Origin of the sequence: Tabrizicola oligotrophica (genome assembly GCF_011008935.1) — a bacterium.
Lineage (GTDB): Bacteria > Pseudomonadota > Alphaproteobacteria > Rhodobacterales > Rhodobacteraceae > Tabrizicola_A > Tabrizicola_A oligotrophica.
On record NZ_JAAIVJ010000004.1, the window covers coordinates 167,692 to 225,362 of the forward strand.

47 protein-coding genes (2 of these 47 only partly in view) are annotated in these 57,671 nt (G+C 66.3%); 15 read left to right on the forward strand and 32 right to left on the reverse strand.

The genetic code is table 11. The features are described 5' to 3' along the window. The 4 genes in view from G4Z14_RS09390 to G4Z14_RS09405 are tightly spaced (at most 10 nt apart) and all read left to right on the forward strand, a layout consistent with a single transcriptional unit that may run on beyond the window. A protein-coding gene (locus G4Z14_RS09390) for a formate dehydrogenase beta subunit (RefSeq protein WP_164625024.1) crosses the window boundary here: on the forward strand, window positions 1-925 show its 3' portion. It extends 602 nt beyond the left edge of the window; only the last 925 of its 1,527 coding nucleotides appear in the window; its start codon lies beyond the left edge, outside the window; its stop codon occupies window positions 923-925. Continuing rightward, complete coding sequence (gene fdhF / locus G4Z14_RS09395; protein ID WP_164625026.1) at window positions 922-3,801, forward strand: formate dehydrogenase subunit alpha; 2,880 nt, start codon at window positions 922-924, stop codon at window positions 3,799-3,801. Before G4Z14_RS09390 ends, fdhF begins: the two co-directional genes overlap by 4 nt. A gap of 10 nt (window positions 3,802-3,811) precedes the next feature. Next, complete coding sequence (fdhD, locus tag G4Z14_RS09400) at window positions 3,812-4,615, forward strand: formate dehydrogenase accessory sulfurtransferase FdhD (RefSeq protein ID WP_407703821.1); 804 nt, start codon at window positions 3,812-3,814, stop codon at window positions 4,613-4,615. Then, window positions 4,605-4,853, forward strand: a complete 249-nt coding sequence (locus G4Z14_RS09405; RefSeq protein ID WP_164625030.1) for a formate dehydrogenase subunit delta — start codon at window positions 4,605-4,607, stop codon at window positions 4,851-4,853. Before fdhD ends, G4Z14_RS09405 begins: the two co-directional genes overlap by 11 nt. 199 nt (window positions 4,854-5,052) lie before the next feature. On the opposite strand, the gene G4Z14_RS09410 is transcribed toward G4Z14_RS09405, so the two are convergent. After that, on the reverse strand, window positions 5,053-5,370 hold the full coding sequence (locus G4Z14_RS09410; protein ID WP_164625032.1) for a TFIIB-type zinc ribbon-containing protein: 318 nt from the start codon (window positions 5,368-5,370) through the stop codon (window positions 5,053-5,055). 130 nt (window positions 5,371-5,500) lie between these two features. On the opposite strand from G4Z14_RS09410, the gene yghU reads away from it, so the two are divergent. The 3 genes from yghU to G4Z14_RS19220 all read left to right on the forward strand — a co-directional run bounded on the left by yghU (window position 5,501) and on the right by G4Z14_RS19220 (window position 9,267). Beyond that, window positions 5,501-6,346 carry a glutathione-dependent disulfide-bond oxidoreductase gene (gene yghU, locus G4Z14_RS09415; protein ID WP_164625034.1) on the forward strand — a complete coding sequence of 282 codons (846 nt, stop codon included), beginning with the start codon at window positions 5,501-5,503 and terminating at the stop codon, window positions 6,344-6,346. 216 nt (window positions 6,347-6,562) lie between these two features. Further along, the gene (locus tag G4Z14_RS09420; RefSeq protein ID WP_164625036.1) at window positions 6,563-7,771 is read left to right on the forward strand and encodes an aminopeptidase P family protein; all 1,209 of its coding nucleotides are present in this window, start codon (window positions 6,563-6,565) and stop codon (window positions 7,769-7,771) included. A 389-nt stretch (window positions 7,772-8,160) separates the two neighbouring features. After that, the gene (locus G4Z14_RS19220; protein WP_164625038.1) at window positions 8,161-9,267 is read left to right on the forward strand and encodes a L,D-transpeptidase; all 1,107 of its coding nucleotides are present in this window, start codon (window positions 8,161-8,163) and stop codon (window positions 9,265-9,267) included. 85 nt (window positions 9,268-9,352) lie between these two features. Here the strand turns inward: G4Z14_RS19220 and G4Z14_RS09430 are convergent, their stop codons facing one another. After that, the gene (locus G4Z14_RS09430; protein ID WP_227751628.1) at window positions 9,353-9,892 is read right to left on the reverse strand and encodes a TlpA family protein disulfide reductase; all 540 of its coding nucleotides are present in this window, start codon (window positions 9,890-9,892) and stop codon (window positions 9,353-9,355) included. Window positions 9,893-9,914: 22 nt separating this feature from the next. On the opposite strand from G4Z14_RS09430, the gene argH reads away from it, so the two are divergent. The 4 genes from argH (at window position 9,915) to G4Z14_RS09450 (ending at window position 15,512) form a co-directional block, all read left to right on the forward strand. Then, window positions 9,915-11,315 (forward strand): argininosuccinate lyase, encoded by a 1,401-nt coding sequence (gene argH / locus G4Z14_RS09435; protein WP_164625042.1) that lies wholly within the window; start codon window positions 9,915-9,917, stop codon window positions 11,313-11,315. A gap of 153 nt (window positions 11,316-11,468) precedes the next feature. Next, window positions 11,469-11,660: an argininosuccinate lyase gene (locus G4Z14_RS09440; protein WP_164625044.1), complete on the forward strand. Its 192-nt coding sequence runs from the start codon at window positions 11,469-11,471 to the stop codon at window positions 11,658-11,660. Window positions 11,661-11,749: 89 nt separating this feature from the next. Beyond that, window positions 11,750-13,015, forward strand: a complete 1,266-nt coding sequence (gene lysA / locus G4Z14_RS09445; RefSeq protein WP_164625046.1) for a diaminopimelate decarboxylase — start codon at window positions 11,750-11,752, stop codon at window positions 13,013-13,015. A 13-nt stretch (window positions 13,016-13,028) separates the two neighbouring features. Continuing rightward, a complete protein-coding gene (locus tag G4Z14_RS09450) occupies window positions 13,029-15,512 on the forward strand; it encodes a TIGR02302 family protein (RefSeq protein ID WP_164625048.1) in 2,484 nt (827 codons plus the stop codon). A gap of 18 nt (window positions 15,513-15,530) precedes the next feature. Here the strand turns inward: G4Z14_RS09450 and G4Z14_RS19095 are convergent, their stop codons facing one another. Continuing rightward, entirely contained in the window at window positions 15,531-15,662 is a 132-nt protein-coding gene (locus tag G4Z14_RS19095) for a hypothetical protein (RefSeq protein ID WP_265331853.1), read from the reverse strand. 210 nt (window positions 15,663-15,872) lie between these two features. Here G4Z14_RS19095 and pheT point away from each other — a divergent pair, with 210 nt between their 5' ends. After that, window positions 15,873-18,284, forward strand: coding sequence for a phenylalanine--tRNA ligase subunit beta (gene pheT, locus G4Z14_RS09455; protein WP_164625050.1), 2,412 nt, complete (start codon window positions 15,873-15,875; stop codon window positions 18,282-18,284). A 41-nt stretch (window positions 18,285-18,325) separates the two neighbouring features. Here the strand turns inward: pheT and G4Z14_RS09460 are convergent, their stop codons facing one another. From G4Z14_RS09460 to G4Z14_RS09490, 7 genes are all read right to left on the reverse strand, one after another. Further along, window positions 18,326-18,979 (reverse strand): DUF1523 family protein, encoded by a 654-nt coding sequence (locus G4Z14_RS09460; protein ID WP_164625052.1) that lies wholly within the window; start codon window positions 18,977-18,979, stop codon window positions 18,326-18,328. A 12-nt stretch (window positions 18,980-18,991) separates the two neighbouring features. Further along, window positions 18,992-19,273, reverse strand: a complete 282-nt coding sequence (locus G4Z14_RS09465; protein WP_164625054.1) for a hypothetical protein — start codon at window positions 19,271-19,273, stop codon at window positions 18,992-18,994. Next, on the reverse strand, window positions 19,270-20,628 hold the full coding sequence (locus G4Z14_RS09470; protein WP_164625055.1) for a DUF6638 family protein: 1,359 nt from the start codon (window positions 20,626-20,628) through the stop codon (window positions 19,270-19,272). The genes G4Z14_RS09465 and G4Z14_RS09470 overlap by 4 nt, the downstream gene beginning before the upstream one ends. 173 nt (window positions 20,629-20,801) lie before the next feature. Further along, window positions 20,802-21,191, reverse strand: coding sequence for an endonuclease domain-containing protein (locus tag G4Z14_RS09475; protein ID WP_164625058.1), 390 nt, complete (start codon window positions 21,189-21,191; stop codon window positions 20,802-20,804). A 129-nt stretch (window positions 21,192-21,320) separates the two neighbouring features. Further along, the gene (locus tag G4Z14_RS09480; RefSeq protein WP_227751629.1) at window positions 21,321-23,261 is read right to left on the reverse strand and encodes an AAA family ATPase; all 1,941 of its coding nucleotides are present in this window, start codon (window positions 23,259-23,261) and stop codon (window positions 21,321-21,323) included. 133 nt (window positions 23,262-23,394) lie between these two features. Beyond that, entirely contained in the window at window positions 23,395-24,516 is a 1,122-nt protein-coding gene (locus tag G4Z14_RS09485) for a hypothetical protein (RefSeq protein WP_227751630.1), read from the reverse strand. A gap of 3 nt (window positions 24,517-24,519) precedes the next feature. Then, entirely contained in the window at window positions 24,520-25,593 is a 1,074-nt protein-coding gene (locus G4Z14_RS09490; protein WP_164625060.1) for a coiled-coil domain-containing protein, read from the reverse strand. Window positions 25,594-26,045: 452 nt separating this feature from the next. Between G4Z14_RS09490 and G4Z14_RS09495 the strand changes: the two genes are divergently transcribed. After that, the gene (locus tag G4Z14_RS09495) at window positions 26,046-27,509 is read left to right on the forward strand and encodes a hypothetical protein (RefSeq protein WP_164625062.1); all 1,464 of its coding nucleotides are present in this window, start codon (window positions 26,046-26,048) and stop codon (window positions 27,507-27,509) included. Window positions 27,510-27,545: 36 nt separating this feature from the next. On the opposite strand, the gene panC is transcribed toward G4Z14_RS09495, so the two are convergent. Beyond that, a complete protein-coding gene (gene panC / locus G4Z14_RS09500) occupies window positions 27,546-28,385 on the reverse strand; it encodes a pantoate--beta-alanine ligase (protein WP_164625064.1) in 840 nt (279 codons plus the stop codon). Next, the gene (gene panB, locus G4Z14_RS09505) at window positions 28,382-29,218 is read right to left on the reverse strand and encodes a 3-methyl-2-oxobutanoate hydroxymethyltransferase (RefSeq protein ID WP_164625066.1); all 837 of its coding nucleotides are present in this window, start codon (window positions 29,216-29,218) and stop codon (window positions 28,382-28,384) included. Before panB ends, panC begins: the two co-directional genes overlap by 4 nt. Window positions 29,219-29,367: 149 nt before the next feature. Here panB and G4Z14_RS09510 point away from each other — a divergent pair, with 149 nt between their 5' ends. Then, window positions 29,368-29,709, forward strand: a complete 342-nt coding sequence (locus G4Z14_RS09510) for a cupin domain-containing protein (protein WP_164625068.1) — start codon at window positions 29,368-29,370, stop codon at window positions 29,707-29,709. Window positions 29,710-29,755: 46 nt separating this feature from the next. Here the strand turns inward: G4Z14_RS09510 and pheS are convergent, their stop codons facing one another. From pheS to G4Z14_RS09595, 17 genes are all read right to left on the reverse strand, one after another. After that, window positions 29,756-30,838: a phenylalanine--tRNA ligase subunit alpha gene (gene pheS, locus G4Z14_RS09515; protein ID WP_164625070.1), complete on the reverse strand. Its 1,083-nt coding sequence runs from the start codon at window positions 30,836-30,838 to the stop codon at window positions 29,756-29,758. Between the two features lie 70 nt (window positions 30,839-30,908). Beyond that, complete coding sequence (locus G4Z14_RS09520; RefSeq protein ID WP_164625072.1) at window positions 30,909-31,400, reverse strand: hypothetical protein; 492 nt, start codon at window positions 31,398-31,400, stop codon at window positions 30,909-30,911. Window positions 31,401-31,508: 108 nt separating this feature from the next. Continuing rightward, complete coding sequence (locus G4Z14_RS09525) at window positions 31,509-32,564, reverse strand: DUF1513 domain-containing protein (protein WP_164625074.1); 1,056 nt, start codon at window positions 32,562-32,564, stop codon at window positions 31,509-31,511. Window position 32,565: 1 nt separating this feature from the next. Then, entirely contained in the window at window positions 32,566-33,534 is a 969-nt protein-coding gene (locus tag G4Z14_RS09530; protein WP_164625076.1) for an imelysin family protein, read from the reverse strand. Continuing rightward, the gene (locus tag G4Z14_RS09535; protein ID WP_164625078.1) at window positions 33,535-35,043 is read right to left on the reverse strand and encodes a di-heme oxidoreductase family protein; all 1,509 of its coding nucleotides are present in this window, start codon (window positions 35,041-35,043) and stop codon (window positions 33,535-33,537) included. A gap of 81 nt (window positions 35,044-35,124) precedes the next feature. Continuing rightward, window positions 35,125-35,610 carry a bacterioferritin gene (gene bfr / locus G4Z14_RS09540; protein ID WP_164625080.1) on the reverse strand — a complete coding sequence of 162 codons (486 nt, stop codon included), beginning with the start codon at window positions 35,608-35,610 and terminating at the stop codon, window positions 35,125-35,127. Between the two features lie 148 nt (window positions 35,611-35,758). After that, window positions 35,759-36,013, reverse strand: a complete 255-nt coding sequence (locus tag G4Z14_RS09545) for a (2Fe-2S)-binding protein (protein ID WP_164625082.1) — start codon at window positions 36,011-36,013, stop codon at window positions 35,759-35,761. 19 nt (window positions 36,014-36,032) lie between these two features. Continuing rightward, the gene (locus G4Z14_RS09550; protein WP_164625084.1) at window positions 36,033-37,289 is read right to left on the reverse strand and encodes an imelysin family protein; all 1,257 of its coding nucleotides are present in this window, start codon (window positions 37,287-37,289) and stop codon (window positions 36,033-36,035) included. 10 nt (window positions 37,290-37,299) lie between these two features. Continuing rightward, complete coding sequence (hemP, locus tag G4Z14_RS09555) at window positions 37,300-37,437, reverse strand: hemin uptake protein HemP (RefSeq protein WP_164625086.1); 138 nt, start codon at window positions 37,435-37,437, stop codon at window positions 37,300-37,302. 523 nt (window positions 37,438-37,960) lie between these two features. Further along, the gene (locus tag G4Z14_RS09560) at window positions 37,961-38,968 is read right to left on the reverse strand and encodes a P1 family peptidase (protein ID WP_164625182.1); all 1,008 of its coding nucleotides are present in this window, start codon (window positions 38,966-38,968) and stop codon (window positions 37,961-37,963) included. A 44-nt stretch (window positions 38,969-39,012) separates the two neighbouring features. Next, window positions 39,013-39,225, reverse strand: a complete 213-nt coding sequence (locus G4Z14_RS09565) for a hypothetical protein (protein WP_164625088.1) — start codon at window positions 39,223-39,225, stop codon at window positions 39,013-39,015. 147 nt (window positions 39,226-39,372) lie between these two features. Then, complete coding sequence (locus G4Z14_RS09570) at window positions 39,373-43,875, reverse strand: MupA/Atu3671 family FMN-dependent luciferase-like monooxygenase (protein ID WP_164625090.1); 4,503 nt, start codon at window positions 43,873-43,875, stop codon at window positions 39,373-39,375. Window positions 43,876-43,910: 35 nt separating this feature from the next. After that, on the reverse strand, window positions 43,911-44,912 hold the full coding sequence (locus G4Z14_RS09575) for a glycosyltransferase (protein ID WP_164625092.1): 1,002 nt from the start codon (window positions 44,910-44,912) through the stop codon (window positions 43,911-43,913). Between the two features lie 3 nt (window positions 44,913-44,915). Beyond that, on the reverse strand, window positions 44,916-51,308 hold the full coding sequence (locus G4Z14_RS09580; RefSeq protein ID WP_164625094.1) for a type I polyketide synthase: 6,393 nt from the start codon (window positions 51,306-51,308) through the stop codon (window positions 44,916-44,918). A gap of 194 nt (window positions 51,309-51,502) precedes the next feature. Then, entirely contained in the window at window positions 51,503-52,495 is a 993-nt protein-coding gene (locus tag G4Z14_RS09585) for a glycosyl transferase group 2 family protein (protein ID WP_164625096.1), read from the reverse strand. After that, entirely contained in the window at window positions 52,495-53,913 is a 1,419-nt protein-coding gene (locus G4Z14_RS09590; protein ID WP_164625098.1) for a hypothetical protein, read from the reverse strand. The genes G4Z14_RS09585 and G4Z14_RS09590 overlap by 1 nt, the downstream gene beginning before the upstream one ends. A gap of 99 nt (window positions 53,914-54,012) precedes the next feature. Further along, the gene (locus G4Z14_RS09595; protein WP_164625100.1) at window positions 54,013-54,906 is read right to left on the reverse strand and encodes an acyltransferase family protein; all 894 of its coding nucleotides are present in this window, start codon (window positions 54,904-54,906) and stop codon (window positions 54,013-54,015) included. 172 nt (window positions 54,907-55,078) lie between these two features. Between G4Z14_RS09595 and G4Z14_RS09600 the strand changes: the two genes are divergently transcribed. Beyond that, window positions 55,079-55,828, forward strand: coding sequence for a WecB/TagA/CpsF family glycosyltransferase (locus G4Z14_RS09600; RefSeq protein WP_164625102.1), 750 nt, complete (start codon window positions 55,079-55,081; stop codon window positions 55,826-55,828). Window positions 55,829-55,941: 113 nt separating this feature from the next. Here G4Z14_RS09600 and G4Z14_RS09605 read toward each other — a convergent pair whose 3' ends face one another. The 3 genes in view from G4Z14_RS09605 to nth are tightly spaced (at most 12 nt apart) and all read right to left on the reverse strand, a layout consistent with a single transcriptional unit that may run on beyond the window. Beyond that, the gene (locus G4Z14_RS09605) at window positions 55,942-56,109 is read right to left on the reverse strand and encodes a hypothetical protein (protein ID WP_164625104.1); all 168 of its coding nucleotides are present in this window, start codon (window positions 56,107-56,109) and stop codon (window positions 55,942-55,944) included. 12 nt (window positions 56,110-56,121) lie between these two features. Then, entirely contained in the window at window positions 56,122-57,105 is a 984-nt protein-coding gene (locus tag G4Z14_RS09610) for an adenosine kinase (RefSeq protein WP_164625107.1), read from the reverse strand. Then, window positions 57,102-57,671 carry the 3' portion of an endonuclease III gene (gene nth, locus G4Z14_RS09615; protein ID WP_164625109.1) on the reverse strand. It continues 75 nt past the right edge of the window, so the window shows 570 of its 645 coding nt (coding positions 76-645); its start codon lies off the right edge, out of view — the gene reads right to left on this strand; its stop codon occupies window positions 57,102-57,104. The genes G4Z14_RS09610 and nth overlap by 4 nt, the downstream gene beginning before the upstream one ends.

Genomic DNA, 57,671 nt, shown 5'->3' on the forward strand with positions numbered 1-57,671 from the left:
GATTGCCGGCCTCGCCTGCGGCGCGACCAAGGGCTTTGTCTATATCCGTTCGGAATACCCCGTCGCCATCGAGGTGATGCAGAAAGCCGTCGAGATCGCCCGTGCCGAGGGCGTTCTGGGCGCGAAGGTCATGGGCAAAGGCCCGGCTTTCGACATGGAAATCCGCGTCGGTGCCGGGGCCTATGTCTGCGGCGAGGAAACCAGCCTCTTGAACAGCCTTGAAGGCAAGCGCGGCGTGGTGCGGGCGAAACCCCCGCTGCCGGCGCTGCAGGGCTTCATGGGCAAGCCGACGGTGGTGAACAACGTCATTTCGCTGGCCTCGGTGCCGGTGATCTTTGAAAAGGGCGCCGCGCATTACAAGGACTTCGGCCTTGGCCGGTCGCGCGGGACGATCCCGCTGCAGATTGCGGGCAACGTCAAATACGGCGGGCTTTACGAGATTGCCTTTGGCCTGACCTTGGGCGAGATCGTCGACAAGATCGGCGGCGGTACGGCTTCGGGTCGTCCGGTGAAGGCGGTGCAGGTGGGTGGCCCGCTGGGCGCCTATTTCCCGCGCGCGCTCTTTGACACGCCCTTCGGCTACGAGGAATTCGCCGGCAAGGATGGCCTGATTGGCCACGCCGGCCTGACGGTGTTCGACGACACGGCCGACATGCTGGGCATGGCGCGCTTTGCCATGGAATTCTGCGCCATCGAATCCTGCGGCAAATGCACGCCCTGCCGGATCGGCGCGGTGCGCGGCGTGGAAACCCTCGACCGTCTTGGTCGCGGCGACGCATCAGCTCTGCCGATTCTGACCGATCTGTGCAATACTATGAAGGCCGGTTCCCTCTGTGCCCTTGGCGGCTTCACCCCCTATCCGGTGATGTCGGCCCTCACCCATTTCCCTGACGACTTCTCCACCCAGAAGGAGGCCGCCGAATGAAAGACTTCATCATCCCGTCCGACCGCGATTTCGGCACGCCCTTTGTCCGCTCGACCGCCACGGTGACGCTGAACATCGACGGCTTTGACGTGACCGTGCCGGAAGGCACCTCGATCATGCGCGCCGCCGCCGAGATCGGCATTTCGGTGCCGAAGCTTTGCGCCTCCGACAACATGGAGGCCTTCGGCTCGTGCCGTCTGTGTCTGGTGGAAATCGAAGGCCGCGCCGGCACGCCGGCGTCCTGCACCACTCCGGTTGCGCCGGGGATCAAGGTTCACACCCAGACCGGCAAGCTCAAGCAGCTGCGCAAGGGGGTGATGGAGCTTTACATCTCGGACCACCCGCTGGATTGCCTGACCTGTGCTGCCAATGGCGATTGCGAGTTGCAGGACATGGCCGGCGCCGTCGGCCTGCGCGACGTGCGTTATGAAGCGATCGACACTCATTTCCGGGCGAAGAACACCAGCGGCGAGGCCAATCCGCAATGGCTGCCCAAGGATGAATCCAACCCCTATTTCACCTATGACCCGGCGAAATGCATTGTCTGCTCGCGCTGCGTGCGGGCCTGCGAGGAAGTGCAGGGCACCTTCGCCCTGACCATCGAGGGCCGCGGCTTTGACAGCCGGGTCTCGTTCGGCGCCAAGACCGATGACGCGCTGGCCTCGGATTGCGTCTCGTGCGGCGCCTGCGTGCAGGCCTGCCCGACTGCAACCCTGTCGGAAAAATCGCTGATCGAGATCGGCACGCCGGAGCATTCGGTCATCACCACCTGCGCCTATTGTGGCGTTGGTTGCCAGTTCAAGGCGGAAATGCGCGGCGACGAGCTGGTGCGCATGACCCCCTACAAGCACGGCAAGGCCAACCGGGGCCATAGCTGCGTCAAGGGCCGCTTTGCCTATGGCTATGCCAGCCATCAGGACCGCATCCTGTCGCCGATGATCCGCGACAGCATCAACGACCCGTGGAAGGAAGTCTCCTGGGCCGAGGCGATGGAATTCGCCGCGAACCGCATGCAGGGCATCATCACCAAATACGGGCAGAAATCCGTCGGCGTCATCACCTCCTCGCGCTGCACCAATGAAGAAACCTATCTGGTGCAGAAGCTGACCCGCGGGGTGTTCCTGAACAACAACACCGACACCTGCGCCCGCGTCTGCCATTCGCCGACCGGCTATGGCCTGGGCCAGACCCTTGGCACTTCGGCCGGCACGCAGGACTTCGACTCGGTCGAGTTCACCGATGTCGCCATCGTCATCGGCGCCAACCCGGCGTCGGGCCACCCGGTCTTTGCCAGCCGCCTGAAGAAGCGCATTCGCGCCGGAGCCAAGCTGATCGTGATCGACCCGCGCCGCACCGAAATGGTGGACAGCCCGCATATCAAGGCCGCGCATCATCTGGCGCTGACGCCCGGCACCAACGTCGCCATCGTCACCGCGCTGGCGCATGTGATCGTGACCGAAAAGCTTTATGATGAAGAGTTCATCCGCACTCGCTGCGACTGGGACGAGTTCCAGGATTATGCCGAATTCGTCAGCGCCGCCCACAACTCGCCCGAAGCGGTCGAGGTTCTGACCGGGGTGAAGGCCGATGAAGTCCGCGCGGCGGCCCGGCTTTACGCCAAGGGCGGCAATGGCGCGATCTATTACGGCCTCGGCGTGACCGAACACAGCCAGGGCTCGACCACGGTGATCGGCATTGCCAACCTTGCGATGATGACCGGCAACGTCGGCCGTCCGGGCGTGGGCGTGAACCCCTTGCGCGGCCAGAACAACGTGCAGGGCTCTTGCGACATGGGCTCGTTCCCGCATGAACTGCCGGGCTACCGCCATGTGAAGAACGCCGATGTCCGCGCCATCTATGAAAAGCTCTGGGGCGTGACCATCGACAGCGAGCCGGGCCTGCGCATCCCGAACATGCTGGACGCCGCGGTGGAAGGCACCTTCAAGGGGCTTTACTGCCAGGGTGAGGACATCCTGCAATCCGACCCCGACACCAAGCACGTCTCGGCCGGTCTCGCCGCGATGGAATGCGTCATCGTGCATGACCTGTTCCTGAACGAGACCGCGAACTACGCCCATGTGTTCTTCCCCGGTTCGTCCTTCCTTGAAAAGGATGGCACCTTCACCAACGCCGAGCGCCGCGTCAACATGGTGCGCAAGGTGATGGCGCCGAAGCAGGGCTATGCCGACTGGGAAGTGACCCAGATGTTCGCCAATGCCATGGGCGCGGGCTGGAATTACACCCATCCGGCGCAGATCATGGAAGAAATCGCCATGACGACGCCCTCCTTCGCGGGCGTCACCTATGACCGCATCGAGGAGCTTGGCTCGATCCAGTGGCCCTGCAACGACAAGGCCCCGGAAGGCACGCCGCTGATGCATGTCGACGGCTTCGTGCGCGGCAAGGGCAAGTTCATCAACACCGAGTATGTGGCGACCGACGAAAAGACCGGCCCGCGCTTCCCGCTGTTGCTGACGACGGGCCGCATCCTGTCGCAATACAACGTCGGCGCGCAGACCCGCCGCACCGACAACGTGGCCTGGCATGCCGAAGATGTGCTGGAGATCCACCCGCACGACGCCGAGGTGCGCGGCATCAAGGAAGGCGCCTGGGTGCGGCTGGCCTCGCGGTCGGGCGAAACCACGCTGCGCGCGACGGTGACCGACAAGGTCAATCCGGGTGTCGTCTATACCACCTTCCACCACCCCGACACGCAAGCCAACGTCATCACCACCGATTTCTCGGACTGGGCCACCAACTGCCCGGAATACAAGGTGACGGCGGTGCAGGTTGCGCCCTCGAACGGGCCGTCGGAGTGGCAGGAGGAATACAACGCCCAAGCCGCCCGCTCGCGCCGGATCGCGGCGGCCGAATAGGACGGGCCGCGTGATGCAGACCCACCGCCCCCTTCCCCGCCTGGTTTTCGGGCGGGGCGGTTCGGGAAGCTCGCGAGAGCTGCCCGCCGAGGTGGCGGTGGCGATTTCCTATAACGGCTCGACTCAGGCCGTGATGATGGCCACCCCCGCCGATCTTGTTGATTTCGCTTATGGATTCAGCCTGACCGAAGGCATCGCCACGGCGGACGAGATCGAAAGCGTCGAAGCGGTGGAGACCGATCTGGGCATCGACCTGCAAATCTGGCTGAAAGCCCCCGCCGAGGATCGCCAGCGCGCGCGCCGCCGGTCGATGGCCGGGCCGGTCGGCTGCGGGCTGTGCGGCATCGACAGCCTGGAAGAAGCCCAGCGCAAGCCGCGCCGGGTTGCCGACAGTACCTTCACCATGACGCCGGCCGAGATCATGCAGGCCATGGCCGACATCACTTCGCACCAGCCGTTGCACGACATCACCCGCGCCGCCCATGCCGCCGCCTTCTGGTCAGGCGGGATCGTTGCCGCGCGCGAGGATGTCGGACGGCACAACGCGCTGGATAAACTCATCGGGGCGATGGGCAGGATTGCCCACCCTGCGGGAGCGGTCGTGCTGACTTGCCGCACCTCGATCGACATGGTGCAGAAATGCGCCGCCGCCGGTTTTCCGCTCATCATCGCGGCCTCGGCCCCCACCGCCACCGCCGTCGAGACGGCCGAGGCTGCCGGCATAACCCTCATCGCCCTCGCCCGCCCCGACGGGTTCGAGGTCTTTACCCACCCCCACCGCATCGCACCGCAAGAGGCCGCCCATGTCGCATGAAATCCATCACAATTCCGGGCCCCATTCCAAGCTGATCTACATGGCCAACCAGATTGCCAAGTTCATGGAATCAAAGCCCCATGACGAGGGCGTCGCCGGGTTGTCCAGCCATATCAACGACTTCTGGGAACCCCGGATGCGCCGCCACCTGTTCGAGGTGCTGGATGCCGGCGGCACTGGTCTGCGCCCGCTGGTGCTGGACGCCGCCACAAAGATCAAGCGCCCGGCGGCGGCCTGACACCACAGCCCCCCACCCCCAGCCCCTCCCCATGAAGGGGGAGGGGAGGCGATCGGCCTGCAAGGCGGGCTCGGGGTATTTGGCGCTGGATTGCGACACCGGCAGCAGCGACACTGGCAGGTGACCGTTCGGGCCACGCGCGAAACCTGGCCCGTTCCGCGCGCGCCTCTGTGGAGAGGGGCCGGAGGTGGAGCCAAGTTCAGAAATCAAAGAGGTCCGACAGGAAGCTCTCGCGCCGCTTGCGCGGGCGGCGGTCATGGTCGTCATCGTCGTAATCCCGTGCCCGACGCTCCTCGCGCCGCGGCTCGTCCCGCCGGGGTTCAGCGGCATAGGCCTGTGCCGCCCCGCGCGCCGGTTCCTTCAACGCAACCGGGACTTCGGCCGCTGCCGCCCGCTCGATGATCTTGTCCAGCTCGCCCCGATCCAGCCAGACCCCCCGGCATTTCGGGCAATAGTCGATCTCGACGCCGTTCCGATCGGCCATCACGAGGGTTTCATTGTCTACCGGGCAACGCATGGGCTCTCCTCTTCGCATTTCAGCCGATGTGGGGGTGCGACGGCGCACAGACAAGGGGCTGTCCGATGGATTGAACGCCGCGCCCGCAACCCCTAGCTTGATCCCGATCCAACCCACCAGGACACGACCCATGACCAATTCCCCTTATGTTCCCCCGAAAGTCTGGACCTGGGACAAGAGCAATGGCGGCAAGTTCGCAAGCACCAACCGCCCCATCGCCGGGGCCACACATGAAAAGCCGCTGCCGCGCGGCAAGCATGCCCTGCAACTTTACTCGCTGGCCACGCCGAACGGGCAAAAGGTGACGATCCTGCTGGAGGAACTGGTCGAGGCCGGGCTTCTGGCCGATTACGATGCCTGGCTGGTCTCGCTTTCCGGCGATCAGTTCGGCTCGGGCTTTGTCGACGTGAACCCCAACTCGAAAATTCCGGCGCTGGTGGATTATTCCGGTGACCGGCCTGTCCGGGTGTTCGAATCCGGCTCGATCCTTCTTCACCTGGCCGAAAAATTCGGCGCGTTCTTGCCCGCCTCCGGCCCGGAGCGGACGGAAACCCTGAACTGGCTGATGTGGCAGATGGGATCCGCGCCCTTCGTCGGGGGCGGTTTTGGCCATTTCTTCGTCTATGCCTCGGAGAAACACGAATACCCGATCAACCGTTATGCCATGGAAACCAAACGGCAACTCGACGTGCTGGATCGTCACCTGGCAGAGGTTCCCTATGTCGCGGGCAGCGCCTATTCCATCGCCGACATGGCGATCTGGCCCTGGTATGGCGGGCTGGTGCTGGGGCGGGCCTATAACGCGGCCGAGTTTCTGGATGTGACCTCCTACAAACACCTGGTGGCATGGGCCGAAAAGATCGACGCCCGGCCGGCGGTAAGGCGCGGGCGGCTCGTCAACCGCAATTGGGGGCCGGACGACGAACAGGTGCCGAACCGGCATTCAGCGGCAGATTTCGCCGGCAAGGCGGTGTGAGCGGCACCTCCTCGTCGGTCTTCGACCGCTCGTCGCGCGGACCCGGCGCGAGGAGCGGACGAACAGTCCGATGACGAGCATATGGACAGGACCGCGACGAACGATTATGGTTCCCGCAGAGCCGGGGCGATGGCGTCGCCCCGAAAAGCGCTCTTGCCGTCCTGTACGCCGGGACCTTTCGGGGTCCCCTTCGGACCCCTTTGATGAGGTCTGAACATGCCAATCGAACGTCCGCAACAATACCGCTTCCGCCAAGGCGACCGGGTTCTGCCCTTTGCCGCCTCGGAATATGACGCCCGCATCGCCGGCCTGCGCGAGATCATGGAGATCCACGGGGTTGACGCCTGCGTCTTCACCTCGATGCACTCGATCGCCTATTACTCGGGCTTCCTCTATTGCTCCTTCGGCCGCCCCTACGGCCTTGTCGTCACCCCCAGCGAATGCGTGACCATCTCGGCCGGCATCGACGCCGCCCAACCCTGGCGCCGCAGCCATGGTGACAGCATCACCTATACCGACTGGCAGCGCGACAACTACTGGCGCGCGGTGCTGTCGGTGACAGGCGAGGGCCGCGTCATCGGCTGCGAGGCCGATCACCTGACGCTGGTGCAGTCGGAAAAGCTGAATGCCTTCCTGAAACCGAAGAAGGGCGTGGATATTTCCAAGGCGGCGATGGAACAGCGGATGATGAAATCACCCGCCGAAATCGAGCTGATCCGCCACGGCGCGGCGGTGGCCGACGTGGGCGGCTTTGCCATCCGCGACGCGGTCAAGGAAGGTCTGCGCGAGATCGACATCGCCATGGCAGGTCGCGATGCGATGGAACTGGAGATTGCCAAGCGCTTCCCCGATGCCGAATACCGCGATACCTGGGTGTGGTTCCAGTCGGGCATCAACACCGACGGCGCGCATAACCCGGTCACGGGCCGCAAGCTCATGCGCGGAGATATCCTGTCGCTGAACACCTTCCCGATGATCTCGGGCTATTACACCGCGCTGGAACGCACGATGTTCGTCAAGGACTGCGACGCCGCCTCGCGCCGGATCTGGGACATCAACGTCGCCGCCCATGAATACGGTATCAGCCTGTTGAAACCCGGCGCCTCCTGCGCCGAGGTGACGCAGAAGCTGAACACCTTCTTCGAAGAGCATCAGGTGCTGCAATACCGCACCTTCGGTTATGGCCACTCGTTCGGGGTTCTCTCGCACTACTACGGCCGCGAAGCCGGGCTTGAGCTGCGCGAGGACATCGACACCGTGCTGGAGCCGGGCATGGTGATCTCGATGGAGCCGATGCTGACCATCCCCGAGGGCCAGCCGGGCGCCGGCGGCTACCGCGAGCATGACATTCTGGTCATCACCGAGGACGGGAACGAGGATATCACCAAGTATCCCTACGGGCCGGACTTCAACATCGTGGGGTAAGCCCCGACCTCGGCAACTGCCGGGGTCAAAACGCTCCGGTGGAGCGTTTTGAGGGGCGAACGCCCGAGCAAGCTTGCGAGGGCCGGGGGGAAACTCCCGGCCCTTTTTCACAACGTGATTCTCTCTGTCGCAAGGGCCAGCAGGATAGCCGCACAAGACGCCCGGAACATCCGCGCGCAGACCGCGATCTGCATCGCGCTGCCCTGAATGTCCGACACGATCAGGCAGGCAGCGGGAATCCTGCATTTGGCGTCTTCCGCCTTGAGCCCGGAAAACCCGCCCTTCCCGCCACTTCCCCGGCTTTTCTTTTTCCAACGTCGCGCGGGGCCTTGACGCAAGGGGCGCCGGGCGGCTTCTGTGCCGCGAATTGCCCTTTCCCGAGATCTGACATGTCCCCGATTCTCCGCCTTGTGGCGCTTGCGTCCTTCTCTGTGCTTGCCGCCTGCGCCACGACCCCGCCGGAAGAAAGCTCGACCGCGCCGTCCACCAAACCCGGATATGAAGCAGTGGAAGACGACGGCTTCATGATCGAGGCGGTGGAGGAACGCCATCTTTCGGGCGGGCGCGAAAGGACTGAGGTCGCCTACAACGGCCCGGAAAGCGCCGGCACCATCGTCGTCGATACCTTTGCCCGCAAGCTTTACCATGTGCAGGAGGGCGGCCGGGCGATGCGCTATTCGATCGCCGTCGGCCGTGAGGGCCTGTCGTTCCGCGGTTCGGGTGTGATCGGGCGCAAGGCCAAATGGCCGTCCTGGCAGCCCACGGCCAACATGGTTCGCACCCGCCCCGACCTTTACGCCGAATACGCCGGCGGCATGGCGGGTGGCCTCGACAACCCCCTGGGAGCGCGGGCGATGTATCTTTATCGCGGCGGGCGTGACACCATGTTCCGCATCCATGGCACGATCCAGAACGCCACCATCGGCCATGCCACCAGCGCCGGCTGCATCCGGCTTTACAACCAGGACGCCATCTACCTCTTTGAGCAGGTCGAGATGGGCACCAAGGTAAAGGTCCGCTCGCAGGAAGAAAGCCTTGAGCTGGAGGGCCCCTACATGGACGACGCCTGGGGCCTGGCCGTTCCCGAAACACCCGAGAACGCCGCGCGTAAGGAAACCGACCTTGTGGCCAAGGCCGAACAGGAAGCCGCCGAAGCCAAGGCTGCCGAAGAAGCCGCCGCCAAGGCTGCTGCCGAACAGGCCGCCTATGACGCGATGAGCGACGAAGAAAAGGCCAAGCACGACGAGAAGCTCGCCAAGGCCGCCGCCAAGGCAGAAGCACTGGCGGAAAAGGAAAAAGCCAAGGCCGAGGCCCTTGCCGCGAAGGAGAAGGCCAAAGCCGAAGCTCTGGCCGCCAAGGAAGCTGCCGCGGCAGAGAAGGCTACTGCCAAGGCCGAGAAAGCGGCCGCCGCCGCCGAGAAGAAGCGGTTGGCCGCCTGCACCCGCAAGGGCATCGAGGAAAAGGACTGTCCGCCGCTGGAGGCTGCCAACGGCTGATCGGCCTGGTGGACCGGAAACAGGAAAAGGCCCGGAGACATCTCCGGGCCTTTTTCCATGATGCCGGCCATGGCTCGCGGTGGTGTCAGCCCCCGGCCATCAGCGCCTTCAGCACCGCCTGCGCTTCGGCGCCGTCCCAATGTGCGTCCCCGATCAACCGGCCAACCTCGGCACCTTCGGGGTTCAGGATCACCGTCACCGGCAGGCCCATGACCCCCATGGCGTGCGCCAGCTCCGAGCTGGGATCGCGCAGGTTCTCAAGGTTCTCGATCGCGGCCTCGGCAAAGAACCGTTCGATCCCGGCCACGTCATTGCGCCCCGTCGCCACCGGCACCACGGCAAGCTCGGGCATCGCCGCCTGCAACCGGTCGAGCGACGGCATCTCCTCGCGGCAGGGCGGGCACCAGGTGGCCCAGAAGTTCAGCACCACCCACTTGCCCTTGAATTCCGCCATCGAGCGCGGCGCGTCGGCCATGTCGAGCAAGCCGGCCTCGGGGATCGGCGCCGGGGTCTCGGCCAGCACCAGCTTGGCCATGTCGCCGGTCAAAAGCGCGGCGACATCCGCCGCCGCCGGGTTTGCACCAAAGAGAAAGGCCGTATAAAGCACCGCCAGAGCGTTCCGCATTCCATCCCCCAAAGGCCAGACCATGACCCAATCCAAAGATGCCGCCGCCAACGCCATGTGGGGCGGCCGTTTCGCCTCGGGCCCCGATGCCATCATGACGGCGATCAACGCCTCGATCGGTTTTGACCAGCGGCTTTATGCGCAGGACATCGCCGGATCGCGCGCCCATGCCACCATGCTGGCCGCGCAAGGCATCCTTAGCGATAACGATGCCAAGGCGATCGGGGAAGGGCTGCTCACGGTCTTGTCAGAGATCGAGGGCGGGAAGTTCACCTTTTCGGCCGCGCTGGAGGACATTCACCTCAACGTCGAATCCCGCCTGACCGAGATCATCGGCGATGCGGGCAAGCGGCTGCACACCGGGCGGTCGCGCAACGATCAGGTGGCAGTCGATTTCCGGCTCTGGGTGCGCGACCAGTGCGATGCCGCCATCGCGGGCCTCACCGCGCTGATGCAGGCGTTTCTGGCACAGGCCGAGGCGGGGGTGGACTGGGTGATGCCCGGCTTCACCCATCTGCAAACCGCGCAGCCGGTGACATGGGGCCACCACATGCTGGCCTATGTCGAAATGTTCGCCCGCGACCGCAGCCGTTTTGAGGATGCCCGCCGCCGGATGAACGAATGCCCTCTGGGCGCGGCGGCTTTGGCCGGCACATCTTTCCCGATTGACCGCTTTGCCACGGCCCGCGCGCTGGGGTTCGACCGGCCCACGGCGAACAGCCTCGATTCTGTCTCCGACCGCGATTTCGCGCTGGAGTTTCTTGCCGCCAGCAGCATCTGCGCCATGCACCTCAGCCGATTTGCCGAAGAGCTGGTGATCTGGTCCTCGGCGCAGTTCCGGTTCGTCCGGCTGTCGGACAAATGGACCACCGGTTCCTCGATCATGCCGCAGAAGAAGAACCCCGACGCGGCGGAGCTTCTGCGCGCCAAGCTGGGGCGGATTCTAGGCGCGACGGTGGCCTTGTTCACCATCATGAAGGGCCTTGCGCTGACCTATTCCAAGGACATGCAGGAAGACAAGGAACAGACCTTCGACGCCGCCGACACGCTGATGCTGGGTCTTGCAGCAATGACCGGCATGGTTTCCGACATGACGGCGAACCGCGACACGCTGCGGGCGGCGGCGGCCTCGGGGTTCTCCACCGCCACCGATCTGGCCGACTGGCTGGTGCGCCGTCTGGGCCTGCCGTTCCGCGATGCCCACCATGTGACGGGCACGCTGGTCGCCATGGCGGAAAAGGCCGGCATCGACCTGCCCGACCTGATGCTTGAGCAGATGCAATCGGTCCATGCCGGGATCACGGCAGAGGTCTTTGAGGTGTTGGGCGTCGACAACTCGGTGAATTCGCGGATGTCCTATGGCGGAACCTCGCCGGTCCGCGTGGCCGAGCAGGTGGCGCGCTGGAAGGCGGCTTTGGCGTAGGGCAGGATTTGCCTGCCGCTGGCGCATCTGCCTTTCGTTTAGCCGGGCCTTGGCAGCGGTCTTGGGGCTTGCCGCCAAAGGGGCTTTGCGCTTCGCATAGGGTGTCAGAAGGGGCGCTTGTCCCCGCAAGACGCTGAACAGGAAAGATTTGTCATGAACCTCTTGCTGAAACCCGCCCTCGCCCTTGCGCTGATCGCCCCGCTCGCCGCCTGTGGTGCCGATGGCGCACCCGTGGCCCCGACGCGCATGGATACGCCCGCCACCGGCATCACCCTTTCGGGCTGCGTCAAGGCCGGCGTCGTGGCCGGCCCGCCGGTCACTTCGGGCAGCCCCGCCCGCTGCTGAGCCGCGCGCCGCCAAGGCCGGCGCAGTTGATTGCGACCCGCGCGGCTTCTGCTATACCCGACGGACAGGTAACGCAGGGCCGCGCGGCAATGGATCATTTCATCTACAAATCAGGGGTGTTGCATGCCGAAGGCGTGGCAATCCCCGACATTGCGGCGGCAGTCGGAACGCCGTTCTACGTCTATTCCGCCGCCACGCTGACCCGCCACTATCGCCTGTTCACCGAGGCGCTGTCACCCCTGCCGCATCAGGTCTGCTTTGCCATCAAGTCGCTGTCGAACCTTGCGGTGCTGAAGCTGTTGGGCGACCTTGGTGCCGGGATGGACGTGGTTTCGGGCGGCGAATACCGCCGCGCCAAGGCAGCGGGCGTACCGGGCGACCGCATCGTGTTTTCCGGCGTTGGCAAGACGCGCGAGGAAATGCGGCTGGCGCTGGAAGGCGGCATTCGCCAGTTCAACCTTGAAAGCGAGCCGGAGATGCGGGCGCTATCCGAGGTGGCTTCGTCGATGGGCGTCACCGCCCCGGTGACAGTGCGGGTGAACCCCGATGTCGACGCCAAGACCCACGAAAAGATCGCCACTGGCAAGTCCGAGAACAAGTTCGGCATCCCGATTGCCCGCGCCCCCGAGGTTTACGCCGAAATCGCCCGGCTGCCGGGCCTGCGCGCCGTCGGCATCGACGTGCATATCGGCAGCCAGCTGACCGAGCTGGAGCCGTTCGAGGAGGCTTTCACCAAGGTCGCCGCCCTGACCGAAACCCTGCGCGCCCAAGGCCATTCCATCGAGCGGCTCGACCTTGGTGGCGGTCTGGGCATCCCCTATACCCGCTCGAACGAGGCCCCGCCGCTGCCGACCGACTATGGCGCGATGATCAAGCGGACTGTCGGGCATCTTGGCTGCGAGATCGAGATCGAGCCGGGGCGGCTGATTTCCGGCAATTCGGGTCTGCTGGTGGCCGGTGTGGTCTATGTGAAGAACGGCGAGGGCCGGGATTTCCTGATCCTTGACGCCGCGATGAACGATCTGGTCCGGCCCTCGATGTATGGCGCGCATCATGACATCGTGCCGGTGATCGAAGCCCCGGCGGGCAACCCCTCTGCCGCCTATGACGTGGTCGGCCCGGTCTGCGAAACTGGCGACACCTTTGCCAAGGGGCGCGGCCTGCCGCTTCTGGCCGAAGGCGATCTGGTGGCCTTCCGCTCGGCCGGCGCCTATGGTGCGGTCATGGCCTCGGAATACAACACCCGGCCGCTGATTCCGGAAATTCTGGTGCAGGACGATCACTTCGCCGTCATCCGGGCGCGACCAAGCTTTGACGAAATCCTCGGTCGCGATAACATTCCCGCATGGCTCTGACCTGGCGAGGCGGATGGACGACCACGCGAAAGCCACGCTGAAACGGATCGAAACCCCGCTGCGGTTGACCTGGGCGGGGCTTTGGGCTGAACGTGCCGTTCGCGCCTTCTGGCCGCTCTGGACGCTGGCCATTTCGCTGCTCGCCGCGCTGAGCTTCGGGCTGCAGGACCATCTGCCGCTTGAGGCGCTTTGGGCCGGCGCGGTGGCCGCGGCGGTCGGACTTGCGGCGGCCTTGACCCATGGCCTGAGCCGCTTCCACAGACCCACGCGGACCGAGGCGCTGGTGCGGCTTGACAGCCGGTTGCCAGGCCAGCCGCTTGCCGCGCTGCGCGACACGCAGGCGATCGGCGCCACCGACCCTGCCTCTCGGGCGGTCTGGGCCGCGCATCTGGCGCGCATGGCGGAACGGGCAAAGGCGGCAAGGCCGGTGGAACCGAACCTGAAACTTGCCGCGCGCGATCCCTTTGCGCTGCGCTATATTGCGCTGACAGCGCTGGTGATGGCGCTGATCTTCGGCTCGATCTGGCGGCTGGGCTCCATGGCTGCGCTGGCCCCGGGTGGGGCCAGCGACATCGCGGCGGATGGCCCGACCTGGGAGGGCTGGCTGAAGCCGCCCACCTATACGGCCAAGCCGACGCTTTACCTCAACGATCAGACCGCCGAATCCCTGACCCTGCCGGTCGGGACCAAGTTGCAGCTCCGGCTTTACGGCGAGCCGGGCAGCCTGATCCTGTCGGAAACCGTTTCGGGCCGGACCGAGGTTCCCCCGGCCTCGGACGCGGCGCAGGATTTCACCATCACCCAAAGCGGCAAGCTGGCCATCGACGGGGCCGGCGGGCGCGAATGGGCGGTCAGCGTCACCCCCGACCGCGCGCCCACCATCGCCGCCGATGGCCCGATCTCCCGCGACAAGGGCGGGCGCTTCAAGCAGAAGGTCAAGGGCAGCGACGACTACGGCATCACCAAGGCCACGGTCACGATTGCGCTTGATCTGGCGCAGGTTGACCGACGCTTCGGTCTGGCGCTGGAGCCCGAGGACCTGGCCCCGGTGGTGCTGGACCTGCCGATGCCGCGCAAGGGCAAGCGCGAGGAGTTTGCCGTCACACTGGTTGACGACCTGTCGCAATCGGTTCTGGCCAACATGCCGGTGACGCTGACCTTTGCGGCCGTCGATGCGGCGGGACAACAAGGGAATTCAGCCCCCACCACAGCCGTGCTGCCCGGCAAGCGCTTTTTCGATCCGGCGGCGGCGGCGCTGATCGAACTGCGGCGCGATCTGCTGTGGACCCGCGCCAACGCCCCCCGCGTCGTGCAGATCCTGCGCGCCCTCACCCACAAGCCCGAGGGCTTTTTCACCAATCGGAAGGCCTTTCTGCGGCTGCGCGTGGCGATGAAACGGCTGGAGGCGGACGCCGCCTCGCTTACCCCCGCCTTGCGGGATGAGGTGGCCGAAGAGCTGTGGCAGATTGCCCTCCTGATGGAGGAGGGCGACCTGAACGACGCCAGGGAACGGCTGAAGCGCGCGCAGGACCGGCTGGCCGAGGCGATCAAGCGTGGGGCCTCGCCCGAGGAAATTCAAGAGCTTATGGATGAGATGCGGCAGGCCATGGATGACTACATGGACATGCTCGCCGAGACCATGGAAGAGCGCACCCCCGAAGAGCAGTCGGCCGACGGCGGCGCCACCATGTCGGAAGACCAGCTGCAGGAAATGCTCGACCGGCTGCAAAAGCTGATGGAAGAGGGCAAGACCGCCGAGGCGGCCGAACTTCTGGCGCAGATCCAGGAAATGATGGAAAACATGCGCATGGTGCAGGGCGACGGTCAGGGCGGCAAGGGCCGCGGCAGCCCCGGCCAGCAGGCCATGCGCGATCTCGGCGAAACCCTGCGCGGCCAGCAGGGCCTGTCGGACGACGCCTTCCGCGACATGCAGCGCGGGCGGCAGGGCGAGGCCGAAGGAGATGGCCAGCAGGGCGAGCAACCCGGCGGCGAGAAGCAAAGCCTTGCCGAGCGGCAAGAGGCGCTGCGGCGCGAGCTGGAACGGCTGGAGCGGCAGGGCAACCTGCCCGGCAAGGGGGGCGACAGGGGCGAGGCCGGGCGGCAATCGCTGGACAACGCCCGCCGCGCCATGCGCGAGGCCGAGGACGCCCTGCGCGACGAGGATCTGCCCGGCGCGCTCGATCGGCAGGCCGAAGCGCTGGAGGCGCTGCGCGACGGCATCCGTGACTTCGGCGAAGCTCTGGCGCAGGAGAACCGCCAGGAGGGGCAGCGTCAGGCCGGAGCCGAAGCCCGACAGGACGACCCCGAGGGCCGCGATCCGCTGGGACGCCAGACCGGCGAAAGCCTGCGGATCGGCTCGGATGACAACCTGCTGTCCGACAAGGAGGTCTATCGCCGGGCCGAGGAACTGCTGGAGGAAATCCGCCGCCGCTCGGGCGATCTGGCCCGCCCGGAAGGCGAACGCGACTATCTGAAACGCTTGCTGGATCTGTTCTGAAAACCCGCCGGGCAGGATCTACAGGGCCTGCGCGGCGCCCAATTGGTTCGCGGCAAGGATGAACAGCAGTGCCGTCAAGCCCATGATGAGGCAAAGCCTCGGCGCCGACTGGCGTTTGCGGTCCTTCGGGATGTCGAGCATGGCGTCCATGGCTTCTTCTATACCCTTTCGCCTTCCCAATTGAGGCAATCCCGGCGGGAATTGCGCGACAAACTGTTCCTGCCCAGGAAACCCCACCGCTTTCCCGCGCCCTGATGGCGTGACCGCATCGACCTTGGCCCCTTGATGCTTTCCCTTTCCCCGGCGATGCGCTAATCCGCCTAGCAAAGCTGACCACGACCGACCCGAAGGGCCAATGCGATGAAATTCACCCTGTCCTGGCTGAAAGACCACCTTGAGACCACGGCGTCGCTGGAGGACATCCTCTATGCGCTGACCGATCTCGGGCTTGAGGTCGAGGAGGTGGTGAACCCGGTGGCCAAGCTGGCGCCCTTTACCCTTGCCAAGGTGCTGGAGGCCACGCAGCACCCCGACGCCGACCGGCTGCGGGTGTGCAAGGTGCTGACTAATGAGGGCGAAAAGCAGATCGTCTGCGGCGCACCCAATGCGCGGGCGGGGATCACGGTCGTGCTGTGCAAGCCGGGCGATTATGTGCCGGGCATCGACGTGACCCTTGGCGTCGGCAAGATCCGCGGCGTCGAAAGCCATGGCATGATGGCCTCGGAGCGCGAGCTGGAGCTGTCGGACGAGCATAACGGCATCATCGAGCTGCCCACGGGCGAGGTCGGGCAAAAGTTCACCGACTGGCTGGCGGAGAACCGTCCGGCGGTCTGCGACCCGGTGATCGAGGTGAAGATCACCCCGAACCGCCCGGATGCGCTGGGCGTGCGCGGCATTGCCCGCGATCTGGCGGCGCGGGGCTTGGGCAAGCTGAAGCCGCTGGAGGTGCCGGCGATTGCAGGCGGCTTTGCCAGCCCGGTAACGGTGGCGATCGACGAGAGCCTGAAGGCCAAGGGCTGCCCGCATTTCGCCGGCCGCACCATTCGCGGCGTGACGAACGGCCCCTCGCCCGACTGGCTGCAGGCCCGGCTCAAGGCCATCGGCCTGCGCCCTATCTCGGTGCTGGTCGACATCACCAACTATTTCACCTTCGGCCTGAACCGGCCCTTGCACGTCTTCGACGTTGCCAAGGTGCAGGGCGGCGTGCTGCGCATCCACCCGGCGCAGGGCGGCGAAGAGTTCCTTGCGCTGGACGGCAAGACCTATGCGCTGCGTGCCGGCATGATGGCGATTTCCGACGCCGACGGGGTGGAAAGCCTTGCCGGCATCATGGGCGGCGAGCATTCCGGCTGCACCGACAAGACCACCGAGGTCTTCCTTGAAAGCGCCTTCTGGGACCCGATCACCATTGCCACCACCGGCCGGGCGCTGAAGATCAACTCGGACGCCCGCTATCGTTTTGAGCGCGGCGTGGACCCAGCCTTCACCCTGCCGGGGCTGGACCTTGCGACGCGGATGATCCTTGATCTTTGTGGCGGCGAGGCCTCGGATCTGGCGGTGGACGGCGCGGCGCCGGACACGACGCGCGTCTACAAGCTGAACCCGGCGCGGGTCAGCAGCCTTGTCGGCATGGAAATTCCCGAGGCCGAGCAGCGCCAGACGCTGACTGCGCTGGGCTTCAAGCTGAACGGCAATCAGGCGGTGCCGCCGTCGTGGCGCCCCGATGTGCTGGGCGATGCCGATCTGGTCGAAGAGGTCGCCCGTGTCGCCAGCCTGACCAAGCTCGTGGGCAAGCCGCTGCGCCGCATGGTGCCGGGCGTGCCGCGCCCGATCCTGACGCCGTTGCAGATCCGCGAGCGCGCGGCGCGGCGGACGATTGCCGCGCTGGGCTACAACGAATGCGTGACCTACAGCTTCATTGACGAGGCGGCGGCGGCGCTCTTTGGCGGCGGCAGCGATGCCGTGCGGGTGGAGAACCCGATTTCATCGGAAATGACCCACCTGCGCCCCGATCTTCTGCCGGGCCTGCTGCGCGCCGCTGCCCGCAATCAGGCGCGCGGCTTCATGGATCTGGCGCTGGCCGAGATCGGCCCGGCCTTCCACGGCGGCGAGCCGGGGGAGCAGCACCTGCAGGCCACCGGGCTTCTGGTCGGCGCTTCGGCGGCGCGCGACCCGCATGGCTCGCGCCGCCCGGTCGACGTGTTCGACGTGAAGGCCGATGTCGAGGCGGTTCTGGCCGCGCTCGGGGCGCCGGCCAAGGTGCAGATCAGCCGCAAGGTGGCCGGCTGGTTCCATCCGGGCCGGTCGGGCGCCATCGGGCTTGGGCCGAATGTCATGGCGAGCTTCGGCGAGGTTCACCCCAAGGTGCTGGCCGAAATGGGCGTCAAGGGCCCGGCCATGGCCTTTACCGTGCTGGTCGCCGCCGTGCCGCAGCCCAAGGTGAAAACTCCGACCCGCCCGGCGCTGGCGATTTCCGACCTGCAGGCCGTGGACCGCGATTTCGCCTTTGTCGTCGACAAGGGAGTTGAGGTGCTGACCGCCGTCAATGCCGCGCAGGGCACCGACAAGGCGCTGATCGAAAGCGTCCGGGTCTTTGACCAGTTCACCGGCGACAAGGCCGAGGCGCAGATGGGCGCCGGCAAGAAGTCGATCGCGCTGACGGTGCGGTTGCAACCGACCGACAAGACCCTGACCGAGGCCGACATCGAGGCGGTGTCGAAGAAGGTGATCGAAAAGGTCACCAAGGCCACCGGCGGCACGCTGCGCGGCTAAAGCCTCTCGTCGCCGGCCTGTCACGGCAGGCCGGCGCGCGCTTACTTCTTCGCGCGCCAGCTTGCGAGCCAGGCCCTGATCCGGCCAATCACGCCGCTGGCCTTGGCCTCGACCCCGTCCCAGGTCTCGCCCATTTCCGCCGCGACCGGCTCGACCGAGCGTTCCCAGAACTGCGCCCACATCCGGCGGATCATCACCACGAGGAAAATCAGGAAGGCGATGACGACGACCGGCACCCAGGGGATGATCCGCTCATCCGGCCCGGTCGCCTCGCGCATCGAAACCGCGTTCGGGTAGATCGACAGGAACGGGAAGCGCCAGCCGTAATGGGTCACCACCACCCATTTCGGCGCCTCGGCGGTGGATTTCAGGTTGCCCGCCTCGGCTTGCAGGTTGGAGCTGTCGTATTTGAAATAGGGCGGCCAGATCCAGCCGGTATCCTCGTTGCGGTAGACGATCACACCGCCATCGGCATAGGAGGCGTCTATGAAACGGATGTCGCGCGTTGTCGTGCTTTCCGCCGTGCCGATGTCGGGCACCGAATAGGCCCAGGAGTTCTCGGGGCCGACCGAGGTCAGCCGGTTGTAGGTGTTGGTGATCCGCACGATGTCATGCTGCGGCAGCGTGTAATGCAGGAAGCCCAGCACGAAGAGCGCCGCGATGATCCTGAACGCCCATTTCACCTTGGTCCACATCGCGAAAATCCCTTACTGTGCGTTGATGACGTAGACGGTGGCCAGAAAGACCACCATCGGAATGATATAGACCAGAAGGATCAACCGTCGCCGCAGGCTGTGGCGATAGGCCTGCATCCCGGACTCGATATAGGTGGCGCGCTCGTCCTTCGCAGCCCCCTCGCGCGCCGGATCGGTGTCCCATTCCTTTTCAAGCTTTTCCCGCCGCATCGAGCGGGAATAGATCGAGACCAGCAGATAGACCACCGTCAGGATGACAAAGGCCAGAATCCCCGCCCGAAACAATGCGATCATCGCCGTCCCCCGCTTGCGCCCCAAGGCCCGACCACCGGCCCCACATCGCGCGCGGGCCGCGGCGCGGGGCGGTCGCGGGCGTCCATCGACGGCTCCGGCCCGAACAGCGCCGCGCGCGCGCCCTGCGCATCCACCTTGTACTCGCGTTCCAGAAAGCCCGCCACCCATTGCCGCTTGCGCTCGGACCAGCGGGCGTAATGGGCGTAGAACAGTTCCTTGTGGGTGATGAACATCTGCCGCACGTCCATCGGGGCAAGTTCGCTGAGAAGCATGTTCACCAGATCGCGGTCTTTGCCGGGGGCGGCGCGCAGGGTGTAGAAATAGCAGGCGTGTTCGCTGGTGATGCGTGGCCATGGCCCCTGACCTTCAACCCAGCGCAAGAGGCTGGCCAGGCCGAGGAATTCGTCGGGCAGCGCATCGCCCAAGCGGTAGGCGATCTTGCGGAGTTCAGTCCGCCGAGCATCGCCGATCTCCAGCCCCAGCGCCTCGGCCGCTTCGACCAGAATGAAATCCATCTTCTGCCGCAGGACCGCCGCCGCATCCAGCCCCCGCGCCTGCACGATGGGTTCCACCAGCCCGTTGCGATCCAGCCATTCGGCGATCTGGTTGCGGCGGGTCATATCCATGACCGGGCTGATCGGCATAGCGCCAAGGCTCTCGCGTGGCAGCGAGGCGATCACGCCGGGAAAGGCCACGTCCTGAAACACATAGATGCCGCCGAAATGGCTGGTCCAGAAATTCGGCTGCTGGAAGGTCATGGCGGGCAGGCTGATCGGCACTCGGGTCACATCACCGGTCTTTCTTGCCAGCGCAATCATCTCGGCAATCAGCACGTCGTCACGCCAGCCATCCGGCTCCTGCCGGAAACGGTTGATCTGCCCCGCCAGCCTTTCGGCATCCGCCACATGGCCACCGATGGTGTCGGCCTCGACCGTCACCTGTTTCATCTCCAGAAGCCGCGCCGGCGCGGAGACCTCATAAACCGAACCCTGCAACTCCCCGCACACCGCATCCCGCGCCGTCAGGGCAAAAAGCTGCGCTTCATTGGCCTCGATGAACTGCATGAGAATGCCGCGAGAGGTGGAGAACTTCATGTTCAGAAGCGGCGCGGTCTTCTGGCTGGTGGTCAGCAGGATGAACTGCCGGTTCGCCCCGTTGGGGTTAAGGTAGATCGGATCGCCCAGCTCATCCCCGATTTCCGGAGAGTAGCCGGAAATGTCGATGTGGAAATCGGTGAGCTTCGTGGTCTTGCCGGTCAGGTGCTTCAGCGCGCGGTTATAGCGCTCGACCAGCGCCGGCGAGGAGATTTCGATGAGATTGCCGAACATCAGGCCGGCGGCGATGAGGCGGTTCATGGCGTGGCTCCTTGGGCAAGCACCCCCCACCCCCTCCCTCCCCACAAGGGGGAGGGGGCCGCCTTGGAAACAGGGCGTGCCATGTGCCGCTTGGCACCTCCCCTCCCCCTTGTGGGGAGGGGCCGGGGGTGGGGGGAAAGCCGGCCAGTCTGCAAACCAGATCCAGTCATTCCTCACATCCCTTCAACATCTCTCCGTCCCCCTTGCGGGGGCGGGGGGCAAGCTTCCAAAGCATCAAGCACCACCTGCATCACCCCGTCCAGATTGCCGTCCACGTCGGCGTTCCAGAACCGCAAGATGGTGAAGCCTTGCGTCTGAAACCACGCATCGCGCGCGGCATCATCGGCCCCGCCATGCTGCCCGCCATCCACCTCGATCACCAATTGGCGGCCGAAATCGGCAAAGTCGGCAATGAACCGCCCCACCGGCGCCTGCCTGCGGAAATTCAGGCCCAGACGATGATTGAAGTCGCGCAGTTGCGCCCAAACCCGGCGTTCCTGCGGCGTCATCTCTGACCGCAACCGGCGGGCCTTGGCGCGGGTGTCGGGCGCGATATCCGTCATGGCGCGGCGCCCCCCACCCCCGGCCCCTCCCCACAAGGGGGAGGGGAGGTGACGGACGACATAGGGCGGGATCTTTGCCCAAGGTGGCCCCCTCCCCCTTGTGGGGAGGGATGGAGTGGGGGGAAAGGGTCAGCCATTGGCCTTCCCCTCCAGATACCGCCGCTTGGCCTCTTCCTGCCGCCCAAACTCCCGCACCATCCCCTCGATCGCCACCTCATCCGACTTGTCGGCATAGCGGAATTCGCTGTCCGCATAGCGGTTGATCTCCTGCACCACCATCTCGACCGTAATCGGCGTCATCAGGCCCCGGATCATCGCCAGCTTCTCGTCATAGCCCTTGAACAGGAACAGATCGGGGTTCTCCATCCACTCATCGGGCAGTTCGAAATCCATCGCCCGCACCTTCACGGCATCGGTGATGTTCTTGACCGCCCGGCCGGTGAACCGCTCATCCGCCTGCTGGATGGCCTTCAGGTAAGCCCCGAGCTTGGCAATCGTGTCCAGAGGGCCGATGTCCACCGCCACCTTGTCCCAGACCTTCACCAGACCCGCCTCATGCGGGCGCGAATGGCCCTCGAAACTGGCGGCGACGGCGCGTTTGATCTCTTGCGCGGCGAACAGGTCATGCGCGCCCAAAGGGATCTGATGGTTTTTCCCCAGCAAGAGGCTGAGAATGTCGATGTAATCCTCACGGCTCTGCGGCCCGTCCACCAGAAACCGCGCCCCAGCCCGCTGGCGCAGCGCGTCGTCCACGTTCTCGGGAAAGTTCGAGAACATCCCGAAAGTGCAATTGCCGCGCACCACCGTATTGGCCCCGGCAAAGGCCCCCATGAACACCGCCGTCACTTCCTGCTGACCGGCCGAGGACTGCCGATCCCCGCGCTTGCCGGCCACTTGGTCAATGTCGTCAATCGTGCCGAACCCGATCACCGCGGGGTCAAGCACATTGTCGACGAAGGCCTTGGCGTTCTGCCCCGACTTGCCCTGATAGCTGTCGATCTGGTCGATGGAGAAGTTCTGGTAGCGGAACGGATAACCCGCCACCTTGCAGTAATCGTTGAGAAGTCCTGCCATCATCTGGATGAGCGTGGTCTTGCCGGTGCCGGGCTTGCCATCGCCCATGAAGGTGAAGATGAAGCCGCCAAGCTCGGCAAACGGGTTCAAACGACGCTCGAAATCATAGGCCATCAGCATCTTCGCCAGCCGCATCGACTGGTATTTCGCGATGTGGTTGCCCACCACCTCCTGCGGCTTTTTGAACTGCATGGCGAGCGCGCCGCCCTTGGCCGCCCGGGCCGGCTTGAAGCCGGAAATCGCCAGCCCGTCCGCCTCGACCTTCCAGCTCGATCCGGTGAAAGCCGCCGTGCCGCCCGCGGTCTGCGCCCGCAGCGCGACCTTCTGCATCAGCGCCTCGGCGAAGGCGGCGAGGGTGGCCACAAGGCGCGGCTCGTCGCTGGCGAAGGTGGCAATGTCCTGATCCAGCTCCCACAAGGCGCCTTGCAGGGCCAGGGGTGCGTTATCAGTCAAGACCTCCTCCACCTCGCCGATTTCAACAGTGGTGGCGCCGAGATGCGGGGCGAGCAGGAAGGCCGCGCTGTTGGCGAAGGTGTACAGCACCGCCAGCGCCTCGCCGGCCAGAAGGTCGGTGAACTCGGCGCGCTTTGCTTCAGGAAGACGGCCCTCAAGATTGGCCTTCTTCAACTCGGCCAGCCCCGATTGTGCCGAAACCGCCTCCCCCAGCGCCAGCGCAATTGCCACGCTGCGCCGCAGTGCGCTCAGCGCTGAGGCTTGCAGCGGCGAAATCAGCCCGTCGCCGAAGCCTTCGATCCGCTCATAAAGCCGCACGCCGCCCGGCCGCGCGGTCGATCGCGCCGCCATGCCCGGCACGGTGGAGCGAAAGCGCGGCCGCGCGCCGATGCCGGGCGACCGCTCCGCCTCCGCCGCCGGCGCGCTCGCCTTTGCCAGTCGCGGGGCGTGGTCAAAGCCCGAAAGCAGACCCAGCGCGGCGGCGTACTGCGCCCGGATCGCGTCTTCCCTCAACTCCATCGTATCGCGCGTGACCATCACCATCCTCCAACACCTGTGCCTCTGCCCGGCCTTCGCCTCCGGCGGGGATATTTGCACCAGTATGAAAGGCCGACTGTCTTTCATACTGGTGCAAATATCCCGGGGGTCCGGGGGCTGGCCCCCGGGGCGGCCGCCGTCATACCGCCGGAATGATCTGTCCTGCCGCCCCGACGACGAATTTCCGATAGGGGCGCAGACCGGGGGCGTCGACTTCGACCAGGGCCTGAAACACCGGCTCGGGCAGGATCACCATGCGTTCGGTCGAGGTGGTGCCGGTGTCGATGCCGTGGACCGGGTCCAGCTTCCAAATCTGGCGGTTGGCGGTGGAGAACCAGCCATCCTTCACCTCCTCCTCGCGGTCCGAGACGATATCCTCGACCGTCCACACCAGCGCCCAATCCTGCCCGTCCGGCGCGCTGGCGGCTTTCAACACGTCGGAAATCGGCCCCGATTGCAGGGTGAAGTCCTGGCTGTGCATCGGGCCAAGCGTCAGGCGGCGCAGGCGTTTGGGGTGGATCGCCGCGAAATCCTTGTCAAAGCCCTGTGCCATGGTCAGAAGTTTCAGCCCGCCCACCGATTGCGCCATCAGGCCCTGTTGCACCAGCGGCCAGCGGCGGTCGTCATTCGGCAGCGGCTTCTTCCCCGAGTCCTGCACGTCGAAAAGATAGACCACCGGCAGGTTGGTCTGGGTGTCCCAGACTGCCCAGTGGATCAGGAACTGCCGCCGGTCTGCGGCCTCGGCGATGAACTGCGCCTCGGGGTCGTTGCGCGCCCAGAAGAGGCCGCCCGCCGCCAGCGCCTCGTAGTAAAGCCGCTGCGAAAGGGCGAATTGCAACTCGGTCGGCACCGTCAGGTCGCGGACGATCTGGCGCACCATGCGGTCTTTCAGCTCGGCTTCCGAGGCCATGCCCGACAGGTGCTTGCCGACCTGCGCGGCATCCAGTGCCATGGTCATCAGCTCCTGCGCCACCGGAAAGCCCGACTCGTGCCGGTCAAAGGTAAGGCGCGGGGCGGTGTCGGTGCGGCCCGTCATCAGGTATTTGTGGCTCAACGCCGCAAAGCTGGCATTGAGGCCGGCCAGATAGCGGCCCAGCACGCGCGCCTCGGTGCGCGTCAGCCTGCCCTCAGCCTCGACCTCTCCGGCCACCCGGCCGAGATGCCCGGTGATCCGGTCGAACTTGGCGAAGTAGCGCCGCGCGATGGCGGTGTCGTAAAGCTCGGTATGGTCGGAGACCAGAGCCTCCTTGATCTCGGCCAAGGCTTAGCCCCCGTAGGCGTTCTTGTCGTGTTTCTCGACAATGGCGGCAAAGCGGCGGGCAAAGCGTTCGTCGGCCTTGGCCTTTTGCTCAAGGATCTGGCGGGCGAAGACCATGTGGCCCTCGTGGGCCTCCAGCATGTCGGCCATCTTGTCATTGGTGGCAGCCCCGATCGCGGCCATGGCGGCCTGCGCCTCCTGGTCGGTTTTCACGCCGATTTCGTTGATGCGGTGGGCGACGTCCTGCTGCTGGGCGGTTTTCAAGCTTGAGGTCAGGGCATCATAAAGCACCACGCGCTGCTTGGTGTCGGTTTGCAGCTTGTTGATCAGCACCAGCTGCGTCGCCGCCTGATTGGTCAGGCTGTCCACCCAAGTCTTGCCCTTTTCGATATAGCGTTCAAGGGTCTGGCTTTTGGCCAGATGCACCTGTTCGTCCTGCACCAGCGCGTTGTATTTCGCGTTCAGCGCCGCCAGATCGGTTTCCAGCTTGGTGCGGGCGGCAGCGTCCTGTTCGACCGCGATCTTGTTTTCCAGCTCGATGATCTTGGGATCCATTGCGGCAATCTCGGCCCGCACGGTTTCCAGCGCCGCCACCGTGGTTTCGCGCTGGGTCAGCGTGTCGCCAAGGTTCACCTCGACGCGAGATTTCTGGCTGTTCAAGAGGTCAAGCTGGCCCTGCAACAACTTCACGATGACATCCGACTTGGCGATCAGGTCTTGCAGCTTGTCGTCAATCGAGGCGGTGCGCAGCCGTTCCTGCCGCATCGATTCCGATTTGGCGGCGGAAAAGAAGCCGATGAAGCTCTCCATCCCGGTTTTCGACCGCATCTCGTCGAAGTCCTTGGAAAAGCCCGCCGTCACGTCGTCCAGCCCCATGATGAGTTCCGCGATATTGGCGTTCATCAGGTCGGTGTGCTTGTGCACGTCTTCCAGCGTGGCGTTCTCGATGTCGATCGCCGTCCCGCCCGCCTCAAGCTTGGCGCGGCTTGCTTCGATCCGGGCGGTGATTTCGGAGATCTTGGCCTGCGCGGCGCTTACCTGCTTTTGGCTTTCCTGAATCTGCGCGTCGAAATCGGCCATCTGGCCCTCCCTTTGAACTGGTCCGCCTGATTATGTAATGAAGATTCACATCATTGCATCCCTGCCGGCGAAGATATTTTCGGTGCGTGGCGCCTTGGGTCTATGCCTTATCCTTGCCGAAGTCAGGCCCCCCCGCAACGGGCTTGTCAGCCGGCGGCGGCGGGCTGCGGTATTTTGACCGGGGGCAGCGCGGGCCGGTCCGCTTTGCAGCCAAATTTCCGCCGCTATTGCGCGGAAGATGGCCGGAAGGCAGTTCATGATATTTTGGGACAAGGCATATGAGCAGATTTTTGGCGGGTGCCGCGACGGGCACCTTGTTCGTGCTTGTCGCGGCGGCGGTGATTGCTCCGCCGGGCGCGCCGCCACCGGAAACAGCATCGGCTGCACCCGCCCCGGCTGCGGCACCCCCGCAAGAGCCGGCGCCTGAGCTGACCCCCGTGCGCCTGCGGACCATGATCCACGCGGGCGATGTCGCCGGGGTCGAGGCGGCGCTGACCGGGCTTTCGACCACGGGCAAGGACGCCCAAGCGCGGATCCGCAGCATCTATGCGATGTTTGGCGAGCGTCACCCGAAAACCATCGCCTTCACCGAGGACTGGCTGCGGCAAAGCCCGGCCTCGCCGCTGGCGATGACCGCCCGGGGCTGGGCGCTCGAGTCCGAAGGTGGGGCGCTGCGGGGCGGCGGGACCGCGCGGGAAACCTCGCCGCCGGCGATGGCGGCGCTGCAGGAACGACATACCGCGGGACTGGCGCTGATGCAGGCGGCGCTGGCGGCGGACCCGGCGTTCCTGCCGGCCTCGGACGGGGTGATCGCGATGTCTTTCACCACCGGGCAGCAAGCCCTGATCGAGCCGGAGGTCGCGCGGATCATGGCGCTCAGGCCGAACCGCTGGACCCTGACGCTGGCCGGTCAGGGTCTGGCCCCGAACTGGGGCGGCAGCGAGCGGCAGATGCAGGGGTTGTGCCGGGCCTATGCGCCCCTCGTAACCGATTGGCCGGGCTATGATGCCGAGGTCTGCCTTGTCGACGGGCAGGTGAAGGCCGGCTATCTGCGCGGCGCCGAGGCCGAGGCGCTGGCCGAAAAGATCCGGCATTCGGACAACCCGGCCCTTGCCGGTTGGAACGAACACAACGGCACCGTGCCGGGCGACAGCCCCAGCGACCGGCTGGCCTATCTGGACAAGGTCAAGCAGGATCGGGAGCTGAGCCTTGCCGAAGCGCGGCTTTACGATCAGGACGCCGGGCAGACCGCCATTCTGGCCGGCGACACTCGCCCGCCGGAATTTCCCGCCGCCCTTGCCCGCGAGGTCGAGATGGCAAGGGGCAGGGCCGAGGCCAATCCGGGCAGTTGGGACGTGGTGGCGCGGTTTCTCAACATCGCTGCCGAAGACCGGCAGGTGAACGGAACCAAGGCCGACATGGACGAGCTTTGGCGGCGCCAGATCGGGGCCTTGCGGCTTTTGCCCTATGAGCCGCGGGCCTGGACCTCGGTCGGCATGACGATCTTTGGCCGCGAGGCGGCGAACGATGAAATCGCGGCGATGGCCGAGGCGGAGCCGTATTTCATCAACGCCGTAGTGTATTCCAACCATCAGAGCCGGCGCCTGACGGAACTGGCGTCACCCAAGCTGGCGGTGATGCTGCGCGCGATGATGGCCGGAGCGCTGCCGGTGGACAAGGAGCGCTGGCAAAGCGTGGTGCAATGCCCGCTGGTCCGTCAGTTGCGGCTGCTCATGGCGGTCTGCGAGGCGGAAGGGATGGGCTTTGGCGACTGCACGGGGCTGCCCTATGAGGCGGGCAACATGCAGGACCTGATCCGCGACATTCAGGCCGCCGGAAGCTGCAAGGCCGAGGCCACCGCCGCGCTGGAAGATCTGGCCTATGCCCCGGTCGAGGTGGATCTGCCGCAGGATTGACAGCGCTTCCGGTCGCAGGCTTTGGCCGAGGCGGGATCAGACCGGGATGTTGTCGATCAGCCGCACGCCATCCAGCCAGACCGCCGCCAGCATCCGGCGCGGTTTGCGCGGGTCGTCCGACGGCATCAGCGTTTCGGCATCGCGCAACTCGATATACTCCACCCGCTCGAACCCGGCCGAGCGCATCTTTTCCGCCGCCTCGCGGATCGCCATGCGGTCGGATTGCCCGGCGCGGATATCCTCTGCCGCAGCCGAGATCGCGCTGTAAAGCACGTTCGCAACCGAACGCCCCTGCGCCGTCAGCCGCACGTTGCGCGACGACATGGCCAGCCCGTCGGCCTCGCGGATGGTTTCGCAGCCGACAATCGTGATCGGGATGTTCAGATCGCGCACCAGCCGCAGGACGACCTGCAACTGCTGCCAGTCCTTCTGGCCGAAATAGCCCCGGTCGGCCATGGTCATGCCGAACAGCTTGGACACGACCGTCGCCACCCCGTCGAAATGCCCCGGCCGCATCCGGCCCTCCAGCGGCTCGGACACACCGCCGACCGACACTGTGGTGATGAAACCGTCGGGGTAGACCTCGTCGGGCTGCGGGATGAACACCACATCCACCCCCACGCTGGACAGCAAGGCCACATCGGCCTCTTCGGTGCGGGGGTATTTCTTTAGATCGTCGGGATTGTTGAACTGCTTGGGGTTCACGAAGATCGTGGTGATGACACGCCCGCATTCGCGTCTGGCGGCGCGGGCCAGCGACAGATGCCCGTCATGCAGCGCGCCCATGGTGGGGACCACGCCGACCACTTCGCCCGCCGCCTTCCAGCCACGCACGAGGGGGCGCAGCTCGGCCACGGTCCGGATGATTTGAGTCATTTCTGGCCTTTCGCGGGCAGGACATCGGGGAAGCCATGTTCTTCGGCAGGGAAGGCGCGAGCGCGGACATCGGCGGCATAGGCGGCGATGGCCTCGTCAGCGGCCTTGCCAAGCTCGGCATAGCGCTTGACGAATCTCGGGCGGAACTCGGTGAAGAGGCCCAGCATGTCATCGATCACCAGAACCTGCCCGTCGCAGGCGGCCCCGGCGCCGATGCCGATGGTGGGAATCTCCAGCCGCTCGGTGATGCGGCCGGCAAGGCCCATCGGCACCTTCTCCAGCACCACGGCAAAGGCGCCGGCCTCCTGCACGGCAAGGGCATCCTGCATCACGCGGTCGGCCTCGTCCTCGCGGCCCACCACCTTGTAGCCGCCAAGCGTGTTCACGGCCTGCGGCGTCAGGCCGATATGGGCCATCACCGGCACGCCGCGCCGGGTCAAGAAGGCGATGGTTTCCGCCATATGCGCCCCGCCTTCCAGCTTGACCGCCGGTGCCCCGGTTTCGGCCATCAGCCGGGCGGCATTGCGATAGGCCTGCGCCGGGCTTTCCTCATAGCTGGCAAAGGGCATGTCGATCACCACCATGGCCTTGCCGCAGCCTTTGACCACTGACCGGCCGTGCAGCACCATCATCTCCATGGTCACGCCCAGCGTCGAGGCCATGCCATGCAGCACCATGCCGACCGAATCCCCGACCAGCGCAATGTCGCAATGCGGGTCCACCAGCCGCGCCATCGGCGTAGTGTAGGCGGTCAGCACGACCAGCGGCGCCGTGCCTTTGCGGGCCCGGATATCGGGCGGCAGAACGGGGCGAAGGGGGGAGGTGGCACTCATCATCTGCTCCGGGCCATGGAGATTCTGCCCGCCATATGGGCACAGCCCCGCCGCATTCGCAAGAAAATTACGCTGCATTGCGGCGAGAGCCGGCCCTTGACCTGCCGCCCCGAACCCGCCCTTCTTGGCACAACGGTCAAGGAGGCCCCATGACGCTCGTCGAGCAAGTCACCCGCGACGGGATCACCCCGGAAGTTTCGCGCCCCGATCCGGCCAAGGTGCTGGCGGGCGATCCGGTGCACAGCACCTGGAGCCGAGAGGACAAGGACGGGCTATACTGCGGCCTCTGGCAATCGACGCCCGGCAAGTGGCGCATCAGCTATGCCGAATGGGAATATGTCTACATCCATCAGGGCCATTCGATCCTGACCGACCAGCACGGCACCGCAACCCATCTGCGGGCCGGCGACAGCTTCATCATCCGGCCGGGTTTCGAAGGCACTTGGGACTGTGTCGAGACCACGCTGAAGGATTATGTGATCGTGGAATAGACCCGCCCCCCCGGCAAGGGGACGGGAGGCGCGGGGCGCGCGGCAGTCAGGCCGAAAGGCCGCCCGCAAGATCGGGCATGTCGAGCGCCGAGAACCCGTAATGACGCAGCCAGCGCAGGTCGCTTTCAAAGAAGGCGCGCAGGTCGGGGATGCCGTATTTCAGCATGGCGATGCGGTCGATGCCCATGCCGAAGGCAAAGCCCTGCCATTCATCCGGGTTGACCCCTGCCGCCGCCAGAACCTTGGGATGCACCATGCCCGAGCCCAGAATCTCCATCCACTTGTCACCCTCGCCGATGCGCAACTGGCCGCCGACGTTGGAATAGCGGATGTCGACTTCGGCCGAGGGTTCGGTGAAGGGGAAATGGCTGGCGCGGAAGCGCAGTTCCACCTTGTCCACCTCGAAGAAGGCGCGGCAGAATTCTTCCAGCGTCCATTTCAGGTTGGCCATGGAAATGTCGCGGTCGATCGCCAGACCCTCGACCTGATGGAACATCGGCGTGTGGGTCTGGTCCATGTCCATGCGGTAGACCCGGCCCGGCGCAATGACGCGGATCGGGGCGCCCTGTTCGGTCATGGCGCGGATCTGCACCGGCGAGGTATGGGTGCGCAGCACATGCGGCGGGCGGTCGTCGCCCTCGGCGCGATGCATGAAGAAGGTGTCATGCTCCTGCCGGGCGGGGTGTTCCGGCGGGATGTTCAGCGCGTCGAAATTGTACCAGTCCGATTCCACCTGCGGGCCTTCGGCGACGGCAAAGCCCATGTCGGCGAAGATCGCGGTCAGTTCCTCCATCACCTGCGACACCGGGTGGATGGTGCCGCGCGGGCGCGGGCGGCCGGGCAGGGTGACATCCAGCCACTCCTCGCGCAGGCGGGCATCCAGCGCGGCATCGGCCAGCCCGGCCTTCTTGGCGCGCAGCGCGGCGTCGATCTCGTCTTTCAGGACGTTCAGCATGGCCCCGGCGGCCTTGCGTTGGTCAGGCTCCATCTTGCCAAGGCCCGCCATCAGGGCCGACACTTCGCCCTTCTTGCCAAGGGCGGCAACGCGCAGGCCCTCCAGCGCACCCTCGTCGGTCACGCCCGCAACTGCGGTCAGATATTTGGCCTTCAGATCGTCAAGCCCGTCCATGGCACGTCTCCATCAAGTGGCCACGGTGCTAGCGGGAAGGCCCCGCCGATGCAAGGGGATGCCCGAGCTTTCAGGCCGTGCGGCGCAGGGCGGTGGCGATCATGTGGGGCCGGTTGCCGCGGAAGGTGACGGCGCAGGGCGCGATGCCGGATTTCAGCGCGGTCGGCGGCAGCGGAAGCGGCGCCCTGCCGTCCGACAGAGCCTCGATCAGCGCCTGTTCGTCAGGCATGACAGGCAGGCGGGCGGGGGCAGCGCAAAGCGACAACCGCTGATGCAGGTCCAGGCAGAAGGCGCGGGCGGCGGCATCGTCCATCGCCACGGGGGCGTGGAAATGCAGTCCCGCCTGCAGCGCCCGCGCCAGCAGCAAAAGGCCGGTGGCGCGGTCCATGTCAGGTTGGCGGGCGATCCAGTGCGCGGCCAGCAGCAGGTCGATCGTGGCGTCGGGCGCGTCGAATTCCACCCCGCGGGCAAATGCATGCCAGACCTTGGGGCCTTGGCCCTGCATCCAGGCTTTCAGCCCATCGGGAAGGGCCACAACGCCGGTCTTTGCGATCTTGCTCATGTCTGGGCCTCATGCGTTTCCTGAAGCCCAGTCGTTGTCCCCAATCGCGGCACAATTGCGGTGGATTGTAGGAATTTTGGCAACAATTGCCGGGTCAGGCGCCGGGTGTCAGCCCAGCGCGACCAGATGATTGTCCCAGGACAGCGCCTGCTGGCTCAGCCTTACCAGCCCCTTGGACGACAGGCCGGAAAGCCCCCCTGCCCCGTCGCTGGCCAGAAAGCCGCCGCCGGCCAGCACCGCGACACCGCAGATGTCGGGGCGCTCGACCGTTGCCAGATGCGCGCCCGTGCTGGCAAAGATCATCGCCACCCCGCCCTTGGGCGAAGTGAGGGCGATTTCGTCGCCGCTCCAGGCGATCGAGCCGGCATAGCCCTTCATCCGCAAGGCCTCGGCCTCGGGGGCTGGGCAAAGGACGGGCGGCGCACCGGGCGTCCACAGACCAAGCAGCGGCACTGGATTGGCCGCGTCGCCCTCCCACTGCATCGCAAAAGCCACCTCGCCCGCCGGGTCAAGCGCCAGATGACGGATGGAGTTCTGGTGCAGCCCGGTTTCAAGTTCTGCCTGTTCGACCAGCCCGCCATCCGGACCGATCAGCGACAGGTTCGGGCGCATGCTGTCGATGTTCAGCTTGGAGCGGTCCTTCGGATCGGTCGCAATGCCGCCATTGGCGACGACCAGCCGGTCGCCGAGCCGCTTCATGTCATGCGGACCAATGCCGCCGGACGCCCATTCCCCGATGCGGCGGAAGCTGGAAGTTTCCCACAGCCCGATGCGGCCTTCGGAGCCGTCGGCGATCACCTCGGAGGTGTAAAGTGTGGCGCCGTCGGCGGAAAACACGCCGTGGCCGTTGAACTGGCGGCCCTCAGGCGGGGTCAGGCGGGCGGTTTCCGTGCCGGTCCGGCAATCGATCACCACGGCATAGGTGCCGGGGCGACGCGCGAAGGCGACCGCAAGCGGCCGCGAGGGATGCGCCGCCGCCGCATGACCGCGCGCGGGCAAGGACAGCGAGAACAGGCTGTCGCCGGTTTCGTTCAACCCATGCAGCAGGTAGTCCTCGCCGGCCTTGGCGGCGGCAAGGAAAGCAGGCGCACCGACATCCGCCCAGCTGGGGCATGGCAGGGCCAGCGCGGCGAGACCGGCAAGAAAGCCGCGGCGGGTTGCCATATCAATCCCCATCCGCGGCGTTGAAGCCAATGCCGACATCAAGTTCAGGCGCGAGTTCCGTCAGGATCACTTCGCGGATATGGGCGACCGCCTGTTGCAGGATTTCCACCTTCAGCCGCTCGGGCGGCGCGGCGACACCCGAAAAATCCGGGTCATCAAGCGTTTCGGCCAGATGGATGGCGTGATCGAAGGCCTCCATGGTCTTGGGCGCGTCCGGGGTCAGGGTCTCGACCATCTGCCGCATGGCTTGCAGCGACAAGAGCACGTTGCGGGCCGAGCGGGCCGAGGCGCGGGCTTCAGCGCGGTCGGGGTGCGGGGTGTCGAAATCGCCAAGCGGGCGGCCAAGGCGCTGGTCGTCGAGAAATTCCAGCCCGGTTGCCAGCTGGGTGAACAGCACCTGCCGGGCCTCGGGGCGGCTCAGGTAGGCCGCATTCCCCGCCTCGCCCGCCGTCCGCAGGGTTTCGGCAAAGCCGCCCTGCCAATCGGCCAGAACTGCCGCGGCCGTGGCCGCCAGATCGGCGGTAGTGGCGCGGATCAGCAGGCAGGGATCGGCGGGCAAGGCCTCGGCCGGGTACAGCAGCCGCTCCAGCGACAAGAGGCCCCGCGCGGCAACGGATTGTTCGGCAAAGGCGGCGGGTTCAAGCTTGGTCGCGTCGCCGGTCAGCAGCGCCTTTTGCGCCTTTGTTCCCAGTGCCTTGGGGTCAGGCCAGTAAAGGATCGCCAAAACCCGGCCGTCGGTTTCCACCGGACCAAAGCGCAGGTGCTGCACCGCCATCCAGGCGTCATAGGCGGCGTGATAGCCGGGTTGCAGCGCGGATGCCTCGCAGGTCGCTTGCGCCTGCGACGCCAGCGCTGCGGTGGCGTCTGCCAAGGCCTGATAGCCGGGCAGGATATGGTCCTGCACGGTTTCGGGAAAATCGGCGCAGGCCGGGGTCGCCAGCAAGGCGAGGCCGAGGGTCAGGATGCGCATTCAAAGGCTCTCCAGAAAGGCGATCAGCGCCTCTCTATCAGCTTTGGGCAGGCTCGCCACGCCATCGCGGGCCGGCTGCGCCTCGCCTCCATGCCAAAGGATCGCCTCCAGCAGGCTGCGGGCGCGGCCGTCGTGCAGGAACTCGGTATGGCCGGAGACGGTGGCGGTCAGACCAAGACCCCAAAGCGGCGGGGTTTTCCATTCCGTGCCGGTGGCGCGGCCTTCGGGGCGGTTGTCGGCAAGCCCCGGCCCCAGATCATGCAGCAGAAGATCGGTATAGGGCCAGATCAGCTGGAAGGACTGTTCGGGCTGGCCCTCAAGCCGGTTGGTCACATGTTTCGGGGTATGACAGCCCTGGCAGTTCAGGCCGTGGAACACTTCCTTGCCGCGCAGGACCTGCGGGGCGTCGGGGGTGCGGCGCTCGGGCACGCCCAGATTGCGGGCATAGAAGGTCACGAGGTCAAGGCTGGCGGCATCGACCTCCAGCCCGTCGCGGACGCCCGGTTCTTGCCCATGCGGCGCGGAGCGGCAAGTTTCCTGAGCGGGCTGGCAATCGCCCCAAGGATCGAGATGCAGGGGTGTCGAAAGCCCCATGTCGCCGGCAAAGGCGCCCGCCGACTGCTCCTTGACCGTCGGAGCCCCGCCCTTCAGGCCAAAGCGGCCCAGCATCGGCACGCCGAATTCCACCGAAGGCACGATCTGGGCGCGGCCGGAAATGCCGTCGCCATCGCGGTCGTCGGGGTCTTCATGGGCAAGGATGTCGACGGCGGGAATGGCCTCCAGCAGCCCCAGCCCGATCATCTGCGGCGCGACGCGCGGCGAGAGCATGACATCGGCGGCAAGCGGGCCATAGCCGGGGTTGCTAACCGCATAGGCGGGGATCCGCAACGAGATCACCTCGCCATCCGCAAGCGCCACCGTGGTTTCGGTGTAGCTGACCTCCATCTTCGCCTCGGCAGCATGGCCGGGGGCGGCAAGGTCTTGCAACTGGCCGCCATAAGTCGGTTCGGCCTGCGTGGCCAGCCACTCCTCGATGCCGTCGGGGCTGGTGCCGCCCGGCACCGACAGGCGCAGGAACATCGAGACCCGGCCATCCTGCGGCCCTTCAGGCGTGTGGCCGCGACCGTCCTTCAGGTGGCAATCCTGACAGGCGCGGGCGTTGTAGATCGGCCCCAGCCCGTCAGAGGCGGCGGTCGAGGACGGCGAGGCAACCCAGGTCTTGCGGAACAGCGCGTTGCCCAGCTTGAAGTTCATCTCGTCTTCAAACGGCATATTGGCCGAGAACTGGCTGAAGGCGTCGGCATTGTCGCGAACCCGCACCGTGGCCGCGCCCGCAGGCTTGGCCTCGAACTTTTCCAATGTGGTGAAGTCGGTCGGTGGGGCGAGGATGGCGGCGACTTTCGCCACCTCCTCTGCGGTGCGGGGCAGGACGGGCAGATGCCGGTCATCCAGCGTCTGGGCAAAGGCCGGGGCGGCCAGCAGGGGAAGAATCAGAAATGGGCGCAGCATGGGTCAGACCTCTTGTGGCCGCCTTCCTGCACTCAATTCCCGACTGTTTCAATCAGAAAGCGCGCCTGCGACTCCGGGTCGCTATTCGGCCTGATCGGCAGGCTTGGCATTGAGCATCCCGTATTTCTCGTCGCCCAGTTTGTCGTAAAGCCCAAGCTGCGTTTCGAGAAAGTCGATGTGGCCTTCCTCATCGGCGATCAGCTCGTCAAACAGCGCCCGGCTGACATAGTCGCCCACCGTGTCGCAATGCCGCCGCGCCTCGATATACAGGGTGCGCGCGTCATGTTCGCCGGCCAGGTCGCATTCCAGCGTCTCGCGCAGGGTCTGGCCGATGCGCAGACTGTCCAGCTTTTGCAGGTTCGGATGGCCTTCCAGAAAGATGATGCGGGCGATCAGCCGGTCGGCGTGGTGCATCTCCTCGATGCTTTCGGCCCGGCTTTTCGCGGCCAGATGGCCAAAGCCCCAGTCTTCCTGCAGGCGGAAATGCAGCCAGTACTGGCTGACGGCGGTCAATTCCGATCGCAGCGCGGCATTGAGATACTCGATGACCTTGGCGTCGCCTTTCATGGGCTTGTCCTTCCTGTGGCTGGGTTTGAGAAAACACCTGGCTGAGGCAAAGGCCGTGGCTTGGCCCGCAAAAGGTAAACCCGCCCCATGGTTCTGTCCATGGGGCGGGCGGCTCCTTTAGAATATTTCCAGATCCGAGAGTTTGACTCTACCTTCCGGCAATCGAGCGGATCGCCCGCCGGGGCAGCCGCGGCGGCGCATCGACGCCGGGCACCGAGAAGCCCTCGCTTTGCCGCAGGGTGTCAAGAAACAGCGGCATGCAGCCGCCGCAGTCCGCCCGTTTGCCAAGCGCGTGATAGACCTTGCCGGGGGTGATGACCGTGTCAGCGTCGGCCGCCCGCATCCAGTCCACCGCGGCGCGGATGTCATGGTCGGTGATCGTCATGCAATGGCAGACCATCATGGCGGCGGTCCCCTTTGGTTTACTGGAACACGGCGTTCGGATTGTCGAGGCTGTCCGACCCTTCGAAGTCGACCTTCGACAGGCCCAGCGCCGCGACCGCCCGTTCGATCGATGCGGTCTGTGTCACCAGCGCATTGACCGCCCCCATGATGAGCGCCTCGCCGTCCTTGTTGCCTGCCTCAAGCATCTGGTCATAGGCAAGCCCGCCTTCGGCGGCAGTCTTGATCGCCTGCAGGGCGGCGACCGAGGCGTCCAGCTCGGTTTTCAGCTGGCTGTCGACTGCGGCGTCCTTGACCGCCACCAGATCCGACAGCGACGGGCCGGTCATCTGGGTGCCGTCGATCCGGGTATACTGGCCAAGGTAGACATCGCGAATGCCAAGCCCATCATAGAAATGGCTGTTGTGGGTGTTGTCGGAGAAGCAGTCATGCTCTTCCTCGGGGTCGTTCAGCATCAGGCCCAGCTTCATCCGCTCGCCCGCCTGTTCGCCGTAGGACAGGCTGCCCATCCCGGTCAGCATGGCCAGAAGACCCGCGTTCGGATCTGCGGTGACCGCCGTGCGCCCGGCGCCGCCTTCGGCCCATTGCGCGGCCATGAACTCCAGATCCGACACCAGCAGGTCGGCCGCCGCCTTCAGATAGGCCGCCCGACGGTCGCAGTTGCCGCCGGTACAGGCATCGCCTGCCGCAAAGTCGGTGAACGGGCGGGCGCCCGCGCCGGCGCCCGTGCCGTTCAGGTCCTGCCCCCAGAGCAGGAATTCGATGGCGTGATAGCCCGAGGCGACATTGGCCTCGATCCCGTCGGCTTCGTGCAGCGTGCCCGAGATCAGCTCGGGGGTGATCGCAGTGGCGTCGACCTCGGTGCCCGACAGGGTGAACTTCGGCGTGGCGATCACATTAAGGCCCGCGTGGGTGTTTTCCTCGTTCACCGCCGAGCCTTCGGCGACATAGTCGATCAACCCTTCGTCCAGCGGCCAGGCGTTGACCTTGCCTTCCCAGTCGTCGACGACTGCGTTGCCAAAGCGGAACACCTCGGTCTGTTGATAGGGCACGCGGGCGGCGAGCCACGCCTCTTTTGCGGTGTTCAGCGTGTCTTCGGACGGCGCGGCGATCAGCGCGCCGACTGCGGCCTGCAGCGCCTGCGCCGTCGTCAGGCTGTCACCGTACTTGGCCGCCGCGAGGTCGGCGTAATGTGTTACCACCTCGGCCGGCTCGGCGGCAAAGGTGGGGGAAGTCAGCGCGGTGGACAGAAGTGCTGCGGTTAGAAAACGGGTCATCAGTGGTCCTTTACTTGGTCAGGATCAGCTTGCCCGCCCGCGTGATCCGCAGGGCATAAAGCTGGCCGTTAAGATGGATGCGCGCCACCCGTCCCCCCGCTGTCAGCGCGGTGGCATCGTGCAGTGGCGTGGCATCAAAGGCGGTCATGTCCGGGCCGGTGTCATCGACCGACCCGGTGCAACAAAAGGGGTGCGTTCGGGAAACTCTGGGACGTCGGGCATCGGGCAGATCCGGTCAAAGGGGCGTCCGGCTGACCCGTCGGGCGGGCTGGCTTGGGCTTGGCCCCTATTTCCGACAAAAAAGCTTTTCTGTAAAGCCGATTCTTTTTCTCAGATTAGACGTGGACATTTCCCGATGACGGCGGAGGAGCCGTCGCGCACAGCCCCGTCAGGGGGCGCAGGCTCTGGCCCGACGAGCACCACCCGCAGATACCCTCGGCAAGGTATCCGGGACCGCCATCGGCGCAGGCGCAGGTCTGGATATCCGTCGCGCCAGATGGTCTGCATCGGCTGTCTCGGGACGAGCCGCCGCCAGCCTTGACCTTGGTGGCCCGTGGCAGGTGATGCGGCTGGTCCACCCGAAGCCGCGCCGACCGCCGAACACCTGCGCGCGGCCCATGGCTGCCGCATTGCTCTGACCACCGCGCCGCAAAACGCCCGGGGTTCGCGGCTCAATCCGCCGAACCGGCCTGACCATGCACCGCCGACCAGGCCGGCTGCCGGTCGCCCGGCAACGGCCGCGCCAGATAGATCGCCCTCGCAATGGCCCGGGCAAGGCAGGCGGCAGCCGCGTGGCCGATCTGGAAGCGGTCGCGCAAAGGGTCGGCCATGACCCGCGCACCGGTGGCGGCGGCAAAGACCAGATCGCCGTCCAAGGGCGTGTGCGATGGCACCAGCGCCCGTGCCATGCCGTCCTGCGCCGCCGTGGCCATGCGCTGGCACTCGGCCTGCGTCAACCGGGCATCAGTGGCAACGATGGCGATGGTCGTCGCCTCGCCCATGCGTTTCATCGGCTCGGGTTCAAGGCTGGGATCATGGGCCCCTTGCCCGCCCAGACCGCCAAACTCTCTGCCCAATTCAAACGGATGCGCCCAAAAGCCCGGCCCCTCGCCGATGGTGGCGCTGCCCAGCGCGTTGACCGCCACCAGCGCCCCTACGGTGATGCCGCTGTCCAGCACCGCCGAGGCGCTGCCCAGCCCGCCCTTCCAGCGCCCGGTCAGGGCGCCATAGCCCGCGCCTGCCGTGCCAAGGGCAAACTCCGCCGCCGCCGCCTGCAAGGCCGCCAGCCCCAGATCGGCATAGGGATTGCGCTGCCAGCCCTTGTCGCCGCCGTTCAGCAGATCAAACAGGATCGCCCCCGGCACGATCGGCACCCGCTGATCGCCCACCGCAAAGCCCCGCCCCATGGCGCGCAGCCCGTCCGCCACCCCCGAACAGGCATCCAGCCCAAAGGCCGACCCGCCCGACAGCACCAGCGCATCGACCTCCTGCACCAGACGGTCGGGCGCCAGAAGGTCGGTCTCGCGCGTGCCCGGTGCGCCCCCCATCACGTTCACTGCCGCCGCGAAGGGGCGCTCGCCCACCAGCACCGTGCAGCCGGAGCGCAGCCGCGCATCCTGCGCATGGCCGACGCGCAGGCCTTCGACATCGGTGATGAGGTTCTTCGGTCCCGGTTGCAGAGCAGTGCGCCTTTCCTGAAGCGCTGGCCTTCAGGCGCCGCCTTTCAAGCGCCTTGGGTCACGCGGCGGTAATCGACGGGCTTCGCCCTGACCAGCCACATATAGGCAAAGATCCCGGTGATGAAGCCTGCGAAGGCCAAGGCGGCGGCAAGGATCACCTGCCCGTCCTCGAAATTCGACGCCGACAGTGCCAGATAGCCAAAGGACCAGAACCCGGCCCAGCTGATGACACAGATCAGCGCGATGAGTTTGTTCATGGTCCTGCCTCCCCGCAGTGCCGCGACAGATTGTCTCTCTGCGACAATAGGTAGCAAAGCCTTTCAAACTTGCATCAGGAATCTTGCATCTGATGTCCGCTGCAGAAAAGATTCTTTTGCATACATCATTTGCCCTTGCCGGTCTTTTCAGGCCTCCTCGCGCCGTGCCCGCATCGCCATGCGCCGCGCCATGGCGTCCGACCGCGCCTCGGCCCGGTCGTTGACCGGAGCAGCAGCCGGCGGCGCGGCCTTTGGCTTGTCGTCCAGATGCCGTGCCAGCGCCGACAGAACCGGGAAGCGGAAGATGTCGGTGATCGACAGCTTGGGCGCGTTCAACTGCTCGCGGATTTCTCGGTGCGCCTGCACCGCCAGCAGGGAATGTCCGCCGAGGGCAAAGAAATTGTCCTTGGCCCCCACTTTGGGCACACCGAGAATCCGGCCCCAGATTGCCGCCAGTTGCGCCTCGATGTCACTTTCCGGCGCCACGAAGGCCTCTGCCACGGGCGCGGCAGAGGGGGCGGGCAGCGCCTTGCGGTCGACCTTGCGGTTGGGGGTCAGCGGCATTTCGGCCAGCGTCACGAAATGCGCCGGCACCATGTGTTCCGGCAGCAGGACCGCCAGGTCCGCCCGCAGCGCCGCCTCCTGCGCCGGGCCAACGACATAGGCCACCAGCCGCAGATCGCCGGGGCTGTCCTCGCGCGCCAGCACGACGGCCTGTTTCACGCCGGGCCGGGCCTCCAGTACCGCCTCGATCTCACCGAGTTCGATGCGGAAGCCGCGCAGTTTTACCTGAAAATCCGCCCGACCCAGAAAATCCAGCCGCCCATCGGCCCGCCACCGCACGAGGTCTCCGGTCCGGTAGATCCGCGCACCCCAAGGGCAGGCCCGGTCGGGCGTGACGAAGGGATCGGGCTTGAAGCGGTCCTCGGTCAGATCCGGGCGCTGCCAGTAGCCGCGCGTCACGCCATCGCCGCCGATCCAAAGCTCCCCCGCCGTGCCGGGCGGCACCGGGGCCATGGCGTCGTCCAGCACATACATCTGCTGGTTGGCCAGAGGTGTGCCGATATTGGCAGTCGCTTCCGCCCCGGTCACCGCATTCACCGAGGACCAGATCGTCGTTTCGGTCGGACCATACATGTTCAGCAGACGCGCCGATGTCGCCTTGCGCAGGTCGCTGACCAGCGCCCCCGGCAGGGCTTCGCCGCCGAGCATCAGGGTCTTGACGCCGGACAGCGCCATCCGCGCCTCGTCGTTCATCGCCAGCATCCGCGCCATTGACGGGGTGCATTGCAGATGTGTCACGCCATGGCGGATGATCTGGGCGGCGATGGAATAGTCGCCCTCCTCCACCCCACCGCCGGAATTGGCGCGTTTGACAACTTCGGCCAAGGGATAAAGCCCCTCCAGCACCTTTTCCGGCGCGATGCCGTAGTCGACCAGACAGGCCACTTCGGTCACGCCGATGCGCTTTAGCTGCTCCACGCGGGCAAGGGCATCTTCGACCGTGCCGAACAGGCCCGACTCCTCGAAATAGCGCTGGAAGGCGAAATCGAGGATTGCCTCGGTTTCCTCGGGCGACAGCTGCCGGGTGTCGATCTCCATCGGGTTCGTCACCCCCGGCGGGCGCTTGAAGGCCGGGAAGGCCCAGGCGTATTGCTTGACCAGATTGGCCGCCGCCCCGAGATAGGCCTTCATCGGGCCTTCCGCGGTGCGCCGCACCTGTTCGCGGTCACGGCCGACATAGGTGTGCAGCATCAGGGTGACGGTGAACTGCGCCGGGTCGTGGCCCGCCTTGCGCAGCGCCTCGTGGTAAAGCGCGATCTTGCCCGCAACCTCGTCGATCGACTGGCCGAGAAGGTGGGTCAGTACATGGGCGCCAATCTCGCCGGCCTCACGCCATGTGGCGGGGTTGCCGGCGGTCGTCACCCAGATTGGCAAATCCGGCGACACCGGCCGCGGCTGGCTGACCACGCCGAAACTGCCGCCGTTTGCCGTCGGGAATTCCACCGTCTCGCCGCGCCACAGCCGGCGGATCTGCTCGGTGGCGGCGAAAGTCGCGTCGCGGTTGGCGGGCGGAGTATTCTCGGGCCGCAGCACGAAATCGTCGGGGTGCCAGCCCGAGGCCACCGCCAGCCCGGCGCGGCCATTGGTCAGGTTGTCGATCACCGCCCATTCCTCGGCCACCCGCACCGGATGGTGCAAGGGCACCACGCAAGACCCGGCGCGCACGCCAAGGTTCTTTGTCACCGCCGCCACCGCCGCCCCCGTCACCGACGGATTCGGGTAAGGCCCACCAAAGGCGTGGAAATGCCGCTCGGGCGTCCAGACTGCCACGAAGCCGTGGCTGTCGGCAAAACGCGCGCCTTCGAGCAGCAGTTCGTATTTCTTCGGCCCCTGCCCGTCGTCATTGCCCCAGTAATACAGCGAGAAATCCATCTTCTGGGCGCTGGCAATCCGCCCCGACGCCACCAATGCCCGGTTTTCATCAGAGGAGATCACCACCTTGAAGCCGCGCGCCAGCGTCCAGAACAGTTCCAGCACCGAAATGTCGAACGACAGCGAGGTGACGGCAAGCCAGACCCCCGGCTCGAAGCCGATGCGGCTGTCCATGCCGGTGAAGAAATTCGCCACATTGCGGTGTTCGACCATCACCCCCTTGGGCCGCCCGGTGGAGCCGGAGGTATAGATCATATAGGCCAGATCGGCGGGCGTGACGGCGGTTTCCGGGTTGGGCGCCGGGGCCGCCGGGATGCGCCCGTCGGTATCAAGTTCCAGGACCTGCGCGGCGTGCGCGGGAAGTGCGATGCCCGATTGCGTCACCACCACCGGGCAGGCCGAATCCTCGATGAACAGCGCGAGACGGTCGGCGGGATAGGCCGGGTCCATCGGCACATAGGCGCCGCCCGCCTTTTGGATGCCCAAGGCACCGACCAGCAGATCAAGGCTGCGCCGGGTGCAGAGGCCGACCAGCGTGCCGGGGGTGACGCCCATGCCGATCAGCGTATGGGCTACCTTGTTCGCCCGGGCGTTCAACTGGGCATAGCTCAGGCTCTGGCCCTCGCAGACCAGCGCCACGGCCTCGGGGGTTTTCGCGGCCTGCGCCTCGAAGGCCTGATGGATGGTGGTCGGCGCGCGCGGGGCGAGGGTGGCGTTATTGCCGTGCAAGACCTGCGCGCGTTCGGCTTCGGTCAGGGCCGAGACGTCGGCCAGCGGGGTTTCCGCCGGCAGGCGGGCGAGTTCGGCCGCCACATGCGCGATACGCGCCGCCAGCGCCTTGGCCTCGGCTTCGGGCAGGCGAGCGGCGTCGTAGTGCAGGGCGGTCGCCGCCAGAGTAAGGACCGTTCCCTCCAGCGGAGTTTCGCCCAAGGCGATCTGCGGCGCGGCCAGCCCCTGAAGCGCGCTGTCGCGCGTCATCAGGTCCAGCGCGAAGGCCGGGAACCTCCGGGCCTTGCCAAGCGCGCCATCCATTGCTGCGCGGGCTTCGGCAATGCTGCCTTCTGCGGCGGCGGAAACCGGAACCCAGGCGCTGAAATAGCCGGGCAGGCCCTTGCCCGCCAAGGCGAAATCCATGGCCGGTTGGCCCAGCGCGCGCAGAGTGGCGAGCGCGAGGATTGCCGGATCACCCGACAAGGGCAGGCTGTGCCAGTTGGCGACGCCCGCAGGCCCCGCCCCCGGCACCTGCGCCGGGTTCAGCCGCTGCAAGGCCCGCCGGATCGCCCCTTCGCCCGGCACCAGGGCGGCAAGCGCGGCCGTCAGGCCATCGGCATCAGTCAGCGCCGGCAGCCTTGCGTCAGGGACGGTCGAGGGACAGACCGCCCCGCCCTTCTCCTGACAGGTCAGCCGGTTCAGCCGCACTGCGCCCTCCGCACAGGCCACCACCAGCCCCTCGGGCGTGGCCGACAACACCTGCCCCGGCGCACTGGCGCCTTCGGCCAGCTCGGCGCTGCCGACATTCAGCACGCGGGCCGCCGTTGCAATCTTCGCGGTGGACAGCGGGTTCCAGTAGCGGCCATGGTCCAGAGCGCGCACCAGCCGCACCACCTCGGCGGCGGGCCTCGCAAAATCAATCCGCCCCATCGCCGCGGGCCGGTCATCGCGCCGGTGCAGCGAGCGCCGGCTCAGGTCTTGCGCCGCCCGCCGCAGCCCGGTTTCAAGCTGGGAAACCAGCGCCGGGAACGACTCGATCCCGGCCTCGAAGCAGCGGGTGTTCAGCGTCAGGGCAGTATCGGTCGGGGCGATGTCGAACAGGCGCTGCTCCAGAATGTCGCCCTCGTCCACCCCGCCCTCGATCAGGTGCCAGGTGATGCCGTGCTGCGCCTCGCCTTGCAGGATAGCCCAGACCGGCGCGTTCAGCCCGGCATGGCGCGGCAAAGGTCCGTCATGGAAGTTGACCGCGCCCTTGCGGGCCATGGCCAGCACCTGTTCCGGGATCACCGACAGGTTCGCCACCGACAAGAGCCAGTCGACCGTCATGCCGGAAACCCCGGCCCAATCCGCCGCCACCGTCAGCCCCCTGGCCAAGGCCCATTTCCGGACCTCGGCATTGCCGGTCACCACGGCCGCAATCCGGTGGCCGCGGTCAAGCAGCACCTGCCCGCACTGGCTGGTCAGACTCTGGTTGCCAATCAGCAAAGCGGAAAACACAGACATTCCACACTCCTTCCCGCGCCATGGCGCGGCAGCCCCTATTCGGCGGGGCGGGTCTTGATTGCAGGCTTTTTGCCCGGAAAACTGGGCCGCAGCATGGCGCGCAGCCCGTGTGCGACAAGATCACGCAAGTAAAGCGGCGGGTCGCCCCGGTCCTTGCGCTGCACCAAGAGCCGCGCCCGCCACAGCGCGCCCCCCGCCAGCGTCGCCAGCGTGGCGGCGAAGGCATAGGCGCGGCCATGGTTCTTGACATAGTAATGCAGCCGCGAGTCCAGCCAGAATTGCGGGATGCGCGCCCATGTCTTCATGCCGGTCGACACCGAGCCGATATGCGCCACCCGGCTTTCCACGACATAATCGGTCGGCCAGCCCGCCAGCGCGGCGCGGCGGCACAGGTCGGTTTCCTCGTAATAAAGAAAGAAGGTCTCATCGAAGAGCCCGATCCGCTCCAGCACGCTTTGCCGCATCATCAGGCTGGCGCCGGCCAGCCAGTCAACGCGGGTGGTCCGGGTCGGCAAGGGCTGCGCCACGATCCAGCGGCGGAGCAGGCGCGAGACCGGGCCGAAACGGATGTTCTGCTCGAACTCGCCAAGGATCGAGGGGAAGCGGAAGGCGGTGCGGTGCGGCTCGCCCTCGGGGCCATGGATGAAACTGCCGGCAAGGCCCGTTGCGGGGTGGCTTTCGAGATGGGCGAGCAGCGCGGCAATGGCCTCTGGCGCGGGGAAGGCGTCGGAGTTCAGGATGTAGACGTAATCGGGCCGGCTCCCATCCGGCAGACCCGCCCGGATGCCGAAGTTGTTGCCCGCGCCAAAGCCGCCGTTGCGGCCCGATTGCAGCACGCGCACCTGTTGCGGCCCCGTGTCCCAGCCGCGCGCGGCCACCGCCGCCGACAGCCTGTCGAACGAGCCGTCGCCGGAGTCGTTGTCCACCACCACCAGCGCGCCCTCGATGCCGTGCAGCGCCACCAGCGCCGCCTCGACCGATTGCAGCGTCATGTCGGGGGTGCGCCAGTTGAGGATGATCGTCAGGAGCCGCGGCATGGCCTACTCCGCCGCAAGAGAAATGACATTCGACGTTTCCCCTTCGGCGCGGGCGATCACCGCCTTCAGCCGCGCCGCCATCACCCGCACATTCGGCTCCAGCACCATGCTGTCATGGTCGCCCGGCACCTCGATCACCTCAAGCGCCGGGGCAAAGCGGGTCAGGTCATTGTCGGCAAAGACATATTCCTTGGCGGCGGATACCCAGCTGCCCCCCGTCACCGGCCATTTGCGGTCCAGCGGCGGGCGGAACAGCACTGTCGCCCCGTTGCGCACCGGCAAGTCATAGACCGAGATCGCCTGACGGAAGGCCGCCTCGATCGCGGCGTTGTGAAACTGGACCGGGCTGTCCTCGCGCGCCTTCGGTCGGCGCTTCTGCAGTTCCCAGGCCCAGCGGTTTCTCGCCCATCTGACCAGATAGCCCGGCCCCCCGGCGCGCAGTTCGGCAAGCTTTATCGCCGCCTTGTCGGCGCGCGACAGCGCCGGGCGCATCGGCAAGGGCGTGTCGAGCAGCACCAGAAGCGACACCTCCTCGCCCGCCGCCGCAAGCTGGCGGGCCATTTCCCACGCGGTCAGCCCGCCGCCCGAGAACCCGCCCAGCATGTAGGGGCCCTGCGGTTGAACCTGCCGCATCTCGGCGATGTAATCGGCCGCCGCTTCGGGCAGGGTCGCATGCGGGGCCTGATCGCCCAGCAGCCCACGCGCCTGAAGCCCGAAGAACGGCCGGTCGCCGCCCAGAAGCTGCGCCAGATGCCGCAGGTTCAGCACATTGCCGAACATGCCGGCGACAAGGAAGAAGGGCTGGCGTGACCCGCCCTCGCCCTGATGCATCGGCACCAGATGGGTGAAGCGCCGCACCGGCGCGGCCGGTTTCGCCGGGCTGTCGACATTGCCCGTCTCGCCCACCTGCCCGGCAATCAGCGCGGCGCAGGCGGCCACTGTCGGGGCCTCGAACAGGATCGAGATCGGGAAATCGACGCGCCAGGCCTTCTTCACCATGGCAAAAAGCCGCACCGCAATCAGGCTGTGGCCGCCAAGGTCAAAGAAGCTGTCCTCGACGCCGACCTGCCCCACGCCCAGAAGTTCCTGCCAGAAGCCGACCAGCGTGCGCTCGATGTCGGTGCGCGGCGCGACATAGGCGGTGTCAAGATCGGGGCGATCGAAGGACTGGCCTTCAACCTTTGCCGCCTCGGCCTCGGCGGTCTGGCGCACCAGCGCCGGCAGATCGAGCGAGGAGACGATGATCTGGCTTTGCCCCAACGCCACGGCGCGGGCAAAGGCCTCGGCGCCTTCCTCGGGACGGATGCCTTGTGAGAAGGCATGCAGCAGCCGGTCCTCGGCCGGCGACAGCATTTTGGCCTGCGCCAGACCGTCGTCAAACTCCAGCTCGCGCGGGTCGGGCTGGCCGAACTGCAACGGCCCGTCCAGTTTGCGGATCGAGAAGCCCTCGACCTCGATGCACACCTCACCCTCGGGCGTGGCCAGCGTGACGTCAAACGTCGCCGTCGCGCCCTCGGCGCGGTTGTCGGCGGCGCTGACAACATGGCTGACGATCTCGGCCGGCAGGGGCCGATGCACGCGCACCATGCCATAGGACACCGGCACCCAGAGCGTGTCGGGGCGATAGCCCCGGATCAGTGCCATCGCCCAGCCGGTCGCCATATCCATCAGCGCCGGATGGATCAGCCAATCCCCGGCCTCGGCGCGGAAGGCGGCAGGCAGGGCCAAAGTCGCCAGCCCCTCGCCGGCCCCGGTGGTCCGCGAGCGCAGCACCCGCCAACGCGGGCCAAAGTCGAGATGGGCTTCCTGCGGACTGGCTAGCCCCTCGCCGGTTTCCGGTGCCGGCAGGCGGGCAGCGATGGCCGCCACGTCAATGCGGCGCGCTGCGGCGGCAACCGGCAGCACGCGGGCTTGCGCATGAAGCTGCCAGCCGGTGCGGCCGCGCCCGCTCGCCTCGGAGCGCAGTTCGAACCCGTAACCCTCATCGCTGCGGATCAGCTTGGCCCGCACCCCCCGCACCTCATCGCCGGCCACGGCTAGCGGGCGGAAGAAGTAGAGATCGCGCAGTTCGAACCCGCCGACCTCGCCCTGCGCCCGCATCGCCTCGGCGGCGATTTCCAGATAGGCGGTGCCGGGGATCAGCGCCTGCCCCGCCTTGATGCGGTGGCCGTCCAGCACCCAGCGGTCCAAACCATAGCGCGCGGCGAACATCCGGTTGCCCATGGCGTCGAACCCCGCCTCGTCCATCATCGGCGCCTTGACCGGCACCATCGGCGCGGGCGGGCGGCCGGTACGGTCGGCCAAAGCCTCGGCCGCCATGCCGACGCCGCTCCAGATGCCCCAGTTCAGCGCGACCACCCGGGTTTTCCCGCCGGCCCGCGATCTGGCGAAGGCGTTCAGGTATTCGTTGGCCGCCACATAGTCGATCTGCCCGGCCGGTCCGGTGACAGTGGAGGTCGAGGAAAACAGCACCATCAGGTCAATCGCGCCATCGGGAAACAGCCGGTTCAAAACCTGCGTGCCGTGCAGTTTGGGCGCGAAAACCTCTTCGACCTGCGCCGAGGCCTTCAGCATCAAGGGGCCGTCATCGACGACGCCGGCCGCATGGATCACGGCGTGAACCTTGCCAAAGCGCGCCTCGCCGGCCTGCACCGCCCGGCCCATGTCCTCCATGTTGCAGACATCGGCGGGGGCGACCAGCACCTGCCCGCCCAGCGCCTCCAGCCGTTGCAGCGCCAGAATGCGGCGGCTGATCGGATTGCCCGGATCATGCGCCGCAAGATAGCGCGGCCAGGTCGCGCGCTCGGGCAGGGCGCGGCGGGCGATCAGGGTGATGCGGGCACCATGGCGGCGGATCAGGTCTTCGGCCACGGTCAGCCCGATGCCGCCGAAACCGCCGGTGATCATCACATGGGCGCCGTCCGGCAGGGTCAGTCTGGTTTCGGGCAGGGCCTGCGGTTTCAGGGTCAGCTCATAGCGCCGTGGCCCGCGCAGCGCGGAAATCCGTTCGGCAGGGTCCTGGCAAAGCTCTTCCAGCACGCGGGGCACAAGGTCCGACAGATCCACCTGTCCCCGACGTGGGGCGGGCGGCAAGTCCAGATCGCAAAGCGAGACTGTCACCCCCGGCAATTCCCGCGGGATCACCCGCATCGGGCCAAGCAAGGTTGCCTTTTCCGGATAGGCCAGCCGCTCGTCCCTGACCTGCGCCGCGCCGGTGGTGAAGGCGGTCAGGTGGATCGGCCGGGGCAGGTTTTCCTCGGCCATGGCCTGCGCGAGGAACAGCAGCGAATAGAACCCCTGCTCCAGATTGCGGTGCAGGAAGGACGACCCGGGGCGGAAGCTTTCGCCCCGGGTCACCCCCCAGAAATGCGCGATGCGGGAGGGCGAATGGCCATGGCCGACCAGATCGCGGATCAGCGCGTCATAGCCCTCGCGGCCGCGTTCGGGGGCCAGCACATAGTCTTGCCCCTCACGGCCAAAGGCATCACCGGAGCGCACGCAGCGCACCTCATGGCCTGCGCCACGCAGGGCGCTGGCGACGCTGGCCCCAAGGCCCTGATCGTCAAGGAAGATCAGCCAGTTCTGCCGCCCGGCCTCGGCCAGATCGCCGGCCTCGAACCCGGCGGAGACCGGTTTCCAATGCGGCTTCCAGCCCCAGTTTGCCAGATCGTCGATCCGGGCGGGAAGCGCCTGCGCCTCGACCGCCGCCGCCTTGCCCGGCGCGATGAAATAAGGCTTTCGCTGGAAGGCATAGCTCGGCAGCACCACCCGGTTGCGCCGCGCGCCGGCCCAGATCTGCTCCCAGTCCACCGCCACGCCACAGGCCCAGAGCCGGGCAATCGTGCCGATGTGCCAGGCGTCATCGGCCATTGCCTGTTCGGGATGGCGCAGGGCAGGGACCACCTGCCCCGCCGGAACGCTATTGGCCTGCGCCAGCGATGACAGCGCCCGGCCCGGCCCCATTTCCATATAGACGCGCGGACCATCAGCCATCAGCGCCGCCATGCAGGGCTGGAAATTCACCGTGTTGCGCAGGTGCTGCACCCAATAGTCCGGGTCGGTGGCCTGCGCGGCGGTCAACTCCAGCCCGGTGCGGTTCGAAATGATCGGCAGGCTCGGCGCGGAAAGCCGGATCGACCGCAGATAATCGCCAAAAGGCTTCAGGATCGGCTCCAGCATCCGGCTGTGCGCCGCGATGTCGATGGCGATACGGCTGGTTTCCACCCCCTCGACCGCCAGCGTCTCGGCCAAGGCTTTCAGCGCCGCATCGGGGCCGGAGACCACGCACAACCCCGGCGCATTGACCGAGGCCATGTCGAGATCACCCGTCAGATGCGGGCGCAGATCGGCTTCGGCCAGGGGAACCGACAGCATCCCGCCCGGCGCGATGGTGTCAAAAAGCCGCCCGCGCAAGAGCACCAGCCCGATGCAGTCCTCGAAACTCATCACGCCTGCCAGCGCTGCGGCAGTGTTCTCGCCCATCGAATGCCCGACCAGCGCGGCGGGCGTGACGCCCCAGCTTTCGTAAAGTCTGGCCAGCGCAAATTCGCAAATCATGATCAGCGGCAGTTGCACCGAAGGCCGTTTCAACGCCGCATTCGCCGCCGCCTCGGCGCCCATTTCCGGCAGCCAGAGCGCGCGGATGTCATAGTCAAGCTGCGGCTCCAGAACCGCCAGACCCCTGTCCATCCAGTCGGCAAAGACCGGCTCGGTCTCGTAAAGGTCGCGCGCCATGCCGGCATATTGCGCGCCGCCGCCGGGAAACAGGAAGACGACCTCGGGATTTTCGCCAAGGTGGTCATGGTTGAACACCCGGCGGGCGTCGGCACCTTCCAGCAGGCTTGCCGCCTCGGCATGGCTTTCCGCCACGATCACCCGGCGCTTTTCAAACGCGCGGCGACCTTCCTTCAGGGTATAGGCCACATCCGCCAAAGGCTGTTCAGGATGGGTGCGCAGATGGGCTGCCAGCCGCGCGGCCTGACCATCTAGTGCGGCCTTGGACTTGGCCGAAATTACCAGCGGCTGGAACGGAAAGATGCTGGCCTCGGAGGCCGCGCGCGGCGGGGCTTCCTCCAGCACCGCATGGGCATTGGTGCCGCCGACCCCCAGCGAGTTCACCCCGGCGCGCAGGATGGGGGCCTGCCAGTCGGTCAGCCGGTCATTCACCCGGAAGGGAGAGGTTTCGAAATCAATCGAAGGGTTCGGCGCCTCATAACCCAGGCTGGGCGCCATCTGCCGGTGATGCAATTGCAGCGCCACCTTGATGAGGCTCGCCACCCCCGCCGCCGTGTCGAGATGCCCGATGTTGGTCTTGACCGAGCCGATGCGGCAGGTCCCCACCGCATCGGTTGTCTCGCGGAAGGCCTGCGTCAGGGCGGCCACTTCGATCGGATCGCCCAGATAAGTGCCGGTGCCGTGGCATTCGATATAGCTGACGCTCGCGGCATCGACCCCGGCAATCGCCTGCGCCTCGGCGATGCAGCGCGCCTGCCCGTCGACCGAAGGCGCGAGATAGCCCGCCTTGGCCGCGCCGTCATTGTTCACCGCCGACCCCTTCAGGATCGCCCAGATATGGTCGCCGTCACGGATCGCATCCTTGGCCCGGCGCAAGACCACGCAGCCTGCGCCGGAACCAAACACCGTGCCTTGGGCGCGATGGTCGAAGGCGTGGCAATGGCCATCAGGCGACAGGATCTCGCCCTCGGTGTAAAGATAGCCCCGCGCGTGGGGCAGTTCGATGGTCACGCCGCCCGCCAGCGCCATGTCGCATTCGCCGTTCAAAAGCGCCTGCGCCGCGTAATGCACCGCCACCAGCGAGGTGGAACAGGCGGTCTGCATGTTGATCGACGGCCCTTTCAGATCGAAGATATGGCTGACGCGGGTGGCGAGGAAATCCTTGTCGTTTCCGGTATGGCGCAGCAGGAACATGCCGGTCTGATCGACCAGATCGCGGTTCGAACAGAGGTTGAAGTAGAAATATGACCCCATGCCACAACCGGCATAGACCCCGATCGCGCCCTTGAAATGTTCCGGCGGATGGGCGGCGTTTTCCAGCGCCTCCCAGGCGACCTCAAGGAACTGGCGGTGCTGCGGATCAAGGATCGCCGCCTCCTTCGGGGAAAACCCGAAGAAATCGGCATCGAAGGTTTCGAACCCCTCCAGCACCGCGGCGGCCGGAACGTAATGCGGCTTGCGCAGGCGGGCGGGACTTTCTCCGGCGGCCAGAAGCTCTGCTTCCGACAGGACGCGGATCGATTCGACGCCCGCGGCAAGGTTGGCCCAATAGGCGGCGATGTCGGACGCCCCCGGCAGGTGTGCTGCCATGCCGACGACGGCAATATCGGTATCTGCAATACCGACCCCGGCGATACCCGCCGCGCGATCCTCAGCCGTCATCTGGCGCCCACCATTTCCCAACCCAAAGCTGCAAAACCCGTTAAAACACGAATATTTTAGCAGAATTGCGGCATTTCTCCTACCCCGCCGGGGCCTTCCTGTGAAAAGTGCATGTCCCGGCAACAATGCTGCCGCCTTTCAGGCAGCTCTGCCACGGTTTCGGGCAGTTGCCGCAAGAAATGCCGCGAAACCCGCTACCAGAACCCGGCACCCGCTCCGCGCGCCATGCGATATTGCGCCAAAAGGTAAACAATTGCGTCAAAGCCAAAGCCGAGAAGCGTGACAACCGCGCGCCTCGGTCGCAGATTCTGCCGAGGATGTGCAAGGGCCCGGCTCAGGCGCTTGGTCAGGAAATGGAAGGGCACGAAACCGAAGGGCCAGCGCGGCAGGCGCGCGCGCGCGGCGCGGGCAAGCCAGCCCTCGTCGGCCGCCGCCGCGGCAAGGGCCGGGCGTCGCGCCTCGGGGGCAAGCGCCCGGAGCGTGTCAAAGGCGGCAAAGTTCAGCGCCGAGCCGATGACGATGCGGGTCTGGTGCCGGATCAGGGCGGGCAGCGTCCGTTCGCTGGCGTAGGTGTGGGAAAGCCCGTCCAGACCGTCGATGCGCGAGAAATCCTCGGGGCCGGTCAGCGCGTCGGTCAGCACCATGGCGCGCAGGAAACCGTCTTCGACCGGCAGGCCGATGGGCAGATGCAGCGACCGCGACCGCGCCGCGGGCATGGCGTAAAGCTGGCCGCAGATCGCGGTTTTCCAATCGTCAAGGCCGCCACCGGCCGCAGCGATGAGCCGGTCCATGGCCGAAAGCCCCTCGGGTCGGGCGACGATGTCCTTGACCGGCTGGCTGTTCAGCACCCAAAGCGCGGGCCGGGCGGCAAGGCCAAGGGCAAGGCGGCGCAGGCTGTCGGGCGCATCGAAGTCGATATCGGCGTCGACGAAGACCAGCACGCCGGCGTCGGGACGCGACAGGTCATGCACGAAGCGGTTCCAGGTGCGGGACTTGCCGCCTTCGGCCAGTTCGGCCACCTCCGCCCCGGCCGCCCGCGCCCGTGCGGCGGTGTCATCGTGGCAGCCATTGGCCAGCACCAGCAGGCGGGCATCAAGGCCTGTCAGGTCCTGTGCCAGCAGGCGCGCGACCATCGCGGCGATTCCCGGCCCCTCGTCATGGGCGAAGACCCCGATATCCACCCGCATCAGATCACCGTCCGCAAGGGCTTGCCGGCGTGCAGCCCCTCGCGCCGGGCCATGGCGTCGCGGTCGGCACGCAGCGCGGCCAGACGCTCGGCCTCTCCCAGCAGCGCCCCGGCGAGGAGCCAGGTGAAAGGAATATGGGTGGCGTTCGGCAGAAGGTCGAGCATGTTGGCCCCGAGGATCAGCGCCACCGCACCAACCCAGGGCGACAGCTCTGCCCCGCCCTGCCGCAGGCTTTCGCGGGCCAGCAACAAGAGCGGCAAGGCGGTCAGGCCGAATTCGGCGACATAGCCCACCCAGCCATAGTTCCCCATCAGGATGACCCAGGCCCCGTCGGCGATGTTCAGGGTCTGGCCCGTGACCGGATCATGGGTGAAGGACCGGCCATAACCGCCCCAGCCGAACCAGGGCTGTTCCTGCGCGCGAACCAGCAGGGTCTCTTCATTTTCGATACGGAAGCGCAGCGACGCGGCCCGCTCGGGCGACAGGCCATTGGCCAGATCAAGGATCTGGTCCACCGGCACCAGATGCGCCCCGCGCAGGACTGGATAGCTCACCACCACCAGCGCCATCGCCGCCGCGATCAGGATCTGCAAGCGAGCGGGCAGGAACAGGATCATCGGCACCAGCGCCAGCGCGTAAAGGATCGGGCCGGCAGACCGGCAGATCACCAGCATGACGGAGAGATAGACAAACACCACAAGCACCCTCGGCCGCGCGTCGGGCACAGTGCGGCGCAGCAGGGTAACGGCGGCCAGCACGGCCATGCAGGCGAAGAACGCGACCCAGAGTCCATGCGGCAGGAACACCACCGGGCGATAGCCGCCATAGCGGATGGTCTGGAAGAAATCGTGCTGGAAAAAGCCGTAGACCCAGACGTTCATCTGCGGGCTCATCACCGCCTCGACGAGCATCGGCACCGAATAGGCCAGTCCGGCAGCCACCAGTGCGGCGATGATGGCGCGCATGCCCTCGGGATGGCCAAGATAGCGCCGGGCAAGGAAGAAAGGCAGCAGGGCAATCGCCTGATAGGCGATGGCGGCAAAGCTGTCATAGATCCGCATGCCCTGAATGGCCATCTGCTCGAACACCAGCGGCGCGCGGTTGGTCAGGACTGTGCCGAAGGGAAAGGCGATGTAGACCGCGATCAGTGCCTTGCCAAGCCAGCTTGCCGGCATGAACCCCACCCTGTCCCCCACCAGCCAGAGCGCACAGGCAAGGGCCACGAGGTTCGGAATGGTGGATTTGTTCAGGTCGGGCACAACGGGAAAGTTGAAGGCCGCAAGTGGCGGCAACAGCAGGTAGCCGCCAAGGATCGTCCAGATCAGCGCCTGCCCCCGGTCCAGCCTTTGCCACAGCTTCCACCCGACCACCGGCCAGAGCGCAAGCGCAAGATAGGCGATGAGGTTGGGGCTTTGCACGGGCGACGCTGCTTTCTGAACTCGTTGAACTGGCTTAACACAAGGGCGGGGGGCCGGTCACTCGGGTTTGGCGCATCCGGTGACGCGGGGCTTTGGCTTTCAGGTAAGGCGGGCAAAGACCGGGATGCGGCGCAGGCCGGCGATGACGGCCCAGGACAGCAGGAAATCCAGCACCGCCCCGGTGAAGAACGGCACCTCCGGTCCGGCGAACTTGTAGACCACCAGCATCAGGAAAGGGTGGATCAGGTAGATGCCAAAGGCCATCTGTCCCAGATGCAGCGCCCAGCGCCCGCTGACCGGCAGGCGCCAGAACATCTCGAAGGCGACAAGGCCCGCCAGCACGGTAAAGGTCCAGGGTGCGGCCTGCCCCATCCAGACCGCCAGAACGGCCAGGGCCGCGCCCGCGATCAGGGTGATGCCGGGCCGCCCCATGCCATGCGCCTTGGCCATGAGCAGGCCCAGCCCATAGCAGGGCAGCGTGAAGGCCCATTGCGGCAGGGGGTCGGGCAGGTGCAGCGCTTCATGCGCCCAGAACAGCGGCGCAGACAGCCCCACCAGCAGCGCCGCGGCCCCGGTCAGGCGTGGCAGCGAGGTGACATGGACCACCGCCGGGCCGACCAGCAGCATTGCAAGCCCGATGAAGGGCAGGAACCACAGGTGGATATATCCGCCATACAAAAGGCTCCACGGGTCAACAAGCGGGCGGAACTTGTCCGGCCCGTCGGCGATGGCAGCCTCGAGCGCCCAGTAGAACAGCGACCAGCTGGCCCAAGGCAGGATCAGCCGGCGCGCGCGCGGCAGATAGGCATAGCTGCCCCCGGCCCGCTCGGCCGATTTCACCGCGAGATAGGCCGTCAGAATGGCGAAAAGCGCCAGCGCCAGATGGCCGACCCAGTCGCGCGGGCTGGCCTCGGCATGGGCGACCACCACCCCGAAGGCGGCAAGGAAACGGGCAAGGTCAATGCCCTGACGGTGAGAAACGGCTTTGGTCATCGCGGTTTGGCTAGTGCAAAGCATCCCCTTGTGGCAACGGAAAAGGCGCAGGCCATGGGAGGCTGAAACAGTCTGTTGCCGGCATCCCGATAAAGGCCGGGACAAATCGACCTCGAAAATCGGGGGCAGGCTGTGCTAGGGACGGGCAGTCCTGTTGCAAAGGTGCCTTGCCGTGCAGTTCCGCTTTGGCGATACGCCGCTGACCGTGAACCTCCCCGACCGCGCGGCGCTTCTGGCCGTAGTGGCCGAGCGGCTGCGCACCCGGCAGGGATTTGCCCTGGCCACGATCAACCTTGACCATCTGGTGAAGCTGCGCCGGCTGCCCCGCTACCGCGCCGCCTATGCCGCCCATGACCTGATCTGCGCCGACGGCAACCCGATTGTCTGGCTGTCGCGGCTGGCCGGCAAGCCGGTGGCGCTGGTGCCGGGGTCGGACGCGCTGCGCCCGCTGCTGGAGGTTGCCGCCCGCGAAGGCCGGGGTGTGGCCTTTGTCGGCAGCACCGAGGACACCCTGCAGGCCGCCGCCGACCAGCTGATGCGGCAGATCCCCGGCCTTGTCGTCGTGCTGCGCCACGCCCCCGCCATGGGATTTGACCCTACGGGCGATGAGGCCGCCGGCGTGCTGGCCGAGCTGGCCGCCCGCGATGTCGGGCTGTGCCTGATCGCGCTCGGCTCGCCCAAGCAGGAAGAATTCGCCGCCCTTGGCCGGCGTCTGGCCCCGGCAGTCGGCTTTGCCTCGATCGGCGCGGGGCTGGATTTCCTTTCGGGCCGCCAGACGCGCGCGCCCGCCTGGGTGCGGGCGATGGCGATGGAGTGGCTGTGGCGGGCGCTGTCGTCGCCGCGCCGGCTGATCCCGCGCTATGCCGCCTGCGCCGCAATCCTGCCGGGCGAGGCGGTCAAGGCCTTGCGGCAGCGTGGCTGACCCCGAAGCAAGGGGGCCGTCTGCCCCCCTCGGCGCCTACGCGCCTCACCCCCCGAGGATATTTCACCCAGTATGAAAGCCCCTGAAGGGCGGAAGGCCGGAGGGTCTGCCCTTCAGCCCTTCTTCTTCGCCTCGGCCGCGGCCTTCATCCGCGCCAGAAGCTCCTCCTTCGAGGCCTTGCCCCCGGTCGGGCTTTTCTCGGCGCCAAGGCCCTTCTTGCCGACCTTGTGCTTGGGCTGCTTGCCCGAGGAAATCGGGTTGCCCGCTGCTGCATAGTCCATGGTTCCGCCCCTTTACAAAAGTCCCTGCGCCCGGAAGAGCGCGTTCAGATCGGTTTCCGGCCGGGCGCCATAATGGCTGATGACCTCGGCGGCGGCGGCGCAGCCCATGCGACCGGCCTTCTCAAGGCTTTGCCCTGTGGCCAGCCCATAGATGAACCCCGCCGCGAACTGGTCGCCTGCCCCGGTGGCATCGACCGGCACCACGCGACGCACCGGCACCACGGCGCGCTCGGCGCCGCGCACAAGGATCACCTCCTCGCCTGACCGGGTGCAGACCACGACGCCCGCATCCTGCACCGCCTGCGCCAGTGCGGTCTCAAGGTCTGCCTGGTAAAGGCTTTGCCATTCGTGCTCGTTGCCGATCACATAGTCCAGATCCTTGACCAGCCGCCGGAAATCGTCGCGGTGCCGATCCACGCAGAACGGGTCCGACAGCGCAATCCCGGCGCGGCCGCCGGCCTGTTGGCACAGCTTCGCAGCACGTTCAAACGCTTCTTTGCCCTTGGGCTTGTCGTAGAGATAGCCTTCCAGAAACAGATAGTCGGTGTCGCCCGCCACATCGTCCGACACATCCTGCGGCCCGAGTTCGGAGGAAATGCCAAGATAGGTATTCATCGACCGCTCACCATCCTTCGACACGAAGATCATCGAGCGCGAGGTCGGGAGTTCGCCGCCCGGCACCGGCGGGTTGACGAAATCGGTGCCATCCCCGGCCATGCCCTTGGCATAGAACCGGCCCAAGGCATCGTCATGCACCCGGCCAATGAAGGCGGTCGTCAGGCCAAGATTGCCCAGCCCCGCCAGGGAATTCGCAACCGACCCGCCCGGCGCCTGCACCCGGTCCTTCATCGCGGCATAAAGCAGTTCGCCCCGCTCGCGCTCGACCAGCTGCATGATGCCCTTTTCGATGCCCATCATCTCAAGGAAGGATTCATCGGCCTGGGTAATCACGTCGACAATCGCATTGCCGATGCCGACAACCTGATACTTCTTCATGGGGTCTTGTCCTCGAACTGACAGTCATCGCGGATCGGGCAGATGCCGCATTTGGGTTTGCGCGCGATGCAGATATAGCGGCCGTGCAGGATTAGCCAGTGGTGGGCGTGCTGCTGGTATTCGGCGGGGACGTTGTCCTCGATGGCGCGCTCCACCGCGGCTTCGTCGCGGCCCGGCGCGATACCGCTGCGGTTGCCGACACGGAAGATATGGGTATCCACCGCCTGCGCCGGTTGGTGGAACCACATGTTCAACACCACATTCGCCGTCTTGCGCCCCACCCCCGGCAAGGATTGCAGGGCGGCGCGGGAGGAGGGCACCTGCCCGCCGAACTCGTCCAGCAGGATCTGGCTCAGCCGGATGACGTTCTTCGCCTTGTTGCGGAACAGTCCGATGGTCTTGATATGTTCGATCAGGCCCGCTTCGCCCAGCGCCAGCATCCTTTCCGGCGTGTCGGCGATCTCGAACAGCCGCCGCGTGGCCTTGTTCACCCCGGCATCGGTGGCCTGCGCCGACAGCGCCACCGCCACCACCAGCGTAAAGGCGTTGACATGATGCAATTCGCC

What these genes read in the sequence shown, in the direction of transcription:
- fdhF (WP_164625026.1), top strand. Translation starts at nt 922, where the DNA reads ATGAAAGACTTCATCATCCCGTCCGACCGCGATTTCGGCACGCCCTTT.
- G4Z14_RS09405 (WP_164625030.1), top strand. Translation starts at nt 4,605, where the DNA reads ATGTCGCATGAAATCCATCACAATTCCGGGCCCCATTCCAAGCTGATC.
- G4Z14_RS09410 (WP_164625032.1), bottom strand. Translation starts at nt 5,370, where the DNA reads ATGCGTTGCCCGGTAGACAATGAAACCCTCGTGATGGCCGATCGGAAC.
- yghU (WP_164625034.1), top strand. Translation starts at nt 5,501, where the DNA reads ATGACCAATTCCCCTTATGTTCCCCCGAAAGTCTGGACCTGGGACAAG.
- G4Z14_RS09420 (WP_164625036.1), top strand. Translation starts at nt 6,563, where the DNA reads ATGCCAATCGAACGTCCGCAACAATACCGCTTCCGCCAAGGCGACCGG.
- G4Z14_RS19220 (WP_164625038.1), top strand. Translation starts at nt 8,161, where the DNA reads ATGTCCCCGATTCTCCGCCTTGTGGCGCTTGCGTCCTTCTCTGTGCTT.
- G4Z14_RS09430 (WP_227751628.1), bottom strand. Translation starts at nt 9,892, where the DNA reads ATGCGGAACGCTCTGGCGGTGCTTTATACGGCCTTTCTCTTTGGTGCA.
- argH (WP_164625042.1), top strand. Translation starts at nt 9,915, where the DNA reads ATGACCCAATCCAAAGATGCCGCCGCCAACGCCATGTGGGGCGGCCGT.
- G4Z14_RS09440 (WP_164625044.1), top strand. Translation starts at nt 11,469, where the DNA reads ATGAACCTCTTGCTGAAACCCGCCCTCGCCCTTGCGCTGATCGCCCCG.
- lysA (WP_164625046.1), top strand. Translation starts at nt 11,750, where the DNA reads ATGGATCATTTCATCTACAAATCAGGGGTGTTGCATGCCGAAGGCGTG.
- G4Z14_RS09450 (WP_164625048.1), top strand. Translation starts at nt 13,029, where the DNA reads ATGGACGACCACGCGAAAGCCACGCTGAAACGGATCGAAACCCCGCTG.
- G4Z14_RS19095 (WP_265331853.1), bottom strand. Translation starts at nt 15,662, where the DNA reads ATGGACGCCATGCTCGACATCCCGAAGGACCGCAAACGCCAGTCGGCG.
- pheT (WP_164625050.1), top strand. Translation starts at nt 15,873, where the DNA reads ATGAAATTCACCCTGTCCTGGCTGAAAGACCACCTTGAGACCACGGCG.
- G4Z14_RS09460 (WP_164625052.1), bottom strand. Translation starts at nt 18,979, where the DNA reads ATGTGGACCAAGGTGAAATGGGCGTTCAGGATCATCGCGGCGCTCTTC.
- G4Z14_RS09465 (WP_164625054.1), bottom strand. Translation starts at nt 19,273, where the DNA reads ATGATCGCATTGTTTCGGGCGGGGATTCTGGCCTTTGTCATCCTGACG.
- G4Z14_RS09470 (WP_164625055.1), bottom strand. Translation starts at nt 20,628, where the DNA reads ATGAACCGCCTCATCGCCGCCGGCCTGATGTTCGGCAATCTCATCGAA.
- G4Z14_RS09475 (WP_164625058.1), bottom strand. Translation starts at nt 21,191, where the DNA reads ATGACGGATATCGCGCCCGACACCCGCGCCAAGGCCCGCCGGTTGCGG.
- G4Z14_RS09480 (WP_227751629.1), bottom strand. Translation starts at nt 23,261, where the DNA reads ATGGTGATGGTCACGCGCGATACGATGGAGTTGAGGGAAGACGCGATC.
- G4Z14_RS09490 (WP_164625060.1), bottom strand. Translation starts at nt 25,593, where the DNA reads ATGGCCGATTTCGACGCGCAGATTCAGGAAAGCCAAAAGCAGGTAAGC.
- G4Z14_RS09495 (WP_164625062.1), top strand. Translation starts at nt 26,046, where the DNA reads ATGATCCACGCGGGCGATGTCGCCGGGGTCGAGGCGGCGCTGACCGGG.
- panC (WP_164625064.1), bottom strand. Translation starts at nt 28,385, where the DNA reads ATGACTCAAATCATCCGGACCGTGGCCGAGCTGCGCCCCCTCGTGCGT.
- panB (WP_164625066.1), bottom strand. Translation starts at nt 29,218, where the DNA reads ATGAGTGCCACCTCCCCCCTTCGCCCCGTTCTGCCGCCCGATATCCGG.
- G4Z14_RS09510 (WP_164625068.1), top strand. Translation starts at nt 29,368, where the DNA reads ATGACGCTCGTCGAGCAAGTCACCCGCGACGGGATCACCCCGGAAGTT.
- pheS (WP_164625070.1), bottom strand. Translation starts at nt 30,838, where the DNA reads ATGGACGGGCTTGACGATCTGAAGGCCAAATATCTGACCGCAGTTGCG.
- G4Z14_RS09520 (WP_164625072.1), bottom strand. Translation starts at nt 31,400, where the DNA reads ATGAGCAAGATCGCAAAGACCGGCGTTGTGGCCCTTCCCGATGGGCTG.
- G4Z14_RS09525 (WP_164625074.1), bottom strand. Translation starts at nt 32,564, where the DNA reads ATGGCAACCCGCCGCGGCTTTCTTGCCGGTCTCGCCGCGCTGGCCCTG.
- G4Z14_RS09530 (WP_164625076.1), bottom strand. Translation starts at nt 33,534, where the DNA reads ATGCGCATCCTGACCCTCGGCCTCGCCTTGCTGGCGACCCCGGCCTGC.
- G4Z14_RS09535 (WP_164625078.1), bottom strand. Translation starts at nt 35,043, where the DNA reads ATGCTGCGCCCATTTCTGATTCTTCCCCTGCTGGCCGCCCCGGCCTTT.
- bfr (WP_164625080.1), bottom strand. Translation starts at nt 35,610, where the DNA reads ATGAAAGGCGACGCCAAGGTCATCGAGTATCTCAATGCCGCGCTGCGA.
- G4Z14_RS09545 (WP_164625082.1), bottom strand. Translation starts at nt 36,013, where the DNA reads ATGATGGTCTGCCATTGCATGACGATCACCGACCATGACATCCGCGCC.
- G4Z14_RS09550 (WP_164625084.1), bottom strand. Translation starts at nt 37,289, where the DNA reads ATGACCCGTTTTCTAACCGCAGCACTTCTGTCCACCGCGCTGACTTCC.
- hemP (WP_164625086.1), bottom strand. Translation starts at nt 37,437, where the DNA reads ATGACCGCCTTTGATGCCACGCCACTGCACGATGCCACCGCGCTGACA.
- G4Z14_RS09565 (WP_164625088.1), bottom strand. Translation starts at nt 39,225, where the DNA reads ATGAACAAACTCATCGCGCTGATCTGTGTCATCAGCTGGGCCGGGTTC.
- G4Z14_RS09570 (WP_164625090.1), bottom strand. Translation starts at nt 43,875, where the DNA reads ATGTCTGTGTTTTCCGCTTTGCTGATTGGCAACCAGAGTCTGACCAGC.
- G4Z14_RS09575 (WP_164625092.1), bottom strand. Translation starts at nt 44,912, where the DNA reads ATGCCGCGGCTCCTGACGATCATCCTCAACTGGCGCACCCCCGACATG.
- G4Z14_RS09580 (WP_164625094.1), bottom strand. Translation starts at nt 51,308, where the DNA reads ATGACGGCTGAGGATCGCGCGGCGGGTATCGCCGGGGTCGGTATTGCA.
- G4Z14_RS09585 (WP_164625096.1), bottom strand. Translation starts at nt 52,495, where the DNA reads ATGCGGGTGGATATCGGGGTCTTCGCCCATGACGAGGGGCCGGGAATC.
- G4Z14_RS09595 (WP_164625100.1), bottom strand. Translation starts at nt 54,906, where the DNA reads ATGACCAAAGCCGTTTCTCACCGTCAGGGCATTGACCTTGCCCGTTTC.
- G4Z14_RS09605 (WP_164625104.1), bottom strand. Translation starts at nt 56,109, where the DNA reads ATGGACTATGCAGCAGCGGGCAACCCGATTTCCTCGGGCAAGCAGCCC.
- G4Z14_RS09610 (WP_164625107.1), bottom strand. Translation starts at nt 57,105, where the DNA reads ATGAAGAAGTATCAGGTTGTCGGCATCGGCAATGCGATTGTCGACGTG.